This is a genomic window from Legionella steelei (genome assembly GCF_001468005.1).
Taxonomy (GTDB): domain Bacteria; phylum Pseudomonadota; class Gammaproteobacteria; order Legionellales; family Legionellaceae; genus Legionella; species Legionella steelei.
The window spans coordinates 688,473-746,143 of record NZ_LNYY01000019.1; the positions used below are offsets into that span (position 1 = coordinate 688,473).

Sequence of the window (57,671 nt, forward strand, 5' to 3'; positions counted from 1 at the left end):
GCAGAAACACTTAATCGTCTGGTTAATATGGGCATTGCTACATTTAATGTAGCCAGCTCGGTAACGCTTATTATTGCGCAACGTTTAGCCCGAAAATTATGTGAGCATTGTAAAGTATTAAGAGATGACTTCAATAAACCAAGTTTGTTGGAATTAGGTTTTACTGAAGCAGATATCGAAGGAATTCAATTATACAAGGCAGGAGGATGTGCTAAGTGTACCAATGGATACCGCGGTAGAATAGGTTTATTTGAAGTATTGCCTATGACCAAAACACTTGGCCAGGTTATCATGTCCGGAGGAAACTCCTTGGACATATTAAAAGTTGCTCAGGAAGAAGGCATGATTACCATTTATCAATCCGGACTTGAGAAGGTAAAACAAGGTATTACAACTATGGAGGAAGTCAATCGGGTAACTGTTGACTAACCACGCAAACAATGAAAAAAAATACCAATATCACCCTAACCTTTCATTACATAGGTGTTAATAAAGCTGGTCAAAAAATAAATGGCGATATCGATGCCAGAAGTCTTGCTTTAGCTAAAGTAGAATTACGCAGACAGGGAGTAGTCGTAAACAAAATTGCTAAAAAACGTCCTCCTCTCCTCAATTTTAAAAGTAAAAAAATAAAGTCAGGAGATATTACGGTATTTAGCCGGCAATTAGCGACAATGATCGAATCAGGAATACCTTTAGTACAATCCTTTGATATTGTAGCAAAAAGACAATCAAATAAACGACTAAAAGAATTAATTGAAACGATTAAACGTGATGTTGAAACCGGATTAACCCTTTCCGAAGCATTGAATAAACATCCAGCACATTTTAATGAATTATTTTGTAATCTGGTGGATGCTGGTGAAAAGTCAGGGTCTCTGGATATAATGCTCGATAAAGTCGCCACATATAAAGAAAAAATAGAAACAATAAAAAAGAAAATTAAAAAAGCCTTAACTTATCCTATGGCCATTATGGTTGTCGCGCTCCTTGTTACAACTGGCTTACTTATTTTTGTTGTTCCTCAATTTGAATCGCTATTTAAAGGTTTTGGTGCAGATCTACCTGCTATGACCCAAGCCGTAGTCAATATGTCCAAATTTTTTCAGTCCTATTGGTATTTAGTCTTTGGCGCATTAGGCGGCGGTATTTATGCCTTTATTTATGCAAAAAAACACTCCTCTCAATTTGCACAAAATATAGATAAAATTTTATTAAAAGTACCTGTAATTGGGCCTATTATTGAGAAAGCTGCGATCGCACGTTTTGCAAGAACGCTTTCGATTACTTTTGCTGCGGGTTTACCTTTGGTTGAGGCACTCAAATCTGTAGCAGGGGCTACAGGAAATATCATTTTTTCGAAAGCCACCGACCAAATTCGGGAAGAAGTATCTACCGGCCAACAAATGAATAAAGCTATGGAAAATACGAAATTATTCCCTAATATGGTAGTTCAGATGGTTGCCATTGGCGAAGAATCAGGTGCCTTAGAAAAAATGTTAGGAAAGGTTGCTGATTTTTTTGAAGAAGATGTAGATAATGCAGTCGATTCACTGAGTAGTTTATTAGAACCTGTTATTATGGTTGTTTTAGGTGTCTTGGTAGGCGGTCTTGTTGTTGCAATGTATTTACCCATCTTCAAACTGGGAACTGCAATATAAGGCAGCTAAATTAGGCTCTGATTGTTTTGTAGCCTGGGTGCAGCGCAGCGGAACCCGGGTTTTTTCCAATGTAAATTTCCCGAGTTCCACTGCGCTGCACCTGGGCTACATTTTGTGTGGGATCAATTGAATGATATATGACCTAATCATCAATCATACTTGGTTTATGTATGTTGTAGTTGCCCTATTTTCTCTTGCCGTAGGTAGTTTACTTAATGTTATTATTTATCGCTTACCTATCATGTTAGAAAGAGAATGGAAACAACAATACAATGAACTGACAGGAGTCAAGGAAGAGGAACAATCGATTAATTTATTTTTTCCAAGATCATTTTGCCCTTCATGTAAAGCAATGGTTAAAGCCTGGCAAAATATACCCATTTTGAGCTATTTATTTTTGCGAGGCCGCTGTTATCAATGTAAAAGTGCCATTTCTATTCGTTATCCGCTAATTGAATTAGGCACAATGATTCTTTCCCTCTATGCGTGTTGGCATTTTGGTTTTACTGTACAACTCATTTTTGTACTGATTGCAATTTGGATCTTAATTTGCTTGGTTTTCATTGACATAGATCATCAAATTTTACCAGACAATCTGACTTTGAGCTTATTATGGATAGGACTTATTGCTAATACTGAAAATCTATTCGCCCCTTTACCTCAAGCGGTACTGAGTGCAGTGGGTGCCTATATTGGGTTATGGTTATTTATCAAGGTATTTTATTTATGTACTGGTAAAATAGGTATGGGTAATGGTGACTTTAAATTACTTGCTGCATTTGGGGCGTGGTTTGGCTGGGTCTTTTTGCCATTAATTCTACTTCTTTCCTCGATTAGTGGTACAATTATTGGTTTATTGTATTTACGATTACACAGTAAATCCAAAGATACCATGATTCCTTTTGGCCCATTTTTATGTATCAGTGGATTAATTTCTCTATTTTGGGGTCATAGTATAGTGAACTGGTATTTGCATCTTTGGATGTAAAAAAATAACAGGACTCATATATGCCTTATCAAGTCATTTTATTTGATCTAGACGATACGCTCATCGATTTTGCACACTCTCAACGAATGGGGCTAAGAAATATTTATGAAAAATATTACTCGTCCATTGAATTCTCTGTTTTTGAACGTCTTTATAAAGAAATTAATACCCATCTATGGAGTCAAGTAGGTGCTAAAACACATGCGCTCAGGCCAAGCGAAGTGAGATTATTACGATTTGTACAATTAAATCAAAAACTCTATAGTTCTGCGTCTGCACAAGAGGTAGCAGAAGAGTATGATGTTAATCTGTGCTTGCATGCCCACTGGATACCAAATGTAAAAACAGCTATTGAATTTTTACACCAAAAAGGACATATTTTAGGCATTATTACCAATGGTTTTGTTGAAGTTCAAGGGAAAAAACAAAAGCGGCTCGAATTAAATCATTGGTTTGACTGTTATATTGTTTCTGATGAAGTGGGTGTAGCAAAACCCAATGTTGAAATCTTTAACATTGCTCTGCTAGAAATTACTAACAAACGCAAACAATCAATCAGCAAAGACTCCATATTAATGGTCGGTGATTCAATGACTAATGATGGTTATGGGGCAAGAGATTTTGGGATTGATTATTGCTTTATAAATGCTCAAGAATTAGATGTTGCGTCACAGGAAGCCCCTATTAAATACAACATCCGTTCTGTTGCTCATTTACCTGCATGCATAGGATATGAAATAGAATACATGCGATTCCTAGAATTACATAAGAGTGAGAGTAACTTATTACAACTATGATTTGAAGCATATTACTGAAGAGAAACTCTTACTCAGACTAAAAATATTTAAAATTTAAAAATATGAAACAACTGAATATAGAACAAATAAGAAGCGATACCCCTGGCTGTCAGCATGTTGTTCATTTCAATAATGCTGGGGCAGCATTATCCCCCCTTCCAGTTACCCAAGCAATAAAAAATCATCTTGATTTAGAGGCTACAATTGGTGGTTATGAGGCAGCACAACAAGCAGCAAATAAAATACAAAAATTTTACGAAAACGCCGCACAGTTGATTCATTGTCAGCCTGATGAAATTGCCTTTTTTGACAATGCGACTCGAGCCTGGGATATGGCTTTTTACAGCTTTAAATTTAATCCCGGAGATAAAATATTAACTTGTGTTTCAGAGTACGCAAGCAACTATTTGGCTTTTTTACATCAAGCGAAACATACTGGAGTTACAATTGATGTCATTCACAATGACTCATCAGGCCAATTAGATCTTGACGACCTAAAAAGAAAAATAGATAAACGAGTTAAATTAATTGCTATAACTCACATACCGACACAAGGCGGTTTAATTAATCCTGCGGTTGAGGTTGGTCAAATAGCCAATGCACATAATATCCCCTACCTTCTTGATACAACACAATCGGTAGGACAGCTTCTGGTTGATATGCAAGAGATTGGTTGTGATTTTCTTTGCGCAACTGGCCGAAAATTTTTACGTGGCCCGCGTGGTACAGGGTTTTTATATGCAAGCAAAAGAATTACAGAACACAGCGATCCCCCTTTCATTGATTTACACTCTGCGCAATGGATTAGTGATCATGATTATTTGCTACGTCCTGATGCGCATCGATTTGAAACTTGGGAACAAAATATTGCTGCAAAAATTGGACTTGCGACAGCTATTGAATATGCTTTAAAACTTGGTTTGCCGCTAATTTGGCAACGAATCAGCCAATTAGCAACGCTACTACGTCAAAATTTGCGCACCATTAATTCAATAAAATTGCACGATTTAGGTGTTCATCAATGCGGTATTGTTACGTTTACTTCATTAGAGAAAAGTCCTCAAGAAATCCAACGATATTTAACCAGCAAGCGAATTAATGTTTCAATTTCACTACAAGAATACGCGCGACTTGATATGATTAAAAGAAATTTGCCTGCATTGGTCCGTGCTTCGGTGCATTATTATAATACTGAATCAGAAATTGATATTTTTTGCTCTGAACTCCGTAAGTTTTTAAACCCTTGTCCTTAAATAAAACAAAGTTATTATTATTAATATAAGCATTTACAAGGTAAGCATAATTAGAAGAAAATAAAGCTATATACTTTGACTGCCCAAGCTAAGAGATTGATATGGATATTAATTTAATTGTATATGCTGCGCCAATATTCCTGATTTTAATAGTTGTTGAGTGGTTTCTAAAATCAGAAGCTTATCAGCTTAATGATTCCATAAATAATTTCAGTACCGGTATATTTGAGCAAATTGCTTCATTGCCAGCACGAGGCCTAGTAATTTTCGGTTATTATTATATATCTGAACACTATGCTCTTCTCTCTATCAATCCTCATTTGATTAGCTCCTGGATTATACTCTGGCTGAGCGTAGATTTTTGTTACTACTGGTACCATCGAGCAAGTCATCGATGCAACTTTTTTTGGATAGGACATTCTGTTCATCATCAAAGCGAGCTTTTTAATTTATCGGTTGCATTAAGGCAAGGTTATTGGCAAACGCTAACATCCTGGGTTTTTTATCTTCCCCTTGCCTTAATTGGTTTCCCAACATGGATGTTTATCCTCGTGTCTTCATGCAATACCATTTATCAATTTTGGATCCATACTGAATCAATCAATAAAATGGGATGGTTTGAAAAAATATTTAACACCCCTTCTCACCATAGAGTACATCACGGTAAAAACCCTCAATATATAGATAAAAATTACGCAGGAAGCTTAATTATTTGGGATAAATTTTTTGGAACGTATGAACCAGAAATTGCTCCGGCTGAATATGGAGTCACCGAACCTTTAGACTCCTGGAACCCTTTATATGCGAACATCAAAGTGATTAAAGATTTAATGTATTATGGAAAAAACCTTAAAAACAAATTGGATATCATCCGTGCTCTTTTTATGCCCCCAGAATGGATAATTCATCGTTTACAACAAAAGCATCAAAATATTCCGAAGCGAATTGTTCAGCACAAAAATGATAAATCACCCAAATTATACATGCTAGTCAACTTAGCACTTGCAATTGTCTTATATACCTATCTTTCATTTATATTTGTAGCAAGCTCACTAAGTTCCTGGCTTATTGGCGCATTCATAATATACACCCTCTATACTCTTGGTGCAGCTGCCAATGGAAAACAAAAAATTCTAATTATTGAAATAATGCGCTCGATTTTAATTTTATTTATTTTGATTATATTGAATATGCATCTGTTTTTTTCTTTAGGTGTAACAATATTGTTTTTACTTATTAATCTTTGCTTGTTCTATTTTGAACTCCTCAAAAGTCAGCCATATACCCCTTCTATTTCAGTATAAAATAAGGGCTAAACTCTGCCAGCACAACCGCGCATAGTTTTTTATATACTATACTAAAAACAGTGAACAAAAATTTAACATTCGTTGTCCTGTGGTCAATTCGTAGTTCGAAGTGATGTATGAAGTACTTCTTTTCTAAAAAGTGCTTTATTTACAAAATAGATACTAAAAACAACTATTATTTTGGGAGACCTCGATGAGAGTTGGCGAATACTGTAACCGGAATGTAGTTGTTATTAATGGCAATGAATCGGTAAAGAACGCTGCAGAGCTCATGCGCTCCTACCATGTTGGAGACTTAGTTTTGATTGAAGAACACGATAGCCAAAAAATACCTATATGCATTGTTACTGATCGTGATTTAGTCATTGAAGTCATGGCAGCAGGAGTGAAGCCTGAGTCATTGCTAGTCCGCGACATTCTCACAGAACCATTTCGCTGCGTTTTTGAAAACGATAGCCATTTTGATGCCCTAGAAATAATGCATTCCCCCAAAATCCGTCGCTTACCCGTTATCAATGATGACAAAACACTCATAGGCATAATCACCCTAGATGATCTTATAGAAATTTTGACTGAGGCAATGGGGCAAATAGTTAACGTGGTTAAGCTTCAACAAAAAAAAGAGGCGCGACAAAGAATATAAACTTAAATAAACAATATTGATGTATGTGATATAAGGAGCAAGCAATGAACAATTCAGTACATTTTCCTATAAAAATAGAATTCAATAATTTAAAATATTCTCGAGCTGTTGAAGCTAACGCTCGCAAACATGCTGAAAAATTAGGAAAGTATTTTGATCGTATTATGATTTGTAAAATAAGTCTCGAAACGCATCGACACCATAATAAAGGCAAAATTTATCATGTCCGTATCGATATTATTGTTCCTCATGCAGAACTGGTGGTAAATCGTGATCTTGCAGAAAATCACGCGCATGAAAACCTCTATGTCACCATAAGAGATGCTTTTCTTGCAATGACACGACAACTAAAAAAATATGTCGAGAAACAACGAGGAAAAGTAAAATATCACGAGCTCCCACCTGAAGGACTAATTCGCGAAATCGCTCCTGTTGCTGATTATGGTTTTATTGAAACAATTGATGGTAGAAGACTTCGATTCACCAGTAAAAGTGTAATCGACTTTGATTTCACAAAGTTAGAGGTGGGAAAAAGAGTTTTCTTTGTTGAAGCCATAAGTAACGATGGTCCAGCAGCAAGTACTGTTTACGTGCAATAATCAATTTTTTTATGGAAAAGACATCATGTCTTTTCCATAAAAAAATATTAAAATAATCAATATCTTATATAAATCAAGTCATCTTGTTTAATTTTAATTAACGCCGAAACCTTAACCTATAAGGATATGTGTACACTCCCGAATATTTATATATACTCTGACATCGTGATTTGAAATCCAAAGGTTAATTACTATGTCATTCATCCGATTATCAAACTGTGGAGTAAGCCCTTTCGAGCAACTTTTAGGACATAACCCAGATATATTGACCCTATGGGGACAATTGGAAATGGCTTTTTTCAAGAGCAAAACATTTCATCCAGATTTTTTAGAGCAGATCAGACGTGCTTTAGCGTTCAATAATCAATGCCATTACTGCATGGCAAAAGCTGGACCACCAGCTCAAAATCCTCAAGACGAGCGACTCGGTGAAGCATTGAGGTTCGCTAACCTATTCTCAATAAGTCATGAATCTATAAATATAAATGAGATAGACCGATTAAAACACCATTTTTCTGAGGCAGAAGTTGCAGAGTTAATCGCTTTTTGCAGTTTTATCTCGGCTGCACAAAAATTTGGTGCAGCATTAGGTCTTGAAGCGATGGATAATTATATAAATCAAGCTTATTAGGGGCTGTTAACGATCCGCTAGACTGAACCCAAATGGAGCACATCATCCCTAGCGTAGCGCATAACAAGTGCTAGCTCAGGATGATGCCATATAGAAACAATGTGCTAATATACCCTCGATAAATTGCTCAGAAGATGACAATCCATCAGGCCATCCCACCATCGATTCCGAGTACTTTTCCGGTAATATAAGATGCCTTATCTGAAGCTAAAAAGACAATGGTTTGGGCCACTTCGTCAGGATGTCCTGCCCGTTTCAAAGGCACCATTTCAAGAAGCATCGCTTTATGCTCTTCATCACCAGTGAAACGTTCGAACATATCTGTACTGATCGGACCAGGGGCAACAGCATTGACACGAACGTTGGCAGCAGCTGCTTCTAGCGCAGCAACCTTTGTAAACGCTTCAACTGCATGTTTCGTTGCGCAATAAATCGATGCACCTGGAAATCCTTTTTGGCCTGCAATCGATGAAAGATTAATAATACATCCAGAGCCTTGTGGTATCATCTCTTTGAGTTGATATTTAATGCATAAAAAGACACCCAATACATTTGTATCAAAGGTCGCATGATAATTTTCTAGAGATTCCTCTACAAATGGAGCAGGTACTCCTTCTGTTCCTGCATTGTTGACTGCAACATCAAGACGGCCAAAACGTTGTACTGTACCTTCGATGAGCGCTTTAACATCCTTTTCATAACGCACATCAGCCTGTATGAACTCTACTTCTCCTCCCAAAATACGAAGCTCTTTTGCTAACGCTTCCCCTACTTCTTGTTTACGACCGGAGATTACAACATTTGCACCTTCATGGGCAAAAGCAAAAGCAGTTGCTTTACCAATCCCCGCAAGAGCGCCTGTAATAAGAACAGTTTTCTTTTTCATTTTGAATTCCCTTTAGCATGTGAAAAACTCCATTTTGCCTAGTATAGTACAAATGAATACCCGGTATATTTATTGTAGAACTTATATTTACTATTTTTAGCGATAGGGCTCGTTTCCTATAAAGTCATAATGTTAAGATACCGCATTTTTAAACCCTATTTTAGGTTCAACTCATGGATAAGAAAATTGCCGCAGTTTATGTCGTGAAACCTGAATTTCTTTCACTGCTTTCTGAAGAATTAGGTGATTTTTCATCTATTGCAGAAGACTTGATTTGCTCACCTCACAAAAATTTGGATGTGTGCTTTGCACAAGATATTTGGTTAGAACCACAAGTAGTACCATTTCAATCCATCTCTGAAGCGGTAAGAATTCTACGTCAAGCGGGAAAATTCTGGTACTTACATCCCATTTCTCATATAAGACGCTCGCGATTAATCGAAGAACAATTGCGTAACACGCCCCAACTCATGCGTCATTTTCCACTTGAGACTGAAATTCCCTCGATAGGCGCGTTTGGTTTACTAGATAAAAATACATTAATATATAGCGCTACTCGTCAAAAAAAATGGCCGCTGGGAGCATGCTATTTTATTGAAGACAAAATAAATCCCCCGAATCGAGCCTATTTAAAATTGTGGGAAGCACTTACAATTTTGGGAAAGTATCCCCAATCAGGCGATAAGGCTCTCGATTTAGGGGCTTCTCCTGGAGGATGGACTTATGTCATGCAGTCATTAGGTGCATCAGTCACCGCAGTTGATAAAGCGTTATTAGACCCTAAAATAGCAAAACTACCCAACATCTCCTACCTGCAACAAAGCGCTTTCTCTATTGAGCCTGCGAAATTGGAGCAAAACTACGATTGGGTCTTGTCTGATGTTGCATGTTACCCCGATCGCGCTTATGCACTCATTATGAAGTGGATTGAGTCTGAAAAAGCGAAACAAATGATTTTTACTATAAAATTACAGGGTAAAGTTGAGTTATCTACAATCAAACAATTTCAAAAGATACCTAGTTCTTTTATTACCAACATGTTTTATAACAAACATGAAGCAACATTTTTTTATCCTTTTGATAAATAACGGCAGAATGATATAAAAAAAGCACCTTCCTTTCATATTTTTTTAAGGAAACTCAACTAGAATATAAATAACGATAAGGTATTTAATTAGTTACTCGAGATATCTAATGTCTGGTTCTAAAAAAGAAATAACTAAGTCAATAACCAGTGATAAGCTGCATAATGAAAACTGCTTTCATTACTTAACCAATCTTAAAGTCCCGCGTGCGTTATTGACACTAAATTTGCTTCCACCTGAAATTGTTGCGGGTTTGCAGCAACTTCAAGACAACTCAGCAGATCCGGAAGCTGACCCTGTATACATCAAATTTAGAACACACTATGTTACAAAAGATGAAAATAATGAAAATAATGATGAAAACTACCCCTACGCCGATCTTTACACCAAACTTTTTGATTGGCTCGAGGAAAATACTCAGACAATTTACTATGACCTCAGGCAAAAGCTACTTGCTGATGCGGAAAGAATTAAGCTATTCCAGCCAATCACATCCACATCACCTATCTTTCCATTAGCTCTAAAAGAGCGCGGTATTTTGCCTCGGATAAAAGCGATTAATGAAATAAGCCCAAATGAAAATTTCGAAGGAAGAACTTTTAAGCAAGCAATGAACTTAAGGGCTATAGAACTTCAGAAAGAAGCCGCTGCTCTAGATGAATTTATCAAATCGCTTTATGCTAATGATAATCATATTTTAGAAACAACTTTTGAGCATATTAAAGATATTCCCTTACATCAAACACCAAGATCCCCAAAAATTGAGCACTCTATTTCGCATTATGTGAGTGATGAAGGAAAACGTGTCAATCGTGAGTCTAACTCACCTGCATATGAAGGTTCGCGTCAAGGACGCTTTTTGGCAATGATGTCTAATAATTATAAACCGCAACATGGAACCAGTTTATCCACAGTAAGGCATTATAAATATAAGTCAGACGATGATCCCATTGAATATCGCTTTGGTACTCAAGGACAACGCCATCATGGTGAGGCTCGTATTAGTCCCTTATTTGAACTATTTTTGGATATCCAAGATCGGGAAGAAGAAGATAGGTTAGAAAAGATTAAAAAAGAGCGTGCTACACAACAGGAAAATGCTGGGAAGGTACCAACTAAGGTAGAGAAAGATGAAGATAGAATAACGCATGTGTATTTTAATTTCTTGGGTCGAGATCGAACAGATCCCGAAGGATTAAAAGAAAAAGCGTTAACCGAGAAGTTAGAAGAACTTGAATTACATAATGAAAATGGCATGTTACATGGCCATAAAAATATCGCTGTAATAACGCTTCCTGCTGATAAGGGGCTCATGAGCAAAGATTCCTATGCTCGTACCAAGAAAAAACATAATATTGATGATGTGAAAGAAGAGTTTTTACGCATCGCACAGGAATCTCCTGGGGGGCGTGACCTACGCTTGATGGATAAATTACCAGATGATCTGACAAAATATAAAGGAAGCTATATATATATCAATAATAGTGACAGCAAAACACTATTTTATATTAAAGCAGATGGGAAATCTGAAGAAGTACCGGTTAATGATTTTTCTCAATTTGATAAAAAACTCTATGACATTAAAGATGATGAGGCTACTGAATTACATCTTTCTGATGAGCAAGTTAAGTCGCTTGTTACAGCAAACGGTGGTCACACCCCTCCCGCTCTACCAGAAATAAAAGATTTTCACATCAGTGAACGAATTCGCGAAAAAATATTTCGTGGAGAAAACGGCAAATACAGTCGTGAGAGCGAAGAAGAAATTCTAAATTCATTAATTGAGAAGAGTTTCAAAGCATTAGGCTATGATAAAAAAACAAAATTATCCGATGCCCAACGACAGGCGGTCTGGTTTCATTTTCTAAAATATGAGCTTACAAACCATATTATTAGCTCCCTACAACCTAAGAGCATCAACTTTACTTGTAAAGATGCAATTGACCGGGGTGGTGTCGCCTCTGCTTATTATAATTTAGTTAAATCATTTGAACCATTAACGGAGCAACAAATACAAGCAGGGAAGGTAAAAATACCAATGAGCCGCAAAGAGTTCGATCAGGCATTACATGCTGCACCAGCAATGGTTAAAGGTCGCGGCATGAATCATCATATAAAATTAATATGGAATGCCGTTGATGCCTATGTCACTCAAAATCATGCACAACTACAAGCAGATAAAGATAAATCCTGGCTCATCGAGTGGAGGGATTTTAATTGCCCTCACAACCGGGTCGCGAAATTATTAAAACAACGTATAGTAGAATGTAGAGCAGAATTAGAGGAGCGATCTAATGCAAACCCCGATGATCCGTGGATCAAGGAGGGACAAGCTATTTTACATAAACTCGAGCATCACTCAGCCAAAGGCGTGAGTGGCAAACGTTTATTATTGGAGACAGTCTCTAGGACGACTACTATAGCAATACATCCTGAAGCCCGAACAGAAGAAAATTATAAATGCTATAAAGAACTCCGTAAAAATCTTTCTATTGCTCATCCAGAGTTACATGTTCTAGGAGGCTTAATGAAAGCCTTTGCCGGTGCAATTTTATATGTTTTATCTGGAAAAAAACTAGACATTGGGATGTCCAGTGGCTGGGCTACATTTAAAGCAGGTCGTGATATTTCTTCACGAGAATCTCTCCAATCTGAAATGCATGATATGAAAAGAAAACTTAAAGAGCTGGTTAATACCCCATTAAAAAGTGAGACAGACGGAGTGATCAATGAAGAAGAAAAGGAAGAAGAAGAAGTACTGAATACTGATAAACGTGAAAACCAAAGTGCCATGAAAAGAGAACTTGATGGCTTGAGAAAAAAAGAGGAAGATCCCTTCTACTCACCTCCTACGAGTATTGAGATTTAAATATATTCCTAATTATAAAAAAATAGATTAAAAATAAAGAAATATTTGCTAAGCTATTTTATTAAATAACGCAAACTGGCTCTTTAATACATTTTGATTTCAAGGAATAAATCATGGATCTAAAACTTAAAGGTAAATCGGCTTTAGTAACTGGCTCCACCACAGGTATAGGTTTTGCAATTGCCCAAATATTAGCTCATGAAGGTGCAACTGTGGCCATAAATGGACGTTCACAAGATAGAGTGACCCAAGCAATACAACAAATCAAAGCAAATAACCCCGAAGCACATTTAATTGCGGCACGAGCTGATCTCAGTAAAAAAAATGAGATAGACGAGTTAATGAAACAAATTCCTTCAGTTGATATTCTTATCAATAACGCGGGTATTTACAATGCCAAACCTTTTGTTGATATCTCAGATGAAGAATGGTTACAGATGTTTGAAATCAACGTGATGAGTGGCGTTCGTCTAAGCCGTCATTACTTGGTACCCATGCTAAAACAAAATTGGGGCAGAATCATTTTTATTTCCAGTGAATCTGCATTACAAATTCCTAAAGAGATGATTCATTATGGGATGAGCAAAACAGCACAACTTTCAATTGCTCGAGGTATGGCTGAGCTCACCAAAGGGACACACGTCACAGTCAACTCCGTTCTTCCAGGACCGACGAGCAGCGAAGGTGTTAGCCAATTTGTAAATGATCTTGGAAAACAACAAAACAAAACAGCAAAACAAGTTGAAAAAGAGTTTTTTGAAAATTTAAGGCCTACTTCATTAATCAAACGATTTGCTACTACTGAAGAAATTGCGAATATGGTTGCATTCTTATCTAGCCCTCTATCTTCAGCAACTAATGGCGCTGCTGTTCGAGTTGAGGGAGGTCTGCTCTTATCGATTGCGTAAGATAATGAGCATTATGAGTACTATCCAGTCATGTTGCCTGGGTGCAACGCAATGAAACCCGGGTTTCGGTCCTCGACCCAGGCTACAAGTACATTTCAGTGCAGATTATTATCCTTGAGCAATTATACACTCAGAGTAACTGCACTTTTTAATTTTAGCGCGCCTTCAACAGTCTCCACAACTTTTTCTAGCTCTTTTCCTGGATCAACATATTTGAAATCAGGATGTGCGAATTCCTTGATGGTATTTAAGAAGGAAATAACCAGATCATCTTCGCCTACTTTAAGTTTTTTCAACGCATACTTCAGCGTATCAGGATGCTCAGTGCATTTTGAAGTCATGGATGGGGCAAACAAAATTCTTTCATCCGCTGACCACTTCTCATCGCTAATAATCGCAGCTTCTCCTCCTGGAATTGATTTTTGCAACTGCGATAAAATGTAATGCAAATGAGGGTAATTGGTATGAGATACCAGCACAAACTTAACATCATCATGCTTATCTAAAAATTCTTTAAACTTGGCTACTCGCTCTAAAGAAGTTTTATCCAGAGTACACATCGAATTAAAAATTTTACCAAAATCACTAAACGACATATTTACTTTGAAATGCGCATTAAATTGGTCACAAAATTGCTTAAGTGTAATCGCCCCAATTCTTAAAGGTGCCAAATTCGCAGCCATCCATTTCCAGACATCCTCACCTGAAACCGCAGCCTCTTTATCATCTTTTTTTTGGCTTGCAAACCACTCTTGAAACCCTGTTTTTAATACATCGAGTTTTGAAGAGACAAATTGCCCCAGCGAAAAAACTGCAATAATCATAAATACTCCGATCATTTTTGGAACAAAATGAATATCATAGAAGGATGTAAAAAGCAATCAAGTTGACTTTAATGATACAAATGTGTTTAAAACTCTCAAGTCCGGAGCATCATTCTAAGGAACAAATCACAGCATACAGATATTAAACACCACTTATTTTTTAATACCAATATAAATTGCACATTCTTCTTGTCCCATATACACCTCAAAATCAGTCTTATATGCTCTTGAAACAGAGGATTGAGTGTCGAAATAATGCCAAACGGCTTGCCAAGCTTCGATGATCGCTTTAGGCATTGGGCCTGAATTTTTAAAAATAAGATAGTCGCCCTCTTGTATCGTGATCTTATCAAAATTATCAGCTATTACTGAATTATGAGTCGCTACTCCAGCAGTGACAGTATACGCTCCATTATGATCTGCATCATAAGCAGAATAGACTCCATAAATTGATGAAACTGGATTTAACGGTATTTGTGACTCGTAAAATCTTTTCCAAAGCGCAGGTAACTTTGCTGTTTCGGGATTAAATTCATTGGAATTTTTTGTGCGTTCACTCAATCCCATCACGGTAAATGCCTCTACTTTAATAAGTTGTGGTATGTTGTCCATTATCATTCTCTCTTTTGGAGCTTATAGCCATGAGTCGGCATGGCAGCAGTTGTCATAAACGAGTTTTGAGTATAATCCGCTTTAGTGACAGTTTTTGTCAGCAGGAACTAGGTTTGCCCTTTATTAATTTCCTCTATGAGTTTTAATGAGTCTAATGAAAGTTCAAAAGAATCAACATCCAAATCTTCCTGCATATGTTGTTTATTACTTGTACCAGTCAATGGCAGCATGCCAATTTGCAATGCAAAACGGAAAATAATTTGTGGGATTGTTTTTTTATATTGCTTTGCAAGTTCATGCATCCTATCCGTATGTAAGTAGGATAAGTTTGCAGTCAGCAAAGAAAATCCTTGATAAATTATTCCATTTTTTTTACAAAACTCTCGAATTGAAAAATCCCATTGCTTGCTGGCGAAACAGCGATTTTGCACAAATGAAGGTTTCACAGAAGCAATGTTAAAAAGCGCTTCGAGCTGCTCCAGAGTTACATTAGAAATACCAAGTGCTCTGATTTTTCCTTCATTATATATCTCTTCCATCGCCGACCAAATATCTAAATCATTTTGAACAAGGCCAGAAGTATAAGAAGGTCCGTGAAGAATATAGGAATCAAGATAGTCTGTTTGTAAGTGATTGAGAGAGCTTAAAAACGATTGTCTTACCTGGTTTTTATATGAATCAGATTCATCATAGGGTTTGCGATGATCCTGCCCAAAAGCAGATGTAAACTTTGTTTGTAAAAATAAGTCATCGCGACTTTTCCCCGTAGCTTTTAAAAATTGTTGAATCCCTTGCCCAACACCCTCTTCAAAATAGTGTTTACGCTGATTTGCGGTGTCAATCCCAACAAATCCGCTGTTTAATGCCTGAAAGGTTAATTCTTGAGTAGCCTCTTCTTTCCAGGCAGTACCGTATATAAAGGACGGGATATCAATCTGATGTAATTTTCGCTTAAATGCTCCAAGCATAATATGTCCATTAAATATATGATTATAAGTAGTGTTTTATAGTATCCTTTAAAAAATAAATCAATTAGTTAAGGAGTAACTTATGAACATTACGTTGATTGGCCTCGGCAAAATGGGATCCGTTTTAGCTCAAAGATTATTAGCAGCCAAATACAATCTAACTGTGTTCAATCGCACCCCTGAAAAAATGCAACCTTTAATTAATGCTGGTGCTAAAGGGGCCAATAGCCTTGAAGATGCAGTAAAAGATGCAACAATCATTATTACATGTCTTCTAGATGACCATGCTGTTTTAGAAACGGTGAATCATTTTGTGCATTTAATGCAACCTAAAGCCATTCATGTTGGTACATCAACCATACTACCTGAAACGTCAAAGAAATTGGCAGAACTTCATCAAAAGCATAACAGTACCTATATTGCAGCTAATGTTTTGGGCGTTCCTAAAGCGGCAGCACGAGGAGAACTCACAACACTTGTTGCAGGCCAAGAAGATGCAATCGCACAGTGCAAACCCATATTTTCTGCTTACTCTATAAAAATAATTCATGCCGGCTCACAACCATTTCAAGCCAATGTTATTAAAATATGCATGAACTACTTCCTAGTTACTGCCATTGAAGCTATGGGAGAGCTCTATGCATTTGCAGAGAAAAGTCAGGTTGATATCAGTATACTAAATACCCTTTTCCACTCTATTTTTGCACACCCTGCATTCCAGCTTTATGTCGATAAGATTAAAGAACGTGATTTTGATGACGTAAATTTTGATATGAAGGGTGGATTTAAAGATTTAAATCTATTCCAACAAGCTTTTGCTCAGGCGGGCGTAGTTCCAGATATAGCCAATATTATCAAGGATAAGTTCATAATCGCCTTGGCACACCATATGGAAAACAAGGATTGGAGCGCTGTCACAGAGATAACACGTTTAGAATCGAATCTAGATTAAATTATGAACAGACGTTATAAAATAAATTGATACTCTTGTAGTCCTGTCATGTGTTAGGTAATTCGTTGAAAAAAGCTAAATACCGTAGGCTGGCTGCTAAGCCCAGCATGTAACAAGACACTGAAGTATTTCTTTCTTAGAAATAGCATGGATAAGATACGTGTTAATTGGACTTTGGAGAGTACGAATGAACTCCGCAGATGCTGGGCTTACAGCCCAGCCTACACTGCCCATTTTTGTTAACGAATTACCCTAACATGCATAGGGATGAAGACAAAAAAACCAGATTTACCCTGCACTCATCCGCTTACAAATTACCTAAGCTTTCACGACTTATTCATGGCAAGCTTCTTCCATTTTTTCAAAAGAGCCTGGCGACGCTCAGGATAACCTATTTCAAGTAAACTTATTTCAACAATACGATCAGTGCGAAAATGTCGGAAATCTTGTCTTAACTCACACCAAGCAATAAGAATACGGACCTGATCAAAAAATCCCAGCGCTAATGGCCAAATCATTCGTTGTGATGCATGTTCATTGACATCTTGATAGCCTAATTGAAGTTTTTTTTCCAATCGCATCGCTTTTCTAATTAAAATCAAATCAGAATCTTTACTTTCCGCAACCTGGCCTGGTGCAATAAGTAGCCCTGGGAGCTCTAACTGCTCACGTAATTCATTTGGAAGCACCGCTGCGATTTTAGCCAAAGCATTTTGTGCAGCAAATTGAAGTTGGGTGTCAGCTCGGTCTATTACCCACCGCGACCCAAGTACGATTGCCTCAATTTCTTCGGCTGTAAACATCAGTGGCGGGAGAGTAAATCCAGGACGCAGTACAAATCCTATACCAGCCTCCCCTTCGATTGGAGCTCCTTGCCCTTTCAGCATAGAGATATCTCGATATAAAGTACGGAGACTAATTCCTAATTCTTGAGCAAGTGCTATGCCGCTTACGGGAAAACGGTGGCGTCTTAATATCTGAATTAAGTCTAATAATCGCTCAGTTCGTGACATAGCTAGTTAAGTCAGCAGAAAAATTTACTCATATCTTATTCAAGATGAGTTTTAAATGCCAACATTTTAAAAACCAATATTCCACCTGCATCACCAAGATTAGCCAGATACCCAAATAACTTATTAATTTGGCTATGTTAAAATCTAGTTTTTTCGCGTAGAAACGCTTTGCTGCCGTAACTAGGTATATACCTTATCTAAACCTCTAGTAGAAATTACTCTAAATAACGAATATGCTTAGTTTCTGTGGGGTAGTTTACAATTTGCTAGTTTGATTACATGCTCAGGATGGCGAGTGTGTCAGTACTCCAAAATCACAACATTTTGGCTCCAGCGAATAGAGTTTTAGATGCCCTAATAAAACTTAAGAAAATAGTCCTTAACCATTGAATGCATGATGCTAAAAAATATTTACAATTCTCAGTATAAAAAAAATCACCCACTTACTTTATTCTGTTTGATTTCATTTTTATTCTCATTTTCTACCTTTGCAGCACATAAAGTCGTCAATTTAGAAATTGCTTATAAAACAGTGCACTTCTCTAATAAATCAGCAAAAGCTATTGCGGTAAATAATCAAATTCCTGCACCCACATTACATTTTAAAGAAGGGGATCAGGTGACCATCAATGTGTACAACCATCTTGATAAAGGGACAGCCATACATTGGCATGGTGTTTTGGTTCCTTGGCAAATGGATGGTGTAGAAGGTGTTGCGCAAACGGAAATTCCACCAGGTGGTGTTTTTCATTACAAATTTACTTTAAAACAATCAGGTACCTATTGGTATCATGCACATTCCGGTTTAGAGGAACAGCAAGGTTTGTATGGTGCTTTTTTGATTGATCCTAAAAAGCCTGCTCATTACCCTTACACTAAAGATTATGTCGTCGTTTTATCAGATTGGATTAATACCAAACCAGAACAAGTTTTAGCTAATCTTAAAAAATCCGGGGATTTTTATGCACCTCGTTTCCCACTACAACCATCTTTGGCAAAATTTATCCATGATTACCAAAAGGCGTCAAAAAGTGAACGAAAAAGTCTTCTTACTGATTATAAGAGCATGCAACAAATGCGTATGAGCATTTACGATATAAGCGACGTCGCTTTTGATGCATTTTTAATGAATGGCCATCCTAATGACACCCCATGGACAGCTCCAGTCAAAGTGGGCGACATCGTTCGCTTACGATTTATTGATGCAGGAAGCAGTACGATTTTCCGCATTAAAATATCGGATGCTGCCATGAGCGTTATCCAGGCTGATGGCAACGACGTCAAACCTTACTCTGTTAAAGAGTTATCCATTTCCCCTGCAGAAACCTATGACGTTTTGGTAAAAATAGAAAGAGATCAACCTTATATCATTTATGCAGGCTCAAAAGATACTGTAGGTGTTGCCTACGGTGCGTTAAAAACAACACCCAATCAAACTGTCGATTACACACAAGTAAAACCACTTACTGAGCCCATCCCGGTGACTAGAGAAATGATGAACATCATGATGGGTGGCATGCATCAAGGCAGCCTACCTGTAAGCCAACAACAGCAAAGCACTTCGCAGCCTTCAATGAACATGCACTCAATGCAAATGGATCACAGCATGCATATGGACCACTCCATGAATATGCAAATGCCTACTGAGCCAACTCGACTTAAAGATACTATAGCCCCATCCAGCTCATCCTATAAAACCTCGTTGGAAACCAAGTATCGCGATTTAACCGCTGCGATTCCGACTAATGATCCCAATATACCTGTAGAGGGGTTAATTAATTTAGAGTTGTTTGGCTATATGGGGCAGTTTATTTGGTTTGTCAATGGAGTACCTGGTTATAAAGCGAAACCGATTCCTTTAAAACCAGGTAAACGTTATCGTTTTGTATTTACTAATCCATCAATGATGCATCATCCCATGCACATACACGGCCATTGGTTTATTTTACGTACAGGAAAAGATGCTTTTGATCCGCTGAAACATACGCTGGACATCCCCCCAGGAGGAACCATAACTGCAGATGTAGATACCGATGCGAGTGGTCAATGGTTTTTTCATTGTCATATGCTTTATCATATGATGACTGGAATGAACCGAGTATTTCAATACACAACCATCATCGAAATAGCGGAAGGCAAAACCAAACCAGAAGATATTGTTAAAAACACTCCTTATTACAATCGCCCCATAATGCGGGTCGACGAGGCAATTAAGCCGATTAACTTGCATTTAGTAAAGCACCCCATGGCTCATGGCGCAGGTTTTTGGTTAGCAACTTATCTAGATGTAGGCGCTGATCCTATCCACAATTCGCAACGCCTTACCTATAAAGGCCTATATGGTCCCGATTATAATAAACTAGAACTATTTACCAAGGATGCTGAAATTTATAAAGGCGTAGTAGAAAACGCAGATATTGATATCTTTTACTGGCATTTAATCAGTCAATTTTGGGCTATTAAAGGCGGAGCAAACTATTTTAACCGGCCTGCCAGTCAGCCGTATTGGCAGGCCGGTATTGGTCTGGAAGGATTAATGCCATTTTTTATTGATACCGATATCAGGACCTACTTTTATGGTGGTAATGTTAAATTTGATATCGAATTATCGCGAGATACACAAATTACCAATAATTTTTTAATCAGAACAGGAGTTCGCAGCATTTTAGCAACTAAAACCATCCTTAACGCGCAGATTGGTAGTGGTTTAAATCAAATGCGCTATACCATACGACCTTATTATCGCCTTATACCTGGAGTGAGTATGTATGTTGAATATGAAAACGAGCACAATTATGGGGCGTTTAGAATACTAGAGGATGAAAGTACTACGCCAGATATATCTAATACCGTTTCATTAGGCTTAACGTTACTTTTCTAATTTTAACCGTTAACGACAATACCCTAGGCTATGTATTGAACATATAGAGTAATCCCCTAAGCACCAACTTACCCTCTAATTAAAAAATAAGTTACACTACCCTAAAATTTAAACTAGGGAATGCTTAATTGAGCCATACACCAAGGACAATTGTACTTAGAAAAACAAATATGCTCTTTGATTTTCTAAGTAAGCTGATGCTGCTACTCATTATCATGTGTATGTTCATCCCTTTCTCTCCTAAAATGCCGGCACCAGGAATTGATCCTTCATGGGCTCTTGGTCTAAATCAAGCAGTGGCTCAAGGGTTAGCATTTGGTAAGGACATTATATTTACCCTAGGTCCCTATTCGTCTTTATACACAAAAGCGTATCATCCAGCTACGGATTTTTTAATGATTTCTGGCTGTCTTAGCCTAGCAATTTCTTACTGGATTTGCCTACTTTTTTTAATGAGAAGAAAACCATGGTACTGGTTTCTTATTTATTGCGTTCCGTTTCTGGGTATGATTTATGCTCGTGACTCTTTATTTTTTTCATACCCATTACTTGCAGGACTAATAAGTTATCAAATTATATTCATTGAAAATCGCGCTATGCTCGCCAATATTTATCTTTTATTGCTTGTTTTTTTTCTGTTCGCTCCATTCGGCTTACTTGTGCTCATCAAGGGCTCCATGCTCATTCTGTGTATGCTCATGCTCATTTTGTGTTTTATCTTTTTCCTCACCAATAATGAAAAAAAACTAGCATTCATTTGTCTCGCATCTCCTACAGTGTCAATCATTTTTTTTTGGCTTATGGCAGGACAACACCTCTCCTCCTTACCTGCCTACCTAATAAGCACAGTGTGGATAGCATCAGGTTTTACAGAAGCGATGTCTACTAATGGAAATGCGAATGAGGTCATTTTATATTTATTTACTTGCTTATTAATTCTCCTAGCCATTTCATGGCAAAAAAAAATAACAATTGGTGCAAAAATATTCTTACTGGGAATTTATTTTGTGTTTTTGTTTGTTTCTTTTAAAACCGGTTTTACCCGTCATGTGGGACATGCCTTTATACCTGGCACCTCTGCTTTGCTCGCAACGCTATTTTTACCCTTTATTTTTAACTCCCGGGTCAATGCGCTACTTATTCTTGTCTCATTAAATAGTTGGTATTACATTAATAGTCACTATACAGGTATATCACTTCGAGATAACTTCATCTCTTCTTATTCCTCAGCATGGCATGGTCTAAAAAGTAGAATACAGGATCCTGATTGGCTTAAAAAAAACTTTCTGTTTACGATGAACTTCTTACGCGATCAAACAGCCTTTCCTCGGTTACAAGGTACTACTGACATTTACTCATATGATCAATCGTACTTAATCTCTTCGCAAAATATTTGGTCCCCACGTCCAATATTTCAGAGTTATTCTGTTTTTAATCCAGGCTTAGCTGAAAAAAATAAAAAGCATCTTCAAGGGACAAATAATCCGGATAACATTATTTTCAAAATCGAACCAATTGATCAACGCGTTCCTTCATTAGAGGATGGGGCAAGCTGGCCCTTATTACTGGTTAATTATAAGCCAACTCTGTTGACGAGTAATTTTCTGTTCCTTCATAAAAAGAAACATCCTCATCAAGTCAACTTAACGTTATTAAAAAAAGAATTTCACGTTTTAGGTGAGCATGTAAGACTACCGAAAAAACAACTGCTCTTTGTTGAGATTAATTTGAAACCAACTATATGGGGGGCTCTAGCAACTATTTTCTTTAGGCCACAACAATTACAAATTACTTTGCAACTAAAAAATGGAACTACAAAACAATATCGGCTCGTTGCAAATATGGCGAGATCTACTTTTCTTCTCACACCACTCATTGAAAATACTGATGAATTTTCAATGCTCTATGAGAAGGATAACAAATTAAATGATAAAACTGTGAGCTCTATTATCATCACAACAAGTCAGGAAATAAATTGGCATTGGAATAATACTTATACGATTAACTTTAAATATATTGATACTGGGAAAATATTTTCTTAATGAATAATGGGATCAATCAGGATGCATATGTAGTTGGTGCATTTGAAAGTCAAAATGGAGTTGTTTTAAAGGAATTAGGTAAGGAATTTATCGATGAATCATCATCGCTTTCTTCTAAAAGTCTAATAACTTCACTATCACTTGTAGAGTCCAATGGCCTAGGACTCTTGGGCTCTATGGGAGCTGGCGAAGAAGAATCCATCTCGCCGAATAAACCCAGTATTTTTGTATAGGAGCGTTTTGGTTGCGCTGATTCGGGAGCAATTTGCAGTTTGGGTAAAACTTTATAAAGACCATAAAGAAATGAAAGCTCCCCATCATTCAATGCTGATTGATAGAGCTTTAAATCCTGCTCATCGCCATTAAGATTGGCAAGAAAGGCTTTTGCTGCTGCAATTTTTTGGCTCCTGGGAACTCCTAAGCTTAATATATTTCCATATTCAGCCTGGCCTTCGCGCTCACGAATATAGATTGTCAGCGCCTTTTTAAGAAAATCAGTTTGCACATTACAGTCATAAGAGCTAATTAATTTTGCTAAGGGAGCGTTGGATTTAATATCATCACTTGTTAACTCCGTATGAGTAAGCAAGGTAGGAAGCAATTCGAGATGATTGTGCTTACAAATCAAATCCAAAGGCCTTAAACCTTCTTTTGTGCGAAGATTACAATCTGCCCCACTCTCAAGAAGCATTTCCACTAGTGCTTTATGGCCCTTCATGCAGGCAAGATGGAAAGGAGTTATACTATTCGCCAGTTGGTTGCAATCTGCACCTCTATTTAGCAATGCTCCTACTACTTCTTTATTTCCGTTGGCACAGGCAAAATGCAAAGGAGTTTCTTTACTTGTTGTCTGCTGATTAAAATTTGCCCCAGATTTGAGTAATAGTTCTACCACTTCGAATTGGCCGTTTACGCAAGCACTATGTAAAGGGGTTTCTTGAGAGGTCGACCGCTGATTGCAGTCCAATCCCTTTTCCAGAAATAATTGTACTAGTTCTATGTTACCGCTGCATGCTGCTGCATGGAGAACACTAAAGTTTTTTGCATTTAGCAAGTCTAAACGAGCATTATTCTTCAAAAATAGCTTAGCCAATTGCTTGTTTCCATTAATACAAGCTTCATAAAGAGGCGTATTTCCCTCTTTGTTTTGTTGATTGATATCAGCACCTTTGTCAATTAAGTATTGGGCAAATTCTACAATTTCAGGAGTAGGGTTTTTAGTTGCGGCTATGGCGTGCAGCACATTCCCTAATTCGATGGCATTATTTTTTATATTAAAACTTGGATGCTCAGCAATTTTATAGGCTAACTCATAATTTTTAACCCAAATAGCATGAAAAATTGGGCCAAAAATTTCAGGCCTGTTGACGTCTATCGATGGAATAGTTAATAAAAATTCTGCAGCCTCATTACTGCTCGATATAGCAGCCAGTGCTAAGGCAGTACCATTTGCTTGACCAGGTAAGTTCACATCGATTGTGCTAAAATCCATGCGCCGTAAAGTATCAACATCATTTCTTTCAGCCGCTATGTGTAACAGTGTAGGGCTAGATTTACTTGCTACTAATGCCTGTATTGGTTCTGTTTTCTTTAACCCCGTAAGATCTAGGGGATTATTTTGATGAGTAAATACAGAGGTTGTCATAACAATTGGCGTAGGCTCTCGAAACCAATCAAGAAAAGAAGAGTTTGAGAAATAAGAATTTAATTCATTTGCAAGTTCTTCACTGGTATAGATCTTATTTATTTCATCTAAATGATTCGTATCAATTATTTGAAACCGATTAGGTCCTATAACTCGAACATTTATTGCATGACCATTTGCACCAAATTCAATTGCTACATCAGGTATTCCTTGTAGTTTTTGGCTTATCTTTTGGAGATACTTAGTTAATTCCGTTAGCTTATATTGATCATTTGTATGGAAGGCACGCTCTAAACCGCCTAATTCCTCTAATGCCTCCGACTGAACATATTCGGAGATTTCAACTTCATGAAATTGGCGAAGAAATTTATTAAATACCTCTTTACTTTGTGGTGATAAATAAAGTGCCATACCTTCATAAAAAACAGGAACTTCTAGTAAAGCTTTTTGCGCATCGGTGAGCTCATTGAATGTTTTCTGATGGTACTTAGGATCTTCTTTTGCCCGTTGTTCGTCTTTAACTAATAATTTTTTTACATTGGTAATATCTTGTGCAAGTTTTTCAGGTTTATCTGCATATTGCTCAAGGAGCTTTAATCTTTGCATAAAAGTCTTTTCTTCTCCTGAACATACAGCCTGAATCCACATGCTGGAGAAACCTTTGCACAATCCCCTTTGAGATAGAGAGTAACCAAGATGTATCCCTATCATGATGAGCTGAGAATGACGCATATTCAGTACTCCTACGGCATATTTTTTAATTATAGGTTAAATTTTAGACTCCAGAACAAATAGTCCGTGGCAATGATGACTTGTACGCGGTAAAGTGGGTAAGTTGATCAAAACGATTTTTTATGTGCCAGAAACGGTGCCACCAGTGTAAGAAGTGATTTAAAGCTGCAACAACTTACTTTACTATCCTTTCTTTCAAGATGGTCAACTTACTGACCGGGAGAAGTTGTCCATGAGACAGATCAAACCATTGATTAGGCTAATGCCTACTCACTCTCTCCCACTCGTGGGAGAGGAGATTTCTTAATGGCAGTAAGAAAAAAGCTCAAAACAAATTTATTTTTGTAGAGAATACCCATCATCGAGCCAGCCTTGTAGCCCAGTTTCTAATGAATAAACATCGGTGTATCCCATTTTTTGTAAATTGTCGGCAACCAACGCAGATCGAAATCCCCCGCTGCAATAAACAATAACTTGCTCATCTAAATTAGGAATTGTTTTTTCAATATCTCGTTCAATAACGCCCTTACTCAAGTGTATTGCTGTTGCAATATACCCTGTTTCCCTTTCATTAAGTTCGCGTACATCAATAAGGGACATATGCTCTTTAGATTCAATTTTTTCTTTTAATATTTTAGGACTTATTTCTTTAATACGTTTTTTAGATTCAGTTACCAACGATAAAAATCCCGGTGCATGTTGCTTTTTCATCAAGTTCTCCCATGTTTTTATTGCATATTATTTTTTTCACAAGGCACTTTCATATTTCATCGATGTCCGCAAATTCATTTTGTTTAAATTTAACTCCATATTTTGTAATTATGATCATATAATCCACTAAATCAACTTAACGCATCAAAAGTTTCCGGAGTGGTTGTAATGAAATCAAAAACGTTTTTTAACCATGTACCTAAACGTGAGCACGTAGGTCATAAGCATCAAAATGAATATTCTAGAAGAGTATTAGACTTTGTTTTAAAAGAAAAGTGGCATACTGAAATAACCTCTTCAATTCCAAAATACGTTCAAAACTTCAAAAAAATGTACTCAACGAAGTTTGATACATTTCCCAAAATTGCGGAATCAATAGAAAAACAGAATAAGGGACGATTTATTTACAGAGGCATGAGCCTTAGGGAGTTAGTAGATGTCCTAAGTCATACAAAATTCATATGCGCACCCAAGCAAAAACAAGACCACTATGATATTGCTGAGCACGTTGTAGCGAATAATACATCAAGATTTCTCTCTTTAACGCCATCATTAATCCTTGGTAGTCGATACGCCAGTATAAGCAGCATAATTCCCAGTAATGGGGCAATAATGCAAACCAATCTACCACCCTTTTTTATTGATCCTAAAGAGCTGCTAGGCACGCATCCAGAGTTATATCAGCGCTACCATCAACGTAAAGAAAATGATGAACGCGCAACTGACACCGCGAATTTTCAAGGAGTATCCGATGTGATGGAAACAACCTCAGGAAACTCAGAAATCACAATGATTAGGAATTTTGGCAAAACTTATGTCGGATTAGGAATGCACGATGTAAAATCAATTCATTTATTAACCGTTCCCGGTCAAATATTGTGGCAATGGACAAGCATAAAAACGCCTTTACATGAAATTACCTTTGAAAATCCAGAGTATAAGCCTAGAGTTTGTGTGATTAAAACTGGCTTTGTAGCCCATGATAATTATCTTAAAGATGAGTTTGATTTAGTTAACAAAAGAAATAGAGGTATGGGGCTCATTCCTCCTGAAGGTAGAGTGATTACATTGCATGAAGCAAAAAAAATAGCAGAATCAGGTTTATTGGAGCAAATTAACAAGGCATACGAGAGTGAGGATACCTATGTTTTTTCACATGTTCCAACATACATTCCAATTAATGATATAGACGCAATTATGGAATATATAAATCAAACCATTAGATCATTGCCTAACCTCAAAAAAATAATGCAAGGGCCTACAATAGAAGAAATCCCAGACTCAGAACCAGAAAGACCTAAAACAGTATAAATTACATCGATAAAAATCAGACTGTCAATTTATTGACATGGTAAATGCAGGCGATTTGGTACAGCAGCTATCAAATCGCCCTTTTTTAGTGATGACCTTTTCTAATGCGCTTATACCAACCTTTTAACTCAGGCCAAAATGCAATAATGAAGATTATAAGGGTAAACAAAATCACTGAAATGACCATTTGCACAATAGGAAACTTCAGCTCATCATGTGCAACAAACCAACTTGTAATCGATCCTGAGACCACAAAAAGTAATCTTAAAAGCCAAAAAAACATAAATAACACTCCAGATAATTTATGTGCTTACATGCTATTTGAGTATGGTTAAAATTAAGCCTGAAATAGACTACGTCCATGACCGGAACTGTTCACCAGATTTTCTTAATTCCATTATTATTTTCTGCGTACGTACAATAAAGCCATAACACATGAAGCTTTGCGCGATAACTCATCACTACCGCGACTAGTAAGGATAATAGGCACATGAGCTCCTAATACTATTCCCGCCGCTTCAATACCGGATAAATAAGTCATTTGCTTGTAAAGCATATTACCCGACTCAACATCAGGAACAACCAAAATATCCGCATTACCAGCAACTGGAGAACAAATACCCTTTTCACGCGCTGACTCCATGGATACAGCATTATCAAATGCCAAAGGGCCATCTAAAACTCCACCAGTTATCTGTCCACGCTCAGCCATTTTACACAAAGCGGTTGCATCGAGAGTCGATGGAATTTTTTCATTTACAGTTTCAACTGCAGAAAGAATAGCAACATTAGGAGTACCTAGTTTAAGCGCATGGAATAAATCAATGGCATTTTGCACAATGTCACATTTTTCTTTTAAATTAGGAAAAAGATTAATTGCTGCGTCAGTTAAAAAAATTGGCTTTGGATATCCAGGTACATCCAAAGCGAATACATGACTCATCCGACGCCCTGTTCGCAAGCCATTTTCTTTAACAACAACAGGCTTCATCAGCTCCTCAGTATGAATTTTCCCCTTCATAATCGCTTCAACTTTTTTTGTTGCAGCGAGTTTCACTGCTATTTCAGCGGCTTCGTTGCTGTGTTCTGTAGCAATAAGTTCATACGCAGAAATATCAACTAAGGCCTCCTTTGCGGCATCAAGAATTTTTTGTTTCGGTCCAACAAGAATAGGAGTAATTAAACCTTCTTCAGCAGAGGCAACAGCACCTTTTAGAGACAGCACATCAACTGGATGCACTACTGCAGTTTTAAGGGGTTTTAAGGAGTTTTTTGCTGTAATTAAGTGCTGATACCAATGTTCTTGCTTCGGCTTCAACTCTACTTCAGGAAGTTCAACACGTTTCCTTCTCACCTTTGCTGTTGGGGCGATAACCGTTGCAAGGCCACTAATGACCGTTTTTCCTAACTGATTCACACACTTACAATCAAGTTCAACAATGTGTTGTTCGGGTATTTTATTGACTACTACAAGTGTAACGGTGACTGTATCACCTAAAGCAACTGGATGTTCAAACTTTAAAGTTTGATCTAAATAAATAGTTCCAGGACCAGGCAGCTCTGTTCCTAGGACTGTAGATAAAAGAGACGCACCCCACATCCCATGAGCAATGATTTTATGAAACATATCATTTTGAGCATACTCTGCATCAACATGTGCGGGATTTACATCTCCAGACATAACCGCAAAAAGCTCAATGTCTTCCTTGGTTAATGTTCGTATTAAACTTGCTGACTCACCGATTGCTAATTCATCAAAGACATGATTTTCAATATAACTCATTTGTATGCCTATTATTATAAAGGTTTATGTAAATCTGCCAAAATAAGTTTGATATACAAATGTAATTTGTCAAGCAAAATAGTTTTCGCTATTTAGTCTACAGTTTAATAAATACCCATCATTATGTAACGTAAAACATTTAGGAATAATGATTATGATGCATGCTATGGTTTTGGAAAAGCCAGGACACAAACTAATCTACAAACAGGTAAAAAAGCCAACTCCTAAAGAAGAAGAAGTACTCATCAAAGTACATGCCTGTGGTATTTGTCGAACCGATTTACATGTTGTAGACGGGGAATTAAAAAATCCCACGCTTCCACTGATTCCAGGTCACCAAATTGTTGGTACCATCGAAAAAATCGGCTCTTCAGTCCCCCATTTTGAGATCGGCCAACGAATTGGAGTTCCTTGGTTAGGCGGAAGTTGTGGGACGTGCTCATTTTGCTTGTCTGGGCGCGAAAATCTTTGTGATAACGCTCGTTTTACTGGCTATCAAATAGACGGTGGATTCGCAGAGTATTGTGTTGCGAACCACCGGTTTTGCTTTCCCATACCCGATGGATATTCTGATTATCAAGCTGCACCACTCTTTTGCGCCGGGTTAATTGGCTATCGTGCTTTATTAAAAACCAATAATGCCGAGCACTTAGGATTATATGGTTTTGGCGCTGCAGCGCATATTCTTATTCAAGTAGCACAAAAGCAAAAACGAAAAGTATATGCTTTCACTAGCCCCGGCGACACCCATGCTCAGGAGTTTGCTTATAAGCTAGGAGCTACATGGGCTGGAGACTCAGATAAATCGCCACCACATCTTCTTGATGCTGCAATCATTTTTGCACCTGTTGGCACGCTTGTCCCACTTGCACTTCGCAATACAACAAAAGGTGGTATTGTTGTTTGTGCAGGAATCCACATGAGTGACATCCCCAGTTTTCCTTATAATATTCTCTGGGGTGAACGAACTCTTTGCTCTGTTGCCAACCTCACGCGCAAAGATGGAGAAGATTTTTTATCATTAGCACCAAATGTACCCGTTAAAACAGAAACTCATACTTATCCATTGACCGAAGTCAATCAGGCGCTTGAGGATCTTCGTCATGGAAGGTTTACAGGTGCTGCAGTTATCACTATCTAAAGTCTGAGTAACCAAATCTGTGGTATATCCCCTCCCCTAACCCACTCCCCAAAGGGACGCAGGAGAGGGCATTAAATAATTTTCCGTAATCAGGAGTCAATACAAGCCCTGGGTTCCGCTAACGTCGCACTCATGTTACAAAAACGAGACAACTTTTTATTGTTAATGCCTCTTGATTTGGTGCATGAGATTTGGGAGTATCGGCATATGACATCTGTGCCATTTTATTTATCAAAGGGAATTATTATGTTTCAACAAGCAATAGTACGTACACCATCACCCAACCTAATTCATGGCTTAACATCAACTACAGAATTAGGTCGTCCAGATTATTTCAAAGCCCTTGAGCAACATCAAAATTACATTAAAGCATTATCCAGCTGTGGTGTGGAAGTTACTGTCCTACCTGCTACAAACGATTTCCCTGATTCATGTTTTGTCGAAGATCCAGCCCTTCTTACAGATAAAGTTGCAATTCTGACTCGACCAGGAGCTCTATCAAGACAAGGCGAAGTTGATTTAATTGAACCATGCATTCAATCTTTTTATAAAGGACGCACCTATAGAATAGAAGCCCCAGGAACGTTAGAAGCGGGGGATGTCATGCAAGTAGAGGATGTTTTTTACATAGGAATTTCACAGCGCACCAATCTTGATGGCGCGCAACAATTGACTTCAATATTGGCACAATTTGGCTATAAAAGTACGTTAATCGAACTTAAAAAATTCCTTCATTTAAAAACAGGCATTTCCTATCTTGGGAATGGTCACGTGCTAGTCAATGGTGAATTAGTGAATCATCCTGCCTTGATGTCATTGAAACAATTAATTGTTGATGATAACGAAGCTTATGCAGCAAATTGTATTAGGGTGAATAATGCAGTCATTATGCCTCAAGGTTTTCACCACACCACAGAAATGGTACGTAATTCAGGTTGTGACGTCATTTCTGTGGATGTAAGTGAATTTCGTAAAATTGATGGTGGTTTAAGCTGTTTATCATTGAGATTTTAATGAATAAAAAGCTAACTGTTTTTAGTTTAACATTGATGACCGTTGGTTCAGTTGATAGCATACGCAATTTACCTGCTGCGGCATTAGTTGGCACAGATATTTTCTGGTATTTTGGACTGGCGTTATGCTTCTTTTTGCTGCCCAGCGCAATTATTGCAGGATGGTTTTCTTCTCAGTCTCATGAGGGAATCTACGGATGGGTCAAAAAAAGTCTAGGTCCAAAAGCAGGCTTTATCGCCATTTGGTTCCAATGGATGCAAAACATCCTTATTTATCCCACATTTTTCAGCTTTATCGCGGGAACACTTTTATATTGTATCAATCCGAATTTCATTGAGAATAAAGTACTTCTTTTTATCCTAATCAATCTTTTTATTTGGTGTTTGACTTGGGTTAACATAAAAGGCATTTACTTGTCTCATCGGGTGACTGTTTTTTGCTCCATCTTTGGATTATTGCTTCCATTTATCTTAATTTTGGCTATAGGGACTATTTGGATGATCTTTTATCCTCAATCCCTAAACCATATTTCCCCATCCAATCAGGATTCATGGGCATCTCTAACCGCGATTATTCTTTCTTTTTGTGGGATTGAGATTGCTGGTGTTTATACCCAGGAAAGTAAGCCAGGCGCTTTACCTGTTGCCATTGTGCTTTCAGTAATTATTATTTTTGTTACGATGCTCTTTGGTTCACTGACTTTAGCATTCATCCTTTCTCCAAAACAATTGAATCTTATTGGTGGCATTCCCGAACTATTTCAAGTATTTTTTACGCAAATTCAATTTGCTAACCTAAGCTTGGTTGTCAATATTTTAATTGTTTTGGGCTGTATTGGTTGCGCTAATAATTGGCTTATCTCTCCACTGAAAGGCCTTTTGTTTGCGAGCAATGATCTCCACCATTCAGCACATCAATCCCCTTCCAAATTCTTGCTGATCCAAGCATGTGGCGTGTCGTTTATAAGCACCCTTTTTTTATTATTTCCAAGCATTAACGCCTCATACTGGTTTATGATTACTTTAGCAACGCAAATGTATTTATTCATGTATGCGTTTATGTTTGCAGGGGCAATACGATTAGCATGGCAAGAAAAAAAACGCTTTTATTGGTTAATTACCACATGCTCTATTTTTGGATTCATAGGTATTACCATTTCTCTTGTAGTTAGTTTTACACCACCTAGTTCATTAAAATATGGATCGTTATTACGCTATGATTTATTGATTATTGCATGTTTGTTACTCATTGGTTTTTCATCTATTTTATGGAAAAAAGTGCTAAAAGGATCCGCAAACAATACACAGCAATTTGGGCTATTGATAGATCAACAACCTCAAGATTAACATATTGATTTATCTGTTTATTAGGAAACTAGCTACTTTACTTTAAACCTTAAAAAGTTTATAATTTGAACAGATGTTTAATATTGGAGTCTCTTCCGTGCCTACTACTTCATTGCCCACCCGATCTGTACCAATGACTTTAAGTGAAAGTCAACTAGAACGATTGTTTGCATCCATAGAACGAAATGGCAATCCTCATACCGCACAAACAGATTCTTATTTAGCAATTCAGCTTCTTTCTCGTTTTGGACTACAGAATGCGAAACAAGTAGCTGAGTTTCTTAAAACAGCTGGTGGTAACGAAACCATCAACATGATAGTTCAAGAGCTTGTGAAAGAAGAGGCACAAATTCAATATATCAGAGAGCAAACCGCAGAAGAAATGCTCAAGCAAGAAGGCTTGCTTCTTCGCCTTCTTGCATTCATTGCAAAAGATAAAGAGCTTGCGAAACACGTCAATCAAATTATTCAACAACAAATCGATCAAAAACTTAAAGAAACAAAAACTGTTGAAGGAAGTAGTGCTAACTCTATTGCGATACAAATCTTGGACGCTAATATTCGAGCCTATAGCAACGTACTTAACGCTCTTAATGAAGAACAAGAAGCTCTGGAAGAAGAATTAGAGGAAATAGAAGAAGCGCTGAATGCTCTTGAAGAAGAAGCCTTATTAATGGAAGAAGAGCATGCCCATATGACTGACCATTTGGATGCGCTTAATGCGTTTCTTCAAGCACCCCTGTTCAACAATCAACCAATTACTCAATTTGCTAGTTATTCAAGCCAACAAATAGCTTCTTTAAGTGCACAACTTGCAGCGCTTAGAGCGCAACATACTGCACAGGTTGTCCCCTCAATTGATGTCAGTAGGGCACAAACCATTGAATCACCTATCGACAGAAAAATTCGCATGCTGCAAGAGCGACTTGACTTTTATCAAAATCAATTTGCACAACCTCCACATAGTCATGAACAAGTAGTTCAACGATTAATCGATCAGGTACGTGCTCGATTAGCCGAAATGCAACATCACGATGAAATGCAAGTGCCTCTGATGTCCCGTCAACGTGAATTGGATGGATTAAGATTACAAGAACGTGGATTCCTGCAAGCACAGCAGTTTTTGAAAAAAGAAAAAATTCTCCTTAATGCCCATTTGGAACCTGTTAATGATTTTAATCAGGCTTACTTAATTATTGATCCGAGTCATAAAGCACGTTATCAAAAACACGGTGATTCCTATGTCGTTCTTTCTGAGGGCCTTGATCCACAGCGTTTGAGCGAAGATGACTGGTTGCAAGCAAAACTAAACTATGAGCGCGCAAAAGCCGATGTTTGTTGTGTTAATGCAGATTACCATGCGAGAAGACAGCAACGATTTGACTCACTGAATCAACGTATGGAACCTCTTCAACTTAAGAAAAACAATTTCATTGATCGTCTTGATCAAGTTAAGGCAAATAAGGTTGAGATACTTCATGCATTATCCAGTGCTAAAGCACAACGTGCGTTACTAAACCAACCTCGTGAGGAAGTTACGCCTTTGGCAATGTCTCCCAGACCAACTCCCAAAGCAACGCCTAAACCCGCTCCCAAATGCAGCTACTCACTGATGATGCGCAATTTAGAGTGCTTGGTACCAACCCATGCACCTGCGCCACGCCCTACAGACATTAGAAATGTGAGAGATGTACTTGAAGCAGTGGTTTCACCTGCTCGAAAAAATGAATTGGATGAACTCATCAATGAAGTCAGACCTGGTGAAATTATGCAGCCAGAAGTGAGACTTGGTTGGCTCTATAGAATCAAAAAACTCATACCGGATATCCCTGTACCCGAGTTGGACTCTCAATTAAAATTTAAAAAATAACAATACACTCACGTACTCGTGAGTGTCATAGAAGATAAGTGTAGGCGGGGTGTAGCAGCCCAGTCTACGTTTGTCACGAAATGCTAAGGCAATGAGGCAGTAGAAATGAGCACAGAGCCTAATTCTTTTGATAATCTATTTGACAAGATCGAATACAAATTGGTACCATCAAAAAATAAATAATTTATTCCACACTCTGTAATATATATGAACAAAAACGCGCATCATCAATGTTCTTTAAGCAACTCTTTTGGGTTGGTGCGTGCTATTGCTTCTGTCGCGTCTGTGGTGGTGGTCGTCGTGGTCTTTCTCTCCTCACCCTAGAGTTGCGTTTTCGATTATTTAGCCTCTCTAGGGAGAAGGCAAAATAATCAAACGATACGACTAACTATCTTGAGGAAATTCACTATGGGAAATACACTCGATGCAGAGGCATCGCAGAAACAAATCACTTATCGCGCCATCTTTATCATTAGTTTATGTGCTGCATTTTTATTTTATAAATATATCCTCCAAAATTTTCCAAGCGTAATGCCTCAACAATTGATGGATACATTTAACCTACAAGGACTAGGTCTTGGTGTTTTATCAGGAGTATATTTCTGGACCTATCTGATTGTGCCTTTATTTGTAGGAATTATTCTCGATCATTATGGAACACGCTGGGTTACAACAGGGGCCATTTTTTGCTGCGCTATCGGAATTTATATTTTCTCCCAAGCCCAGGAGTTAAATACCGCGATTTTAGGGCGTGCTTTAACAGGAGTTGGTGTTTCCTTTGCTTCCATCGCTTATTTCAAATTAGCAGCAGTATGGTTTCCAAACAAATATTATGCATTGCTTACCTCGTTCCTTGTTACCGCTGCCATGGTTGGTGCAATATTTGGACAAATGCCGCTAGCATGGTTAGTCAGTCAGATCGGATGGAGAGCCAGTTTAGTTGATGTAGCTTGGATGGGGATCATTTTAGCATTCTTGTTCCTGTTTGTTGTTCAAGACAAACCATCCTATTCCATTGAATCATCAAAATCTGAAATTCATGCTTCTAAAAACCCGCATTTATGGCAAGATATTTTGTTAATAGTAAAAAATAAACAAAACTGGCTATTAACCGGATACAGTGGTTTAGCATTCTCTCCCATAGTTATTTTTTGTGGCTTATGGGGAAATCCTTTTTTGCAACAAGCATATCATTTAGATAAATTAGTTGCCCCATCTCTCATTTCTCTGGTTTTTGTAGGATTAGCTCTTGCATGTCCTGTATTTGCTTTATTTACTAACCGCATACAAAATCGTTGTGCTTTTATGTTTTACAGTACTTTAGTGTCTGCTTTATCCATTAGTTTGGTAATCTACGCACATCCTATGCCACTCTGGTTACTGAGCATATTGCTCTTCCTTTTTGGGTTTAGTTTAGGGGCATTTCCAATCGTATTTGTAATTGGAAAAGAATCAAATCCATTATACCTGGCAGGTACAGTAACCTCTTTAATCAATGCCAGCGATGCATTTCTGGATGCAGTTACTGAGCCAGCAATAGGAAAACTTCTTGATGTCTTTAGTAACGCCAGTACTTCTCATGAGTTTTCACTATTTAGTTATCATATCGCTCTCGCTATTTTGCCGTTATACCAGATAATCGGAGCATTTTTGATGCGATGGGTTAAAGATGAGCATCGTGCGGTACATTAAGGAGCATGTTGTACGTCGTAAACTCCTCAGTAAGGTAGGCTGGGCTGTTAAGTCCAGCACTTTAAATTTCGCTAAAATTCCCTTAAAAATAAGATCAAGCTAAACGCTGGGCTTAACAGCCTAGCCGACAATCACTACTATTCCTTTTCCTGCTTCATGATAACAACTCAATACTCTCAACATGAACATATACCCAGGCAAGTATGCCCGAAGTAAGTTTCACTTGAATCCGTTTGTAATCTTCCACCTCATAAGAATCAGCTTTTTTTAACTCTGCGGGACTTATCTCAAACACCATCCCATCCACACTATCCGTTGATTTTCCAGTATAAGTAATAATTGGATGTTCATCTTCACCGCTTGCAGCAATGACGCTGGAATCTTTTATCTTAACTTTAGACATGCCAAAACCAGGAAGGCTATCTACTGCTCCATGTAACTTTCTTCCAAAATTACTTAATTGAACCGATTCATAACGTAATGTTCCATAAGAAAATAGCTTTTCAGTATTCACAACAATCTACCTCTAAATAATCGAATTGTGGCCGATTATCCAGGTTTTTTTATCAATCACAAGATTGCTGGCTTTAGAATAGTTTAAATATTTATGATCAAATAAATAACTCATTTTTTAATTGAAAGCTTTGTTATACTGTAATTATGTGCACATACTTTTAGGGACAAAATAAATGCGCTTATTACCAATTTTTTGTATTCTATATGTATGTACTAATTCATCTGTTTTGGCAGCAAAACAACACACTTATCGTGATGCGGTAGGTCTTCGTCATAGTTTGTCAAAGCAAGAACTTTCTATTTATATCGATCAAAACAAAATATTAAAAAATATCCCCTACTTACAAAAAACAGGTATCGTTGATACAAATCTTTCCAATACAGAGGCGGGTTTCTATGCCACTGAACTCGCAGCACAAGTATCCATACCGTATGTCACTAAAATTATTCAAAAACTGTATTCTTCGAATGTAAAAGCAGATCAAATTTATATTAAGTCCTACCTTCTTGCTACGGACTCATATGGTAATAACACGCCATCCTTTTGTTATTCATTTACTTTTAACCGTCAGCTGTATCAAAAAATTAATTGGAAAAATTTTCAAGCAAATAATATTGTAAAAATTGTCCCTGATTTCAAAGTATCAGACATGTGCAAAGCACTTGCTGAAACAAGTCCTCTTAGTATTTGAAAGTATTAACGATTTCGATTCGAATGCATGCTTGAACTTGCTACGACTTTATTACGACCCATCTTTTTGGCTTCATAAAGTGCTTCGTCAGTTTGGGATATTAAAGCATCTATTCTTTTGCCATCATAAGGATAAAAAGATATCCCAATGGAGATAGTCACTGAAAAACGATGAGTGGCGGTACGTAAACGATTACGAATTAAGTCTGACTACCTTCTACGCTGTATTTATCTAAAGCCAATAATATCTTTTCTTCAAGTGACTTGGCTTTTTCTAAGGGTTGATTCACCCCATTGATAATAATAGAAAAAATAAATGTTTTTTCATTTGGATTAATCATAAAACCCGATAGTGAAGAAATATCATGCATTGAACCCGTTTTTGCGTATACTTTTTTCTCAAGTATTGTTTTCTTCATTCTATCTTTGAGTGTTCCTGAAACACCTGCTTGTGGTAAGGCCTTGAAGAAAATCGTATTCATGTCTTTATCATGATAAAGATCGCTAAGTAGGTTGACCATTTGTTCCGCCGTCACCAAATTATAACGAGTGCCTTCACCATCCACGATCTCCATTTGCGTCATATTAAGATGTGTATGCTCAGATAATATTTTTTTAATCGCAAAAGCACCTTCTTTATGAGTTCCCTTTCCGGTGAGTGAATAACCTAATTTTTTAGTTAAACTGTTTGCATAAAGATTATCAGATTGCTGTAACATATGTGTTATTAATTTACTAAGGGGTTTAGATTGGAAACTGGCAACAAAAGCAGTATCTGATGGAGATACTCCCGTAGTGATCGTTCCTTTCACGGCAATATTGCTTTGATTAAGGGTCTTTTTGACTACTTGTTTTACTAATAAAATGGGATCAGGAATAGCAAGTTCGATTAATTTTGGGTTTTTATCCTGAATCATGCAACCATATAAGCGCACAGTATTATTGGGTTTCGTTTCAAGATTCAGACTACAATGATTTTTTTCCTCTTCTTTACTCACTGTCACTACTTCATTAATAAGAGTTAAAGCTTTGGGAAGAGTTTTGGGCTTCGCCTTGGCGAGTTGGCCTAATTCATTTGCACTAATTAATTCATAAACCACTTTATTATCATTCAAAATTGCTGCGGTATCTGGTGCCGCGTAATACCATCCTAAATCGTCATAAGAGGTTCCACTTGGATAATATGGGGATTGATATTGTGAGCTATCAATTACCACATTGCCGTTTACTGTGTTTACATTATTTTTTTGCAAACTCAGCACTAAAGAAGTCAAATTATCTACAGTAAAAGACGGTGACCCAGTAAATTGAAGATAGTAATCCTGATTTTTTCGTGACAGTGTGGTTATAAAACGGTAGTCTGGTTTTAATTGATAAAGCGCAGCTGCTGCTGTAAGCACTTTCATACCACTGGCTGGAGACAATAGTTTATCCGCATTTCTGCTGTAAACAACTTGCCCGGTCTGGGCATCTTTAATCAATACGCCAACGGTTGCATGGGGCAATTGTTGTGCAATAATCCCATCTATTTTTTCTGAAAGCGTTTGAGAATTGCCAAGTTGGCTAACGAATAAAGCTGCGAAAGCCCATAAATAATTAGAATAGCGCACGACAAATACCCTAATAAGATACGTAGAGTATAGCTTTACCCATTCAGAGACGAAGTGCAACCCCTAATCTAAGTATTTTGCAGCTGCATCAGTCCCAGACTCATCTCTTTCATAATGACATCGAATTTGATATGTATATAAAAGGATGTTGTTTCTTATCCAGCCAATAAAGTAGTTTTAACAAATGAGGTTTATCCAGAGCAAGACATCCATGTGTTCCTACATTAATCGATTGCCAAAGATGTATGAAAATAGCACTACCGGCTCCAGGGACCACTGGATTCATATTGTAATTGATGACTGCACCCATTTTATATGCGTCAATAAGCATCAATTCATAGCTTTTGGCGTTTGTATCGCCGCTGACCCACGTGTTATAACGCTCATGAGAAACATCATCTATAAATTTATCATCCGCAGTGATGTATTTAAAATCCATTTTAAGCGCTAAAGGTTCTGATCCAAATGCAGTACCCAGGGAATATAAACCAGCTGGGGTTTTCATATCCCCTTCCTTCTTTTTCCCTATAGGCGCTATACCCTCTTTCCCCACAACGGCAGGAAAAGAATCCAATGCCTGTATCCATGAATTTTTTCGTTTCTTACATGCTGTCACTTTTACTTCAAAGCCCTTGATGAGCTGCACTACAATCACTTGTAATGATGAGTTTGGAACGTCTTGTAACGCGGCTACATCACAAGGCTCAGCAGCTTGTTTAGTCATTGCCATAAAGAGACAAACTAAAATGAGTAAAAGTACCAAAAAAACATATGTAATTTTTGATTTTGCCATTTTAGAAGCTCAAATTAGGGCTAGCTGGTTTCATAAAGGTATGTGAAAACGCTTCTGGTGTTGGGTCCTTTGTGTTTAACTCATCAAGATAAATCATTTTAAAGTAAGATTTATTAGCCAATGAACTTATGTCTGGATTTTCAGGGTAATATTTAAGCAAGGGAAAAAACAATGCTTGCCCAATAACATAACGTTTGTCTCTGCTTGCGGGGCTAAGCCCCCAAATGTTTTGATAGGTCATTGCCGCTTCTTCATGATTTATAGATCTGTTTCCTAAATAAAGCATCACGTGGCCGCCTATATAAATCAGTGTCATGAGTGGATGACCTTGTGTTTTCAAAGTACGAATACGTTCATCAACTGTGTTTTTAGTTAAATCAACTCCTGAACTTATTTTTGCCTGTTGTGCCGAATTACGTGGTAACCAAATACCAAACGGAGTAAATAGACTCTTTAATTCTTGTGAGCAATCATTAAAAAAGAAAGCTCCGCCCCATCCATAAGGACGATTTTGTAATTGTTTCAGGATCTTGGCCATATTTTTTTTTGAAGCCTCAAGCGGCATCACACTTGCAGAATGCGACGACACAACCCCAATCTGAGTCACTGCTTGATGATGCTCATTTTTTACTGGAATCAAGATAGATATATCATTATCATCTCGACCAACAAATGGAAATACAGCGCCAATATAGCCTGTCAATTCGAAGTGATGATGTTGATTCATAACGCTTGTTTCTGTTTCCGTAATTGCAACAAGTCCCTTCTTCGCTGCGTTTTTCCATTGCTCAATAAATTGAGTTGAGGCATAAGCAATATCCGAGCTTTTTACCCAAGCAAAATAAGCATCAGGTGTTAAGACCAAAGACCACGATTTATCCTGTGACATAGTAAAAACATAGAGCGGTGTTCCTGCCCAAATCACTGACTCTTGCAGGTTATCAAATGGAAATCCTTGGCCAGGTATTGTGAAATGATAAAAATCTGGAGCATGCTCAGGAAGCGCACGCGCAAATGTATTATTTACGGCAATAGCCTTATTTTTTTCGTTAAAAGCTAGTGTTTCAATAGCTGGCAAATCCATATTGCGTTGGATGCGATTAAGCCATAGTGCATCATGCTCTTTAAAATTTTCCGCGTAGTGTCGCTCTTCATTGGCTTTATTTTGATTGTCGTATTCTTTTAATATCTCCAATTCAATTTTCTTTACTGTAGGAAGAGTAGCAACAACCATCCTCTCACTCCAAGGAGAGAGGCCTTCGGGGCTATCAGCATAGTAATGATTATAAAACTGCAGCAGTTGTGCCGCTTGATATTCAGGTTTTAATAAAGGAAGCTCATAGTCATCGCTGTCTGAGGGCAAATAATCATTAATATTTTGGGAATAAGGTTTTATCGAAAAATCATAAATAGGGACTTCTGTTGCACAAGCAGCTGATAAAAAGAAAATTCCTAATAATAAAAATCGCCTGCTCATGTACTTAAGAGTAACTAATCCAAACCGCATATAACAGCTCCACACCAATAAAATTTGAGCAATTGTATCATAATTTGAGCTTTAGGTAAGAATTTTATCCTCTAAAACTACAGGTGATTCTTCCGACATGGAGGCAACATGCTCATGACGTGCGGGACTTAACAATCTTTGCGACGAATACAGAATAAAGATACTTAAGGGCAATAAACTCAATAAATCAAAGGGAAACTTTAAAATACCTATTCCTTCAAAACTTCCTAAGTAGGAAATAACAAGGATGGTAACCATATAAAATAAAAACCAATATAAAAGTGCACTATTATCCCAAGTGTTTTTGCGGTGATAGACACAATAAATCAAAATACCAAAAAGTAAGGCAATATCTAACTTCCAAATGACTGAGAACCCACACCAATACAGCATTAAATTACAAAAATAAAATGCTGCGTAAGAACAAACTAAAGCCCCAGCAAGTCTAAAAGGTCTTGGTGTTTGTGGCTGTAGTTTACGCATGGCTAAAAGACATATAGGTCCAATGCTGTATGACAAAATACTCGCAGAAGAAAGAAAAGCCACCAACTTTTGCCATCCAGGAAATGGAAGGAAGGAAAATATTCCCACTAATAAATTTGCATAAAGCGTCACGTAAGGAATTTTATGGCGATTCACCTTTAAAAAGATTTTGGGCAAATGATCATTTAATGCCATTCCATATAAAATTCGCGAAGTTGCTGCGGTATAAACCAATGTTGTTCCAAAGGGAGAAAACGCCGCATCAATTAATAGCAAGGTGGCTACAACACCTAACCCTAAAACTAAGGTTAACCCCACTAAAGGTCCACTATCGCCAGGATAACTCAAGGCATGCCAGCCATTAGCCAGATATTTCTGAGGAACTGCAGCAATAAAACTCAATTCCAACATGAAATACAAAATAAATCCGATCAGTACAGCCCCTAAAATAGCAATAGGAATACTTCTCTGGGGATTTTTTACTTCTCCTGCCAATATCAAGCCGTTTTGGAATCCAGTAAATGCAAAGGCAACCCCCCCTGCAGAAAGGGCCGTGAAAATACCTATCCAACTTTCTTTAGTAGACAAATCAATTGCGACATTGCCCATGGACGGTGCAGCATGTAATAAAGAAACGATGGCAATGCTTGGTAATATAAATTTAATAATACTTGCATATTTATTGCATTCAACAAGCAATTTAATTCCATACGAATTCAATACAACGACAAAAAGCATGATGCACATTGCTGCAACATAGCCATATCCAGAAAGCGCGAACGTTGCTGAATCTTTGACAATTAATACCGGAAAAAAGTGACTTGAATACTGCAGAATTGCCTGAATTTCTATAGGGGTCATAACGACATAAGACAACCACGAGGTCCATGCGAATAAAAATCCGACTTCCTTCCCATGAGTGAAGGTTGGATAATTAGACATTCCTCCAGAAATTGGAAACATGGTTCCAAGTTCGCACAGAGGCAGTGCGATAAATAGCATAAATACAGTAGCAATAATCCATGAGATCAATGAATTACTACCGGCCATTTGGGCGCTAATGAATGGACTAAACAACCATCCTGAGCCAATCATTCCACCTGCGGAGACAATTAGGATGTTCGTTGTTGAAATATCACGTTTTAACATAATAAACCTTATGGTGCAGGCAATATTCTAATTTAGCCCAGAAGGTACTGATTATACAAGTTTTTAATCACTCTCAATCACTGGACTTTGAGCATTTTATATTTCTAGTTGCTAGGCACCTAAGAGTTTATTTTTCTACTGAGCTTGTCATCTTAAGCAGCTGGTGCAACCGGTGCATTTTTTGCGGGTGCAGCAGTTAAATCATATGCGAGTAAATGATTGCGTGATTGCAAATCTTTAAAGAAGCGATCACGGCATGTGGTCACAGATAATTTATTGGAAAGATCGACCATTTCAGGTATTGAATTAGATGTTAAATAAGTCGATACAGATAAAAACATTGCTGCAGCTAATTTTTTATTTTTAATCAGTTGAGGTCCTTGTAAAAGCCATAGTTGCATTTCTGGCTGCAACCAACCCATAGCTTGATTAAAATTAAGTTTTTGGGTCTTCATTAGCGCATGTAGTTTTGTTGCTTTGGGAACTAAGTGGACTATATCTATTTTTGCTGCGGATTTTTTTAACTCAGAAGCAATAACAGATTGGAAATCTGGATTAAATGTTGCAAGGAGCTGTAATAAATCGCGCTCAGTAGAGAATGCCTTTTGAGATAACTGAGCGACAATTGTTTTTGACAATGCAAGTCGCTCGTCGGTATTCTGAGCCAAGGCTAAAACATTGTTGGCTTCCGTCATATATCCGCATTGTACATAGCCATGTGCCATTTTCTGCAACAATGCGAATCGCTCAGCAGGACTCTGCGCTAACGCGAAAACTTTATTTGCTTCCACCACATATCCGTCTCGAGCATAGCCCAATGCCATAGACTGCAACACAGCAAGTCGGCCAGCAGAATTCTGAACTGACGCAAGGGCTTTGTTGGCCTCCGCCACATATCCACCTTGAGCATAGCCACATACCAGTTGTTGCAGCACTGCCAGTCGTTCAGCAGGACTATCGGCTAACGCTAAGACTTTATTTGCTTCCGCCACATGTCCGTTTAGAGCATAACCATATGCCATGTACACCAACAATGCACGTCGCTCAATTGAATTCTGAGCTAACTCTAAGGCGTTGTTTGCTTCCACTACATATCCGCCTTGAACATAGCCTAATGCCATATGCTGTAACAGTGAAAGTCGGTCAGCCGAATTTTCAGCTAAGGCGAAGACTTTATTGACCTCTGACACATGTCCACCACAAGCAAAACCAAATGCCATTTGCTGCAGCACTGCAAATCGGTCATCAGAATTCTCGGCTAATGCTAAAACATTGTTTGCTGCCGCCACATGTCCGCCGCGAGTATAGCCATACGCCATTTCCATCCACAATTTGAGTTGGTCAGCAGGATTCTTCACCAACATTAGGACTTTGTTTGCCTCCGCCACATGTCCGCCTTGGGCATAAGCTAACGCCATGTATTGCAACACCACAAATCGGTCAGCAGAATTCTGTACTAACGATAAGACTTTGTTTGCTTCTGCCGCATGCCCTCTTAGTGCATAGCCAAATGCCATATGCTGCAACACCGCGAATCGGTCGGCAGAATTCTGCACTAACGCTAAGATTTTTTTTGCTTCTGACACATGCCCGCCTTGAGCATGGCCTGATGCCATTTGCTTCAACAATTTGAGTCGGTCTACAGAATCCTGTGCTAGTACAAACACTTTATCTGCTTCCACTACATGCCCGCCGCGAGCATAGCCATATGCTGCCCACAATAATGAAGCATTGAATTCTTTAATTAAAAAATTAACTGACTCTATATTACCTTCAGCTGCTAATTTACTAACTGCCACATCATTTGTTGTAGCATGTTGTACATCAATAGTGGCGAAAAGAAGTATTTTATTAATTGCTATTTTGGCTTCATTTCTATTCAGATTTTTTGCCGCCTTGTAAATCAGTTCACAAAAACAGATATCATCGGAATTGGGCTTCTTTTGTGGTATCTCTTTTGAATCACTTTTAAAATCTAACTGACTGACAACTGTTGGCATGAACTATACTCCGCTACCTGATGGCCTTACACCCTCTAATTTCAGCATATTTTAGTACATGTTAATTGGGCGAGCCATAAATATTCGCCATGCTGGCTATTTTTCAGTCATTACTATGCTGCAATTCTGGTTTCCTAGAATCGCTTGCATGTGCTCACGGTTTTGAAAGGTATTCGAAAAAAAAACGCTTTCTATTCGTGATATCCACGTTCTATTGCTTCAATTTCTTTGATGACTTGTTCGCCATTTCCATCAGTTTTAGTATTAAACCAAGAATCTAAAATCTCTGTCGCTAAATCCTGAGTTAAGAGACGATTGGAGAGGGCCAAAACATTTGCCTGATTCCATATCCTTGCTCCCTTCGCTGTTTGAGCATCAGTGCAAAGTGCTGCCCGTATACCTGGAATTTTATTAGCAACAATCGAAATACCCGTTCCTGTCCAGCAAAAGAAAATACCCTCATCACAAGTACCCTGCCGAATTGCCTCAGCAGCAACCTGCGCAGTTTTGATCCATGATTCACTGTGTCCTGTTTTGATTGCACCAAATGCAACAACCTGATGTCCCAAACGTTCAAGCTCTTGAACAACAAACTCATTAACTGGATAAAACTCATCACTACACACTGCTATTTTCATTAGTTTATTACTCCTTCATAGCCTGGGTGCAACCCGGGATAATTCACCCATCCGACATCAACGCACCAAAGTTATCAAAAATTACTGAATGCCAAACCAGCCACCGGTATCGCCTCCAGCCCAACAAGTATTGTTTCTACATGTATTAATTTTTTGAGAACAGAGGAATTTGAATTTATTTTCTTTACTGATATCCATTCCTTTATATCCCTGAGGCTGGCAAATTCGATCCTCATACTTGCCCCAGACACGAATTTGTCCCATTACATAAATATCTGCTGCCACAGGGTAAACACCTTGATTATGTGAATAACACGCAATATAACAACCAGGCGCCATAGTATAACTGTTATCTGTTGGTAAAAGTGCCTGTTCTGCTCCAGGATAAGGATGATTAATCACTCCATTATTTCCAAGAGTATAAACTGGAAAAGGTGACGGCAATAAAGACTTATTGGGATCCATAGGCTCACCTAGAGCAAAACATGTTGTAATAAATAAAAAGCCAATACTACTCAATAATATTTTTTTCATTTTATTTCCTTAAAGAGAGACTTATCTAAGTATAGGCAAATAAAAAAAACAGGTTTTGTAGGCATACCTTTATAAATGATTGGACTGGTAGTCATGTAACCTTGGTGCAGTGGAATCCCGGATTTTTTTTGGCGTCATCCAGTATCGACCATCGTAATAAAGTACTACCGTGGTGCTCACTCTCTTCTATGAGGAGAGAGAACCTTTGGGAGGGAAGGTGCAGATCCCGGGTTACGGCTTCGCCTTCACCCAGGCTACAAAGTACTACAGAGCGAATAAACTCTATCTTGGTTGGTTTTCAACTCCATTAAAATCAATGTCATAAGTTGAGGCAGGATAAAACCCTTTCCTCACCCTGATCACTCTGCAAAGCACATTGAGCATGATTAGTGTACTTTTCAATCTGAACCATGGATATGCTTTATTTTTTAATACGTCATGTGCTCTTCGGTAATCCTTAACAAAACGGAGCGGATTTTTTAGAAAATACTTGAGGCTGTGAAGCATCATTCCCTGCCCCAGCATATAGGGCTGCATATGCTGCATATTAGGTACATCATACTGGCGTTGCCCACTTAAAATAGAATGCCAGTCAATCTTATCAGTTAGAAGATGAAAACCGCTGGTTACTCGTGGATTACATTCTAAGACGTAAGCATTACCATTCATTAAAATAAAATCAAAAGCAATTTGACCGCTAAATTGGAAGCGTTTGCAAAATGTTTTAATAAACTCAGTAATTGGTTTAATTTCTGCAGGCTCGAAATAAATTCCCGTGGAACGCCCCGCCTGATATTTAGAGTAATAACACGATTGAATTAAAACCTCTCCTTTTTGGGCAATGGCATAAGTACTATACTCTTTTCCTTGAACAAAGTGCTGTGCAATATACGGTTCACTGATTGATAAATTTGCAAGAGTTTTTGGCGCGGGTTTAATGAGCGTGCGCGAGCCAAAACGAGAAAAAACCGGTTTTAAAACAAGTGGGATATCTTTGGGAAGATTTTGTTTGTCCTTATCTGTGTTAATTAACCAACTTTGTGGCGCAGCCAAACCATATTCACTCACAAGTTGGTTAAATTCATATTTATTATGCAGTTGATTCAAACGCTCAAAGGGTTCACAGAATACTTTGGTATGCTTTGATAACTCTTCATGACCTTGGCTGATATGAAAAATCTCTTCGCATGTAGGAATTAAAAGATCAATTTTATATTGAATCACTATGTCTTTTATTGCTTTCAAAAATGCCGCAAGATCATGATTGGGCTTAGGGGTAACAAAATGCTTTTTGACTCCTTTAACACATCGCGCAAGCGGGAACAGCATGCTTTCGGCACTGTAAACCTGGTATCCCTGATTCATGAGGCTACGCATAATATCCATGGTAGCTGGTGCCCTACCACCAGTAATTAAAATGTTCATCTACATCATTCCTTAAAACCAATTACAATTTCCATTCATTTGCTCTTCATATGGTTCCCGCGCATAAAGTGCGAGGCGTAGGCGCTCTCAGCTAGATTATCAACAACCCTAAGTTTTGAGAGACAGTCATAAAAATGATATGGCGTTGGACTCATTAATAGTTGTTCTAATCTTTTGCCAAAGGCAACATGATGTTCAGATAAAATCATGTTTATCAGCATTTCATTAATCATATAAGCCATTTGTATGGAGTCACCTCCCATGTCGCCAAAAGTAGCATGACTATCAATAACTTCAAGAGGTAAAGACAAGGTATTCGCAAATAGTTGACGAATTTTTGCTAATAAATTGTCGTCTTCATCGTGCCTGGAAGAGCTCGATACAGAAACAGGTTTCGGCAATTTATTATAATCTACTTTTCCCTGTACGGTTAAAGGCAGCTCAGCTAAAAAAAAGAAATATTTTGGAACCATGTAAGACGGAAGAACAACTGACAACACACTACCTAAATCAGCTAACTGATTCTTTGAGTTAGCCACTATATATGCAGCAAGTTCATTGTCCACGCACATCACAATCGCTTGCGCTACTCCATCAAGCGCTAATAAGGCATATTCAATTGTAGATAACTCAATACGGTGGCCTCGAATTTTTATTTGCTGATCCTTTCTTCCTAAATAAACAAGTAAGCCATCTCCTCGGTGTTTCGCTAAATCACCACTTCGGTACATACGTTGTCCTGGAAAAAAAGGATCATCCATAAATAGCTGCTGACTCAGTTCAGGTTGATTCAAATACCCTATCCCAACAGAAACTCCTGCAATATAAATTTCTCCCTCCTCTTCAATCTTTACTGGTTTTAATTGGTTATCCAAGCAATAGATACGTGTATTCGCTGTAGGAATACCGATAGGCACACTGCCTTGAAGATCGCTTCCTGCATTATATTGATGAACCATGCAACCTACAGTAGTTTCCGTAGGGCCGTATTCATTAAATATGCGTGCAACAGGTAATTTTTCATTAATTGTTTGAGCCAATATACAAGGAAAGTCTTCACCGCCAACAACCAAAGTTACTTGATGCTCTGACTTCATAGGCAAATTACTTATCATTCTTAGGTGCGATGGAGTGAGCTTTAAAAAATTAATCCTTTGATTGGTTAGAATATCTTTTAATATCAATGAAGTGATGAGCTCAGGCATGAGCCTCATGCTGCCGCCGGTAAGTAATGGCAAATAGACTGTGGTCACGGTTAAATCAAAAGCAATACTAGTAAATAGAGCAGTATGATAAGGTTTATTATTATTTCGGTATGCATCAACTGCCCAAGATAAATAGTTCAGTAATTGCCCATGGTTTATCATAACTCCCTTAGGTGCTCCTGTAGAACCTGAGGTATAGATAATATATGCTAACTGGCTTAAGGAGCTCGTGCATGGCTTGGGTATATTTGTACTCATGATGTCTACTGGAATATGGGTACATAAACCTGAATAATTTAATTCGGCATGCTGCTCATGAACAACTAAATCAGGTTTGGCATCTTCTAATAATGCTAAAACCCAAGCAACAGGTGATTTGATATCAATTGGAATATAAGCAGCACCTAAGTACCAACAAGCCAGCATAGAGCAAATCATATCTTCATTGCGTGGTAAATAAATAGCAACTTTATTCCCACACTGAATACCTAATTCAGAAAAATGACTGGCGATATTCAAAATACGATGTGTCAATTGTTTATAAGTTAGAGTTTGAGTCTTTGAAATTAGAGCATGATCGTTGGGATGTTCTATAGAACGCTCCCATATCTTTGTGAACGTATTTTTTTCTTGAGGATAAGCAATTTGTGTATTGTTATATACAGGCCATAGCGAAGCACAGGAGCGCTTTTCATTTGTAGTAATCTTAGACTCATTAATCAACTTCTTAAATTGACTCGCTAAAAGGATGCATTCTGTTGGTGTGCCATGTTTATTTGATACAGAGAAGCATATTGTTGTTGCATTATGATGTTCCGTGACAATAAGCACAATTGGTGCAATTGGAACATTAATCGGTAAAAAGTAACCATCGATGGCTTTACTGCCCTGTTTTGAATCAAAATCCGCTAAATTAATCGACAATTTAGATACAATCCCAGACATCATGTAGCGATTTTTTTTGTTTTGGTAATAAATCAATGATCTAAGTAATCCCTTTAATAAAGATAAAGGTAAAAAACGTACAAATGCATCATACTTTCCAATCTGCAATTCGTTTTGACTACCAAGTTGTCTCATCATATCACTGAAAATGCTCGACCATGTCGCGCCCTTTGCTGCTTCAACAAAAATAGGGTTTGCAAAATTAGCGGTTGTATTTGCATGAGCAACATGATGGCGCAAATCTACGGGAATCATAAAGCGAGCCTTTTCAGCCCCTAAATTAGCACTAGCAGCTAATAATATTTGACAAATTTTGGCGGTTATTGCATTGATTTTTCCAGGAAGAGTTACTTTATGCCATAGATAATGAGCATGAGTAAGCCCCGTGTTACCTGTTGGCGCGATGCAATCCAATGGGAAATTAGGACGATACTCATTTTTTCTATTTTGTTTAAGAAAGTCATAATCACTCATCAACTGATGTGTGCCAACTAAAGACTCCTTCCTCCATGCCCGAAAAATCTCACTCACCCAGTGATATAAGCCCATACCGTCCATGACACCATGAAAAGCACGGAATACTAAAAAATGGCGTATTCCTTTTATATAGGTAACTTGCGTGGCAGAATGCATAGGATCAAATTTATTGCCATGGAGAAATGGGGCGTATAGTATCTCTTGACCATCCCACTCGTCCTCAATAACACAAACTAGATCAGCATCTTTTGGCACTTCTGAAGCAACATTCCATATCGAATTGCGCCATCTTAAATTTGCTCGCAAATGTATATATGGATTAGCAATGCTTGCTTGAATAATAGCCTGGTTAAGAGAGGAAACATCTACTTCTGAATCCATTTCAAACACTAATTGCAATGAAAAGGAATGATGCATTGCATCGCCAGCAAGATACAATTTCTCACTCGGTGTTATTATACGTTCAAACGTATTTTTATATTGATGTGCCATAAAAGCGAGCTAAAAAAATGAGTTATTTTGCTCATAAATACATAAAATAGAATGATAACTATACATTAAAAACTGTTTCAATACCAAATGATAATCCTCTGAGATCACCGCTTATTGTACAAGGATAAGTCATGGTAGTTTTATCTCTCGATCATCACGTTCATCTTTTTCTGTTTCATGTGGAATAATTTGATGTATTCTTTCCTTAAACTCTAGGAAGTCTTTTTTAAAAGTTGTCAATTGCTTTGCAACATTACTTTGTGTTATCCCAAGCCAACCAAAAAATGTTTTGTTCTGAGCTTTATTAATTGCTTTTTCTATAGAGGGTTTCAGTTCTTCAATTGCTTCTTGATAATTCATATCTCCTGACGCAACATGTTGCCTTAAAGTATAAACCATATTGCTTAACTGCATTATTGCTATCGTTTTTGCATCAAGATCTTTAAAATTAATTTCTTTATATTGGTTGCTTATCAAGTCTCTCCATTTATTACCATGTTTTTCATGCACCAGTGCTCCTTTTAATTTTTCAGCTAATTGGTCAAACTCATAACATCGCGACTCAGACGTTATTTGCTGTAGTATCTTCAAAGGATCGCTGCTTTTTGGATAGTCATCCTGGCAGCAGGTTTTTATAAGTGAGTCATATTGTTTTTGCGGAATTGTATAGCCATCACTTCCAATCTGACGTTCAAAGGTTCCAAACTCTGTTATGCGCTGTGCGTATAGTATCTTTTTTTGAGCATCATAAGGTTCAGAGAGCTCCTGAGGTAATGTTATATTGCGAACATTATTAGCCATAACACCATTAATTTCTTTACAGAATGAGGATAGTTCTTCAATTGTTTCAATTTGGTCTAACTGAGTCATTAATGGCATGTTTTGAAGAATTTTTTTAGCCTTCTCAATTTCAGGTTGTGTTTTTTCATCTAATTGTTGTTCTTTCGTCAAATCTACTAACAAACTCATATCGGCGAGTATAATTTCAACTGCAGATTTTATTCGCTCTTTTGTATTGCGAATATAATAGTCGTCACTAGGCGTCTTATTACTTATACGAATTGATAAATCTCGTTGAATCCCAATTAACTCTGCAATTGGGTTATATTCTTCATAATGTAGAAAAGATGCTTTCTTTAAATTTGTAGGCAGCATCCCAGCAGTTTCTTGATTTGCGTACGTGTTGGCTGAAACCCTTACAATATCATCTCTATCATCTGCATGAACATAAGTCACATCGCTATTGGGATGACTGGCACAAACATCATGTATTTGAAAGTAGGCTAAACGAAACTTCATGTCTCCTGACATTAAATAGGGCTGCCTTACATCGTCCTCCAAAGTTTGCTTTTCTTTTAAGTCAAAGTTATATCCTGGTTTTTGGCCTAAAACACTATCAAAAACAACCCTCTTATTTATTTCAACTGGGGGCGTTATATTTTTTCTTAACGCATTAGCAAAATGCTCAATAGCTCGAAATGCAGATCCATTTTTATTTTTAGGACCATCATCTTGATCTTTTTCTGCAGATGTTCTATTCGATCCAACCATAATAACCACTTTATCGTATCCGTCTGCTCCTTTTTTTACAGAGTCAAAGAGTACTTGATTGGCTTCTACAACTGCTTTTTCATATTCATCTGGGGGAATGTTTTCAGGAGTTTTATATTGTTGCAGAAGTTTTTGATATCGCTCGACGAACAAATGACTCCCTAAACAACCATCAAAATCAATGGAAACGACGAGCACCTTCTCTCTAGGGATTTCTATTCTTTGCTCCACAACAGACACCTTTTAATATTATGCTTTATTTAATTATAGATATATTTATCATCTATCAAATCAAAAATGCACAAAAAGATTTAATTAAGTATTGAGCTGAATCACTACTCTGCAGCAATATTATAAAAAATCTTTTACCTGGTTTCGTTGTGCTACTCCCAGGCTATAAAGATAATAAAACTCTGTTGTAGATTTTAAACACTTATGATGATTTTCTGCGTTGCATAATTTGCGAAAAGAATTCAGGCTTATTCAAACCCATCGATGCAAAAATTTGAGGCACCCTATCCCAAGAACCCTCTTCCTCAATGCTTGCGACAATTAGCTCAAAACCAGCCTTTTTGTCAGGTTCTAAGCCCCAACCATTAATATAACAGAGCCCTCTTAATCGTTTTGCAGCGATATGATTTAATGCTATTGCCGCTGACAAATATGCATGCGCCTCTTCAAAAAGTTGATTGCATTTCTTCAGATTTGTTTCACTTTTAAAAACGCCCTCTTTTTCCAAATTTTGTCTGAATTTTGCTTCTTCAAGGGTCATTTGTCCTATTTGAAAATTAGCCTCCGCATCATCCAATCCGGCAGCAGCCCTATAGCATTCCTGATACATTAAACTCGCATAAGGAAACTTTTTATTTCCTTTTAACTTGCTGTAAATGGATGCTAATTCAAAATAGTAGCCAATTTCTTTTTTTAGCATTTCATCTCCGGGTTGATTGTTTACCCGATTCGCCTGCATCACTTTTATTTTCTTATTAAGTTTTTTAATTTTCCAACGTTTTAAATAGGCCATAACCTCTCCTGCCATTTGCTATGATGTTGCCTGGATAAGATATTGCAATAAAAAAATCACAAGCACAATGAGAATCATTAAACCAAGAATCTTTAACCCCAAACCAGCGGATTCTTTTATTTCTTTGCCAATTTGTTTGGTGGGAGGATTTTCTTCTTCCTCTTCAACTTTCAACTCTGATTTATAAAGATTGTTATCTATATGATTAGATACAAAATAGGAAATTAATCCAGTGATCATGCTCGGTACAAAAAATATAAGCCAAACAATAAGCTTACTGGCTCCAACAGTATAGTTATATTCATCCTGTAATGAACCCAAAAGATCTAAAACAATAGCGGGGACATTATAGTTTAATCCCCAAGCAAGATAGGGCAAAATATATAAGCTAAAGAAAAACAAGCCCAGGCAAAGAACCAAACAAATCATGCCTAAAATATAGAGTTTACTATTACTGCCAAATCGATCTTGTTCCATATTAACCCTAAAAGTATCCTTTTATTAAATTTAAGATAGCAGATGGATCTAAATAAGTACACTTACTGGTGATATTAACTAATTCATTTTAAAATATAATATAGATAAATTATTTTTTAAGGCAACACATGAAACGTTATGTTTTTATGATTTCCGATGGTACAGGGATTACAGCTGAAACCTTTGGCCACAGTTTAATTACCCAATTTGAAAATATAAAATTTGAAAAGCTCACCATCCCCTATATTGACTCCTTAAAAAAAGCGGAAGTTGCAGTGCAACAAATTAACCATGCATTTGAGGAACAAGGAATCAAACCCTTAGTATTTATGACGCTGATTGACCCAGAGATCAGAAATTACATTAAAAATGCAAATGCCCGTGTATTTGATTTATTTAATACATTTATTGGTCCTATGGAAGAAGAGCTTAATGAAAAATCTTCTTACACCGTTGGAAGAACCCATGGAGTGGGCAACAGCAAATTGTACTTGCACCGACTCGAGGCAATCGATTTTGCGCTCTCTCATGATGATGGCGTCAAAACACGTGGATATGACAAAGCAGATATTATTCTTATTGGCGTTTCGCGATGTGGTAAAACACCCAGTTGTTTGTATATGGCGCTCCAATATGGAATTTTAGCCGCTAATTACCCATTTACTGAAGAAGAAATTTTCGGCTTTAAGTTACCTGATGTACTAAAACCATATAAAAATAAACTTTTTGGATTAACTATTGATCCACAACGTTTACAACACATTAGAGCAGAGCGCAGACCAAACAGCAAATACGCCTCATCTGAGCAATGTCGTCTCGAAGTACATGAAGTGGAAGCGATGTATCAAAAAGAAAAAATTCCTTACATTAACTCGACGAAATACTCTATAGAAGAAATATCAACCAAAATACTTGCTGCCTCAGGCTTACAACGAAAAATATAGTTCATAGTAGCCTAGATGAAAGTCTCAATGATCAAAATCCAGGCTACACTACATTATTTCGGAATGCTCGGAAAATCCGCATCACAATCATACCGATTATCATTTGCTAAGAAAGTTTTGCAACTTTGACTAATAGTATATTTCACCGTGGCAGCGTCTGGTACGGCAGTATTTTGCTTCGAGTACATTTGCCAAATAATAACGCCTCCACTGTCTTTTTGCTGGTCAAGAATTTTGTTAACTAATTGATTGGTTAGCTGTAATTGTCCGTTTACATTTTTAGGATAGGCTGGTTGATTTACTTGAAATCCAAATTGTATTTTTGTATTAATATTATATTTAGCAGGTAAAAAGGTTACTTTTCCAGTATTATCGATTGTTAGACTGGGTTTACTCTCACTCTCTGCTTTTAACCAATTCGTATAATCTTTCATATATGCACTGACTTGACCTGGCAAATCCAAAGGTCCATCGGCGTAAGGTGCGCATACAACTGGATTATCACCGCACAAGTCATAAGTCATTACGCCCATACTATCAAAACGTGACGCGAGCGCTTCATCTTTATTTATAAGGTTATACCATAGTCCTTTCAAATTTCCCCTCCACCAAAGGCCACCCTTTGTATAAATATCAGGAAATTTGTCTCCATATACGAAGCCCGTAATTGGCCGAGCCCCACCAGGAGGCGCTGCTACAGCAAATTTAAGGTATTTAGCCCCTGGATCATCCATTATTGCGTGCAAAATAGCATCAACTTTATCAATTGTTTTAGGCATAACATAAGAAGAACCAGAGTTTATCCCATATTTCATGAGATTATTATAAGTTGGTCCCCCCGCATTAAGTATCCTTTGAGCTATATCAGTTGACCATTCACCACCTGAGCTTGGTCCCCAATTTAGCGCATATTGATCCGCATGCCAAAACTCCTCATAGTCAAAATCAATACCGTCTACCCCTAAATCATTAGCCAATTTTACTATATTTGCATATGATGTTTTTGCCTTAGAAGCCTGATCTGGAACAGTCGGGTCAGGAAACCAATCATAAAGGAACTGATTTCCAGCTGCAGGACGAGGCCCGCAATTTTCTTGTACTTCATCAAAGTTACAACTGTAATTCCATCCACCAATAGAGAGAAAGGTTTGAATTTTTTTTTCTTTAGACAACTTGATCGCTGCTTTTAATGCATTAAAAGCTTGAGCACCTTTTCCATCGTGATCTGTAAAATAGCCCAGTATCCCAGTATCAGCAAGGCTACCAGTCTGATAATCAATTAATGTTGGCCGAACAAATGAAAAGATAACTCGATTAAAATTTGCTTTTCGAAGTTTAGTCAAATCATCAACATATTGTTGAAGCTGTTCAGCATTATCTATAAGCAAATATACAGAGACAATTTTTTCATTGCCTGCTTCATGAGGGTTAATTAAAGATGCATGTGCAACAAAAGTAGAAGATCCCAACATCAATGTTGTATATAAAACAGAGATATATATCTGTTTTAATCTCATAACCTCTCCCTGAATATTCACGAGATACCTGATTAAATTATATACATTTAATTGGGATAAGCAAAAACAGGAAAATTGCACTAAATAATTGAGGTTGATTATCACGCATTTTTGCCTCGGGAAATTATCCCGAGGACATAAGTAGACTACTTAAAACGAACTAAGTTACAACCCATAGTTGCATAAAGTCATCTACTTTCATTGCGGCAAGTGCATTTGTATCACTCATCGCATGCATAATACGTTCAACATGATCTGTAGAAAACTGTGTGTTTAAGTTCTTCTTAAATTTAGACAATAAAACAGGGATCCCTTCCTCACGTCTGCGTTTGTGGCCAATTGGGTATTCCACTGTGATTAAATCACTTTCAGTTCCATCTTTAAAAATTATCTTAATGCTGTTTGCAATAGAGCGCTTCTCGGGATCATGGTAATCACGAGAAAAACGTTCATTTTCAGTGACATGCATTTTCTCACGTAATGCATCAATGCGCGGGTCAGCAGCAACATCATCTTCATAATGTTCAGCCTTTAAGTCGCCAAATAATAAACCTATGGCAACCATGTATTGTAAACAATGATCTCTATCTGCTGGGTTATGCAAAGCGCCCTGCTTACTAATGATGCGAATCGCTGATTCATGTGTGACCAAATCAATTCGAGCAATATCATCAAATCGGTGTTTCACTATAGGATGTAACATTACAGCACACTCAACAGCAGTTTGTGCATGAAACTCAGCAGGATACGATAATTTAAATAAAACGTTTTCCATAACATAACTGTCGTACTGACGTTGGAATTTAAAGACTTTATTTTCAAAAAGAACATCATAAAAACCCCATTTGGGGGCACTTAAAGCACTTGGATAACCCATTTCTCCTGCTTGAGCAATTAACGCCAATCGCACAGCTCGCGAAGTAGCATCTCCTGCCGCCCATGATTTTCTTGACCCAGCATTCGGAGCATGTCTGTAGGTTCTCAAACTTTGGCCATCAACAAAAACCTGAGACAAAGTTCGTAACATCGTGTCTCTGTCCGCGCCAAACAATTGAGCAGCAACGGCCGCGCTAGCGATCTTAACTAGAAATACGTGATCCAATCCAACTCGATTAAAACTGTTTTCAAGAGCGAGACAACCTTGAATTTCATGTGCCTTAATCATTGCGGTAAGTACATCTTGCATTAAAATGGGCGCTTTGCCTTTGGCACAATTTTGCCGACACATATAATCTGCAACAGCAAGGATAGCACCTAAATTATCAGAAGGATGTCCCCATTCCGCTGCAAGCCAGGTATCATTAAAGTCGAGCCAACGTATCATAGCCCCAATATTAAAAGCAGCCTGTATGGGATCTAACTCATATGATGTGCCAGGAACACGTGCTCCACCAGTAAGCGTAGCTCCGGGAACAACTGGGCCTAAAAGTTTAGTACATTCAGAGAAATTTAACGCAAGAATGCCACAACCCAACGTATCCATGAGACATAAACGTGCTGTTTCATATGCTAAAGCGCTATCAATTTTT

General features: G+C 37.6%; 48 protein-coding genes (2 of these 48 cut by a window edge). 23 read left to right on the forward strand and 25 right to left on the reverse strand.

What is annotated here, in order from left to right; all coding sequences use genetic code 11:
• The 9 genes from pilB to Lste_RS07255 form a co-directional block, all read left to right on the forward strand.
• Window positions 1-429, forward strand: the end of a protein-coding gene (pilB, locus tag Lste_RS07215) for a type IV-A pilus assembly ATPase PilB (RefSeq protein ID WP_058510373.1). It extends 1,290 nt beyond the left edge of the window; 429 of the gene's 1,719 nt are visible here — the last part of the coding sequence; the start codon falls outside the window, past its left edge; its stop codon occupies window positions 427-429.
• Window positions 430-440: 11 nt separating this feature from the next.
• Entirely contained in the window at window positions 441-1,661 is a 1,221-nt protein-coding gene (locus tag Lste_RS07220) for a type II secretion system F family protein (protein WP_058510374.1), read from the forward strand.
• A gap of 130 nt (window positions 1,662-1,791) precedes the next feature.
• On the forward strand, window positions 1,792-2,649 hold the full coding sequence (locus Lste_RS07225; RefSeq protein ID WP_058510375.1) for a prepilin peptidase: 858 nt from the start codon (window positions 1,792-1,794) through the stop codon (window positions 2,647-2,649).
• A 20-nt stretch (window positions 2,650-2,669) separates the two neighbouring features.
• Window positions 2,670-3,446, forward strand: coding sequence for an HAD family hydrolase (locus tag Lste_RS07230; protein ID WP_058510376.1), 777 nt, complete (start codon window positions 2,670-2,672; stop codon window positions 3,444-3,446).
• Window positions 3,447-3,508: 62 nt separating this feature from the next.
• Window positions 3,509-4,699, forward strand: a complete 1,191-nt coding sequence (locus Lste_RS07235; protein WP_058510377.1) for an aminotransferase class V-fold PLP-dependent enzyme — start codon at window positions 3,509-3,511, stop codon at window positions 4,697-4,699.
• 101 nt (window positions 4,700-4,800) lie between these two features.
• The gene (locus Lste_RS07240; protein WP_058510378.1) at window positions 4,801-6,003 is read left to right on the forward strand and encodes a sterol desaturase family protein; all 1,203 of its coding nucleotides are present in this window, start codon (window positions 4,801-4,803) and stop codon (window positions 6,001-6,003) included.
• Between the two features lie 196 nt (window positions 6,004-6,199).
• Window positions 6,200-6,649, forward strand: a complete 450-nt coding sequence (locus tag Lste_RS07245) for a CBS domain-containing protein (RefSeq protein ID WP_058510379.1) — start codon at window positions 6,200-6,202, stop codon at window positions 6,647-6,649.
• Window positions 6,650-6,693: 44 nt separating this feature from the next.
• Window positions 6,694-7,248, forward strand: coding sequence for an HPF/RaiA family ribosome-associated protein (locus tag Lste_RS07250; protein ID WP_058510380.1), 555 nt, complete (start codon window positions 6,694-6,696; stop codon window positions 7,246-7,248).
• Window positions 7,249-7,441: 193 nt separating this feature from the next.
• Entirely contained in the window at window positions 7,442-7,879 is a 438-nt protein-coding gene (locus tag Lste_RS07255; RefSeq protein ID WP_058510381.1) for a carboxymuconolactone decarboxylase family protein, read from the forward strand.
• Window positions 7,880-8,024: 145 nt separating this feature from the next.
• Here Lste_RS07255 and Lste_RS07260 read toward each other — a convergent pair whose 3' ends face one another.
• Window positions 8,025-8,765: an SDR family NAD(P)-dependent oxidoreductase gene (locus tag Lste_RS07260; RefSeq protein ID WP_058510382.1), complete on the reverse strand. Its 741-nt coding sequence runs from the start codon at window positions 8,763-8,765 to the stop codon at window positions 8,025-8,027.
• Between the two features lie 173 nt (window positions 8,766-8,938).
• Here Lste_RS07260 and Lste_RS07265 point away from each other — a divergent pair, with 173 nt between their 5' ends.
• The 3 genes from Lste_RS07265 (at window position 8,939) to Lste_RS07275 (ending at window position 13,627) form a co-directional block, all read left to right on the forward strand.
• A complete protein-coding gene (locus Lste_RS07265; protein WP_058510383.1) occupies window positions 8,939-9,853 on the forward strand; it encodes an SAM-dependent methyltransferase in 915 nt (304 codons plus the stop codon).
• A gap of 106 nt (window positions 9,854-9,959) precedes the next feature.
• Window positions 9,960-12,719 (forward strand): hypothetical protein, encoded by a 2,760-nt coding sequence (locus tag Lste_RS07270; protein ID WP_058510384.1) that lies wholly within the window; start codon window positions 9,960-9,962, stop codon window positions 12,717-12,719.
• A 113-nt stretch (window positions 12,720-12,832) separates the two neighbouring features.
• Entirely contained in the window at window positions 12,833-13,627 is a 795-nt protein-coding gene (locus tag Lste_RS07275; RefSeq protein WP_058510385.1) for an SDR family NAD(P)-dependent oxidoreductase, read from the forward strand.
• Window positions 13,628-13,749: 122 nt separating this feature from the next.
• On the opposite strand, the gene Lste_RS07280 is transcribed toward Lste_RS07275, so the two are convergent.
• The 3 genes from Lste_RS07280 to Lste_RS07290 all read right to left on the reverse strand — a co-directional run bounded on the left by Lste_RS07280 (window position 13,750) and on the right by Lste_RS07290 (window position 16,031).
• Window positions 13,750-14,451 (reverse strand): hypothetical protein, encoded by a 702-nt coding sequence (locus Lste_RS07280; RefSeq protein ID WP_058510386.1) that lies wholly within the window; start codon window positions 14,449-14,451, stop codon window positions 13,750-13,752.
• A 153-nt stretch (window positions 14,452-14,604) separates the two neighbouring features.
• Window positions 14,605-15,063 carry a GyrI-like domain-containing protein gene (locus tag Lste_RS07285; protein WP_058510387.1) on the reverse strand — a complete coding sequence of 153 codons (459 nt, stop codon included), beginning with the start codon at window positions 15,061-15,063 and terminating at the stop codon, window positions 14,605-14,607.
• 107 nt (window positions 15,064-15,170) lie between these two features.
• Window positions 15,171-16,031 (reverse strand): aldo/keto reductase family protein, encoded by an 861-nt coding sequence (locus tag Lste_RS07290; RefSeq protein ID WP_058510388.1) that lies wholly within the window; start codon window positions 16,029-16,031, stop codon window positions 15,171-15,173.
• 82 nt (window positions 16,032-16,113) lie between these two features.
• Between Lste_RS07290 and Lste_RS07295 the strand changes: the two genes are divergently transcribed.
• Complete coding sequence (locus tag Lste_RS07295) at window positions 16,114-16,983, forward strand: NAD(P)-dependent oxidoreductase (RefSeq protein WP_058510389.1); 870 nt, start codon at window positions 16,114-16,116, stop codon at window positions 16,981-16,983.
• 326 nt (window positions 16,984-17,309) lie between these two features.
• Here the strand turns inward: Lste_RS07295 and Lste_RS07300 are convergent, their stop codons facing one another.
• The gene (locus Lste_RS07300; protein WP_058510390.1) at window positions 17,310-17,996 is read right to left on the reverse strand and encodes a helix-turn-helix transcriptional regulator; all 687 of its coding nucleotides are present in this window, start codon (window positions 17,994-17,996) and stop codon (window positions 17,310-17,312) included.
• A 397-nt stretch (window positions 17,997-18,393) separates the two neighbouring features.
• On the opposite strand from Lste_RS07300, the gene Lste_RS07305 reads away from it, so the two are divergent.
• Together Lste_RS07305 and Lste_RS07310 are read left to right on the forward strand one after the other, a co-directional pair.
• A complete protein-coding gene (locus Lste_RS07305; RefSeq protein WP_058510391.1) occupies window positions 18,394-20,877 on the forward strand; it encodes a multicopper oxidase domain-containing protein in 2,484 nt (827 codons plus the stop codon).
• A gap of 128 nt (window positions 20,878-21,005) precedes the next feature.
• Window positions 21,006-22,919: a hypothetical protein gene (locus tag Lste_RS07310; RefSeq protein ID WP_237760445.1), complete on the forward strand. Its 1,914-nt coding sequence runs from the start codon at window positions 21,006-21,008 to the stop codon at window positions 22,917-22,919.
• Window positions 22,920-22,968: 49 nt separating this feature from the next.
• Here the strand turns inward: Lste_RS07310 and Lste_RS07315 are convergent, their stop codons facing one another.
• Together Lste_RS07315 and Lste_RS07320 are read right to left on the reverse strand one after the other, a co-directional pair.
• The gene (locus Lste_RS07315) at window positions 22,969-25,296 is read right to left on the reverse strand and encodes an ankyrin repeat domain-containing protein (protein ID WP_058510393.1); all 2,328 of its coding nucleotides are present in this window, start codon (window positions 25,294-25,296) and stop codon (window positions 22,969-22,971) included.
• Window positions 25,297-25,632: 336 nt separating this feature from the next.
• Window positions 25,633-26,007 carry a rhodanese-like domain-containing protein gene (locus Lste_RS07320; protein WP_058510394.1) on the reverse strand — a complete coding sequence of 125 codons (375 nt, stop codon included), beginning with the start codon at window positions 26,005-26,007 and terminating at the stop codon, window positions 25,633-25,635.
• Window positions 26,008-26,175: 168 nt separating this feature from the next.
• Between Lste_RS07320 and Lste_RS07325 the strand changes: the two genes are divergently transcribed.
• On the forward strand, window positions 26,176-27,318 hold the full coding sequence (locus Lste_RS07325) for a hypothetical protein (RefSeq protein WP_058510395.1): 1,143 nt from the start codon (window positions 26,176-26,178) through the stop codon (window positions 27,316-27,318).
• 85 nt (window positions 27,319-27,403) lie between these two features.
• Here the strand turns inward: Lste_RS07325 and Lste_RS07330 are convergent, their stop codons facing one another.
• Together Lste_RS07330 and Lste_RS07335 are read right to left on the reverse strand one after the other, a co-directional pair.
• Window positions 27,404-27,601, reverse strand: coding sequence for a hypothetical protein (locus tag Lste_RS07330; protein ID WP_058510396.1), 198 nt, complete (start codon window positions 27,599-27,601; stop codon window positions 27,404-27,406).
• 117 nt (window positions 27,602-27,718) lie between these two features.
• The gene (locus Lste_RS07335) at window positions 27,719-29,101 is read right to left on the reverse strand and encodes a bifunctional enoyl-CoA hydratase/phosphate acetyltransferase (protein WP_058510397.1); all 1,383 of its coding nucleotides are present in this window, start codon (window positions 29,099-29,101) and stop codon (window positions 27,719-27,721) included.
• 157 nt (window positions 29,102-29,258) lie between these two features.
• On the opposite strand from Lste_RS07335, the gene Lste_RS07340 reads away from it, so the two are divergent.
• The 5 genes from Lste_RS07340 (at window position 29,259) to Lste_RS07360 (ending at window position 36,164) form a co-directional block, all read left to right on the forward strand.
• Window positions 29,259-30,242, forward strand: coding sequence for a zinc-dependent alcohol dehydrogenase family protein (locus tag Lste_RS07340; protein WP_058511678.1), 984 nt, complete (start codon window positions 29,259-29,261; stop codon window positions 30,240-30,242).
• 132 nt (window positions 30,243-30,374) lie between these two features.
• Complete coding sequence (locus Lste_RS07345) at window positions 30,375-31,256, forward strand: dimethylarginine dimethylaminohydrolase family protein (RefSeq protein ID WP_272947116.1); 882 nt, start codon at window positions 30,375-30,377, stop codon at window positions 31,254-31,256.
• A complete protein-coding gene (locus Lste_RS07350) occupies window positions 31,256-32,602 on the forward strand; it encodes an APC family permease (RefSeq protein ID WP_058510398.1) in 1,347 nt (448 codons plus the stop codon). Before Lste_RS07345 ends, Lste_RS07350 begins: the two co-directional genes overlap by 1 nt.
• Before the next feature lie 97 nt (window positions 32,603-32,699).
• Window positions 32,700-34,472: a hypothetical protein gene (locus Lste_RS07355; protein ID WP_068310913.1), complete on the forward strand. Its 1,773-nt coding sequence runs from the start codon at window positions 32,700-32,702 to the stop codon at window positions 34,470-34,472.
• A 408-nt stretch (window positions 34,473-34,880) separates the two neighbouring features.
• Window positions 34,881-36,164: an MFS transporter gene (locus Lste_RS07360; RefSeq protein ID WP_058510399.1), complete on the forward strand. Its 1,284-nt coding sequence runs from the start codon at window positions 34,881-34,883 to the stop codon at window positions 36,162-36,164.
• 154 nt (window positions 36,165-36,318) lie between these two features.
• Here Lste_RS07360 and Lste_RS07365 read toward each other — a convergent pair whose 3' ends face one another.
• Window positions 36,319-36,678 (reverse strand): gamma-glutamylcyclotransferase family protein, encoded by a 360-nt coding sequence (locus Lste_RS07365; protein ID WP_058510400.1) that lies wholly within the window; start codon window positions 36,676-36,678, stop codon window positions 36,319-36,321.
• 175 nt (window positions 36,679-36,853) lie between these two features.
• Between Lste_RS07365 and Lste_RS07370 the strand changes: the two genes are divergently transcribed.
• The gene (locus Lste_RS07370) at window positions 36,854-37,372 is read left to right on the forward strand and encodes a hypothetical protein (protein WP_058510401.1); all 519 of its coding nucleotides are present in this window, start codon (window positions 36,854-36,856) and stop codon (window positions 37,370-37,372) included.
• A gap of 5 nt (window positions 37,373-37,377) precedes the next feature.
• Here Lste_RS07370 and Lste_RS18730 read toward each other — a convergent pair whose 3' ends face one another.
• From Lste_RS18730 to Lste_RS07430, 13 genes are all read right to left on the reverse strand, one after another.
• Entirely contained in the window at window positions 37,378-37,572 is a 195-nt protein-coding gene (locus Lste_RS18730) for a diguanylate cyclase (RefSeq protein WP_083503931.1), read from the reverse strand.
• Window positions 37,572-38,981: a D-alanyl-D-alanine carboxypeptidase/D-alanyl-D-alanine endopeptidase gene (dacB, locus tag Lste_RS07375; protein ID WP_058510402.1), complete on the reverse strand. Its 1,410-nt coding sequence runs from the start codon at window positions 38,979-38,981 to the stop codon at window positions 37,572-37,574. The genes Lste_RS18730 and dacB overlap by 1 nt, the downstream gene beginning before the upstream one ends.
• Before the next feature lie 109 nt (window positions 38,982-39,090).
• Complete coding sequence (locus Lste_RS07380) at window positions 39,091-39,774, reverse strand: L,D-transpeptidase family protein (RefSeq protein WP_058510403.1); 684 nt, start codon at window positions 39,772-39,774, stop codon at window positions 39,091-39,093.
• 1 nt (window position 39,775) lies between these two features.
• On the reverse strand, window positions 39,776-41,281 hold the full coding sequence (locus Lste_RS07385; RefSeq protein ID WP_083503932.1) for an SH3 domain-containing C40 family peptidase: 1,506 nt from the start codon (window positions 41,279-41,281) through the stop codon (window positions 39,776-39,778).
• A gap of 51 nt (window positions 41,282-41,332) precedes the next feature.
• The gene (locus tag Lste_RS07390; protein ID WP_058510404.1) at window positions 41,333-42,913 is read right to left on the reverse strand and encodes an APC family permease; all 1,581 of its coding nucleotides are present in this window, start codon (window positions 42,911-42,913) and stop codon (window positions 41,333-41,335) included.
• Window positions 42,914-43,065: 152 nt separating this feature from the next.
• Complete coding sequence (locus Lste_RS07395) at window positions 43,066-44,913, reverse strand: hypothetical protein (RefSeq protein WP_058510405.1); 1,848 nt, start codon at window positions 44,911-44,913, stop codon at window positions 43,066-43,068.
• 191 nt (window positions 44,914-45,104) lie between these two features.
• Window positions 45,105-45,551: an RpiB/LacA/LacB family sugar-phosphate isomerase gene (locus Lste_RS07400; protein WP_058510406.1), complete on the reverse strand. Its 447-nt coding sequence runs from the start codon at window positions 45,549-45,551 to the stop codon at window positions 45,105-45,107.
• A gap of 81 nt (window positions 45,552-45,632) precedes the next feature.
• On the reverse strand, window positions 45,633-46,085 hold the full coding sequence (locus Lste_RS07405) for a hypothetical protein (protein ID WP_058510407.1): 453 nt from the start codon (window positions 46,083-46,085) through the stop codon (window positions 45,633-45,635).
• A 282-nt stretch (window positions 46,086-46,367) separates the two neighbouring features.
• On the reverse strand, window positions 46,368-47,510 hold the full coding sequence (locus tag Lste_RS07410) for an ATP-grasp domain-containing protein (RefSeq protein WP_058510408.1): 1,143 nt from the start codon (window positions 47,508-47,510) through the stop codon (window positions 46,368-46,370).
• A gap of 35 nt (window positions 47,511-47,545) precedes the next feature.
• Window positions 47,546-50,629 (reverse strand): non-ribosomal peptide synthetase, encoded by a 3,084-nt coding sequence (locus Lste_RS07415; protein ID WP_058510409.1) that lies wholly within the window; start codon window positions 50,627-50,629, stop codon window positions 47,546-47,548.
• A gap of 129 nt (window positions 50,630-50,758) precedes the next feature.
• Window positions 50,759-52,411, reverse strand: a complete 1,653-nt coding sequence (locus tag Lste_RS07420) for a hypothetical protein (protein ID WP_058510410.1) — start codon at window positions 52,409-52,411, stop codon at window positions 50,759-50,761.
• 202 nt (window positions 52,412-52,613) lie between these two features.
• A complete protein-coding gene (locus tag Lste_RS07425; protein WP_058510411.1) occupies window positions 52,614-53,204 on the reverse strand; it encodes an SEL1-like repeat protein in 591 nt (196 codons plus the stop codon).
• A gap of 18 nt (window positions 53,205-53,222) precedes the next feature.
• Window positions 53,223-53,681, reverse strand: a complete 459-nt coding sequence (locus tag Lste_RS07430) for a hypothetical protein (protein WP_058510412.1) — start codon at window positions 53,679-53,681, stop codon at window positions 53,223-53,225.
• 128 nt (window positions 53,682-53,809) lie between these two features.
• Between Lste_RS07430 and ppsR the strand changes: the two genes are divergently transcribed.
• Window positions 53,810-54,625, forward strand: a complete 816-nt coding sequence (gene ppsR, locus Lste_RS07435; RefSeq protein ID WP_058510413.1) for a posphoenolpyruvate synthetase regulatory kinase/phosphorylase PpsR — start codon at window positions 53,810-53,812, stop codon at window positions 54,623-54,625.
• 53 nt (window positions 54,626-54,678) lie between these two features.
• Here ppsR and Lste_RS07440 read toward each other — a convergent pair whose 3' ends face one another.
• Window positions 54,679-56,142: a glycoside hydrolase family 18 protein gene (locus Lste_RS07440; protein ID WP_058510414.1), complete on the reverse strand. Its 1,464-nt coding sequence runs from the start codon at window positions 56,140-56,142 to the stop codon at window positions 54,679-54,681.
• Window positions 56,143-56,302: 160 nt separating this feature from the next.
• Window positions 56,303-57,671, reverse strand: the 3' portion of a protein-coding gene (locus tag Lste_RS07445; protein WP_058510415.1) for a bifunctional 2-methylcitrate dehydratase/aconitate hydratase. The gene runs 80 nt beyond the window's last position; only the last 1,369 of its 1,449 coding nucleotides appear in the window; its start codon lies beyond the right edge, outside the window; the stop codon is at window positions 56,303-56,305.

Bases quoted from the DNA above. Each gene is read 5' to 3' on its own strand.
- Lste_RS07390 (WP_058510404.1), bottom strand. From the start codon at position 42,913: ATGTTAAAACGTGATATTTCAACAACGAACATCCTAATTGTCTCCGCA.
- Lste_RS07385 (WP_083503932.1), bottom strand. From the start codon at position 41,281: ATGCGGTTTGGATTAGTTACTCTTAAGTACATGAGCAGGCGATTTTTA.
- Lste_RS07275 (WP_058510385.1), top strand. From the start codon at position 12,833: ATGGATCTAAAACTTAAAGGTAAATCGGCTTTAGTAACTGGCTCCACC.
- Lste_RS07290 (WP_058510388.1), bottom strand. From the start codon at position 16,031: ATGCTTGGAGCATTTAAGCGAAAATTACATCAGATTGATATCCCGTCC.
- Lste_RS07410 (WP_058510408.1), bottom strand. From the start codon at position 47,510: ATGAACATTTTAATTACTGGTGGTAGGGCACCAGCTACCATGGATATT.
- Lste_RS07315 (WP_058510393.1), bottom strand. From the start codon at position 25,296: ATGCGTCATTCTCAGCTCATCATGATAGGGATACATCTTGGTTACTCT.
- Lste_RS07425 (WP_058510411.1), bottom strand. From the start codon at position 53,204: ATGGCCTATTTAAAACGTTGGAAAATTAAAAAACTTAATAAGAAAATA.
- Lste_RS07230 (WP_058510376.1), top strand. From the start codon at position 2,670: ATGCCTTATCAAGTCATTTTATTTGATCTAGACGATACGCTCATCGAT.
- Lste_RS07405 (WP_058510407.1), bottom strand. From the start codon at position 46,085: ATGAAAAAAATATTATTGAGTAGTATTGGCTTTTTATTTATTACAACA.
- Lste_RS07330 (WP_058510396.1), bottom strand. From the start codon at position 27,601: ATGTTTTTTTGGCTTTTAAGATTACTTTTTGTGGTCTCAGGATCGATT.
- Lste_RS07395 (WP_058510405.1), bottom strand. From the start codon at position 44,913: ATGCCAACAGTTGTCAGTCAGTTAGATTTTAAAAGTGATTCAAAAGAG.
- Lste_RS07280 (WP_058510386.1), bottom strand. From the start codon at position 14,451: ATGATTATTGCAGTTTTTTCGCTGGGGCAATTTGTCTCTTCAAAACTC.
- Lste_RS07340 (WP_058511678.1), top strand. From the start codon at position 29,259: ATGCATGCTATGGTTTTGGAAAAGCCAGGACACAAACTAATCTACAAA.
- Lste_RS07295 (WP_058510389.1), top strand. From the start codon at position 16,114: ATGAACATTACGTTGATTGGCCTCGGCAAAATGGGATCCGTTTTAGCT.
- Lste_RS07320 (WP_058510394.1), bottom strand. From the start codon at position 26,007: ATGAAAAAGCAACATGCACCGGGATTTTTATCGTTGGTAACTGAATCT.
- Lste_RS07250 (WP_058510380.1), top strand. From the start codon at position 6,694: ATGAACAATTCAGTACATTTTCCTATAAAAATAGAATTCAATAATTTA.
- Lste_RS07360 (WP_058510399.1), top strand. From the start codon at position 34,881: ATGGGAAATACACTCGATGCAGAGGCATCGCAGAAACAAATCACTTAT.
- Lste_RS07270 (WP_058510384.1), top strand. From the start codon at position 9,960: ATGTCTGGTTCTAAAAAAGAAATAACTAAGTCAATAACCAGTGATAAG.
- Lste_RS07220 (WP_058510374.1), top strand. From the start codon at position 441: ATGAAAAAAAATACCAATATCACCCTAACCTTTCATTACATAGGTGTT.
- Lste_RS07335 (WP_058510397.1), bottom strand. From the start codon at position 29,101: ATGAGTTATATTGAAAATCATGTCTTTGATGAATTAGCAATCGGTGAG.
- Lste_RS07430 (WP_058510412.1), bottom strand. From the start codon at position 53,681: ATGGAACAAGATCGATTTGGCAGTAATAGTAAACTCTATATTTTAGGC.
- Lste_RS07255 (WP_058510381.1), top strand. From the start codon at position 7,442: ATGTCATTCATCCGATTATCAAACTGTGGAGTAAGCCCTTTCGAGCAA.
- Lste_RS07325 (WP_058510395.1), top strand. From the start codon at position 26,176: ATGAAATCAAAAACGTTTTTTAACCATGTACCTAAACGTGAGCACGTA.
- Lste_RS07265 (WP_058510383.1), top strand. From the start codon at position 8,939: ATGGATAAGAAAATTGCCGCAGTTTATGTCGTGAAACCTGAATTTCTT.
- Lste_RS07235 (WP_058510377.1), top strand. From the start codon at position 3,509: ATGAAACAACTGAATATAGAACAAATAAGAAGCGATACCCCTGGCTGT.
- Lste_RS07380 (WP_058510403.1), bottom strand. From the start codon at position 39,774: ATGGCAAAATCAAAAATTACATATGTTTTTTTGGTACTTTTACTCATT.
- Lste_RS07260 (WP_058510382.1), bottom strand. From the start codon at position 8,765: ATGAAAAAGAAAACTGTTCTTATTACAGGCGCTCTTGCGGGGATTGGT.
- Lste_RS07370 (WP_058510401.1), top strand. From the start codon at position 36,854: ATGCGCTTATTACCAATTTTTTGTATTCTATATGTATGTACTAATTCA.
- Lste_RS07285 (WP_058510387.1), bottom strand. From the start codon at position 15,063: ATGGACAACATACCACAACTTATTAAAGTAGAGGCATTTACCGTGATG.
- Lste_RS07350 (WP_058510398.1), top strand. From the start codon at position 31,256: ATGAATAAAAAGCTAACTGTTTTTAGTTTAACATTGATGACCGTTGGT.
- Lste_RS07345 (WP_272947116.1), top strand. From the start codon at position 30,375: ATGTTACAAAAACGAGACAACTTTTTATTGTTAATGCCTCTTGATTTG.
- Lste_RS07415 (WP_058510409.1), bottom strand. From the start codon at position 50,629: ATGGCACATCAATATAAAAATACGTTTGAACGTATAATAACACCGAGT.
- Lste_RS07305 (WP_058510391.1), top strand. From the start codon at position 18,394: ATGCTAAAAAATATTTACAATTCTCAGTATAAAAAAAATCACCCACTT.
- Lste_RS07225 (WP_058510375.1), top strand. From the start codon at position 1,792: ATGATATATGACCTAATCATCAATCATACTTGGTTTATGTATGTTGTA.
- Lste_RS07440 (WP_058510414.1), bottom strand. From the start codon at position 56,142: ATGAGATTAAAACAGATATATATCTCTGTTTTATATACAACATTGATG.
- ppsR (WP_058510413.1), top strand. From the start codon at position 53,810: ATGAAACGTTATGTTTTTATGATTTCCGATGGTACAGGGATTACAGCT.
- Lste_RS07245 (WP_058510379.1), top strand. From the start codon at position 6,200: ATGAGAGTTGGCGAATACTGTAACCGGAATGTAGTTGTTATTAATGGC.
- Lste_RS07240 (WP_058510378.1), top strand. From the start codon at position 4,801: ATGGATATTAATTTAATTGTATATGCTGCGCCAATATTCCTGATTTTA.
- Lste_RS07400 (WP_058510406.1), bottom strand. From the start codon at position 45,551: ATGAAAATAGCAGTGTGTAGTGATGAGTTTTATCCAGTTAATGAGTTT.
- Lste_RS07300 (WP_058510390.1), bottom strand. From the start codon at position 17,996: ATGTCACGAACTGAGCGATTATTAGACTTAATTCAGATATTAAGACGC.